Annotated in this window: 48 protein-coding genes and 3 tRNA genes (1 of these 51 running past the window's edge); 13 read left to right on the top strand and 38 right to left on the bottom strand. The window is 27.7% G+C overall.

Going from position 1 to position 57,671, the window contains the following annotated elements:
• The first annotated feature begins 166 nt into the window (after positions 1 to 166).
• The 4 genes from ACPKM0_RS00140 (at position 167) to ACPKM0_RS00155 (ending at position 4,725) form a co-directional block, all read left to right on the top strand.
• A complete protein-coding gene (locus ACPKM0_RS00140; protein ID WP_472472770.1) occupies positions 167 to 2,569 on the top strand; it encodes a hypothetical protein in 2,403 nt (800 codons plus the stop codon).
• A 91-nt stretch (positions 2,570 to 2,660) separates the two neighbouring features.
• Positions 2,661 to 3,107 carry a MarR family winged helix-turn-helix transcriptional regulator gene (locus ACPKM0_RS00145; protein WP_472472771.1) on the top strand — a complete coding sequence of 149 codons (447 nt, stop codon included), beginning with the start codon at positions 2,661 to 2,663 and terminating at the stop codon, positions 3,105 to 3,107.
• Positions 3,108 to 3,294: 187 nt separating this feature from the next.
• On the top strand, positions 3,295 to 3,732 hold the full coding sequence (gene msrB / locus ACPKM0_RS00150; RefSeq protein ID WP_472472772.1) for a peptide-methionine (R)-S-oxide reductase MsrB: 438 nt from the start codon (positions 3,295 to 3,297) through the stop codon (positions 3,730 to 3,732).
• 33 nt (positions 3,733 to 3,765) lie between these two features.
• Positions 3,766 to 4,725 carry a phosphotransferase family protein gene (locus ACPKM0_RS00155; RefSeq protein WP_472472773.1) on the top strand — a complete coding sequence of 320 codons (960 nt, stop codon included), beginning with the start codon at positions 3,766 to 3,768 and terminating at the stop codon, positions 4,723 to 4,725.
• Between the two features lie 80 nt (positions 4,726 to 4,805).
• Here ACPKM0_RS00155 and ACPKM0_RS00160 read toward each other — a convergent pair whose 3' ends face one another.
• Positions 4,806 to 5,963 (bottom strand): iron-containing alcohol dehydrogenase, encoded by a 1,158-nt coding sequence (locus ACPKM0_RS00160; protein WP_472472774.1) that lies wholly within the window; start codon positions 5,961 to 5,963, stop codon positions 4,806 to 4,808.
• Between the two features lie 329 nt (positions 5,964 to 6,292).
• On the opposite strand from ACPKM0_RS00160, the gene ACPKM0_RS00165 reads away from it, so the two are divergent.
• On the top strand, positions 6,293 to 7,459 hold the full coding sequence (locus ACPKM0_RS00165; RefSeq protein WP_472472775.1) for an aminopeptidase: 1,167 nt from the start codon (positions 6,293 to 6,295) through the stop codon (positions 7,457 to 7,459).
• A gap of 82 nt (positions 7,460 to 7,541) precedes the next feature.
• Here the strand turns inward: ACPKM0_RS00165 and ACPKM0_RS00170 are convergent, their stop codons facing one another.
• The 7 genes from ACPKM0_RS00170 to ACPKM0_RS00200 all read right to left on the bottom strand — a co-directional run bounded on the left by ACPKM0_RS00170 (position 7,542) and on the right by ACPKM0_RS00200 (position 12,159).
• Positions 7,542 to 8,309 (bottom strand): type III pantothenate kinase, encoded by a 768-nt coding sequence (locus tag ACPKM0_RS00170; RefSeq protein ID WP_472472776.1) that lies wholly within the window; start codon positions 8,307 to 8,309, stop codon positions 7,542 to 7,544.
• Positions 8,310 to 8,325: 16 nt separating this feature from the next.
• Complete coding sequence (locus tag ACPKM0_RS00175) at positions 8,326 to 9,969, bottom strand: ABC-F family ATP-binding cassette domain-containing protein (protein ID WP_472472777.1); 1,644 nt, start codon at positions 9,967 to 9,969, stop codon at positions 8,326 to 8,328.
• A gap of 80 nt (positions 9,970 to 10,049) precedes the next feature.
• Positions 10,050 to 10,121, bottom strand: a tRNA-Glu gene (locus ACPKM0_RS00180).
• 6 nt (positions 10,122 to 10,127) lie between these two features.
• Positions 10,128 to 10,198: transfer RNA gene (locus ACPKM0_RS00185), tRNA-Gln, on the bottom strand.
• 96 nt (positions 10,199 to 10,294) lie between these two features.
• On the bottom strand, positions 10,295 to 10,825 hold the full coding sequence (locus tag ACPKM0_RS00190) for an adenine phosphoribosyltransferase (protein WP_472472778.1): 531 nt from the start codon (positions 10,823 to 10,825) through the stop codon (positions 10,295 to 10,297).
• Positions 10,826 to 10,836: 11 nt separating this feature from the next.
• Positions 10,837 to 11,850, bottom strand: coding sequence for a tRNA (adenosine(37)-N6)-threonylcarbamoyltransferase complex transferase subunit TsaD (tsaD, locus tag ACPKM0_RS00195; protein ID WP_472472779.1), 1,014 nt, complete (start codon positions 11,848 to 11,850; stop codon positions 10,837 to 10,839).
• Positions 11,851 to 11,868: 18 nt separating this feature from the next.
• Positions 11,869 to 12,159 carry a hypothetical protein gene (locus ACPKM0_RS00200; protein WP_472472780.1) on the bottom strand — a complete coding sequence of 97 codons (291 nt, stop codon included), beginning with the start codon at positions 12,157 to 12,159 and terminating at the stop codon, positions 11,869 to 11,871.
• Between the two features lie 132 nt (positions 12,160 to 12,291).
• On the opposite strand from ACPKM0_RS00200, the gene ACPKM0_RS00205 reads away from it, so the two are divergent.
• A tRNA-Thr gene (locus ACPKM0_RS00205) sits at positions 12,292 to 12,363 on the top strand.
• 83 nt (positions 12,364 to 12,446) lie between these two features.
• Here the strand turns inward: ACPKM0_RS00205 and ppdK are convergent.
• The 3 genes from ppdK to ACPKM0_RS00220 all read right to left on the bottom strand — a co-directional run bounded on the left by ppdK (position 12,447) and on the right by ACPKM0_RS00220 (position 17,011).
• Positions 12,447 to 15,149 carry a pyruvate, phosphate dikinase gene (ppdK, locus tag ACPKM0_RS00210; RefSeq protein ID WP_472472781.1) on the bottom strand — a complete coding sequence of 901 codons (2,703 nt, stop codon included), beginning with the start codon at positions 15,147 to 15,149 and terminating at the stop codon, positions 12,447 to 12,449.
• Between the two features lie 299 nt (positions 15,150 to 15,448).
• Entirely contained in the window at positions 15,449 to 16,321 is an 873-nt protein-coding gene (locus ACPKM0_RS00215) for a sigma-70 family RNA polymerase sigma factor (RefSeq protein WP_472472782.1), read from the bottom strand.
• A gap of 249 nt (positions 16,322 to 16,570) precedes the next feature.
• Positions 16,571 to 17,011: a hypothetical protein gene (locus tag ACPKM0_RS00220; protein WP_472472783.1), complete on the bottom strand. Its 441-nt coding sequence runs from the start codon at positions 17,009 to 17,011 to the stop codon at positions 16,571 to 16,573.
• 189 nt (positions 17,012 to 17,200) lie between these two features.
• Here ACPKM0_RS00220 and ACPKM0_RS00225 point away from each other — a divergent pair, with 189 nt between their 5' ends.
• Complete coding sequence (locus tag ACPKM0_RS00225) at positions 17,201 to 17,467, top strand: co-chaperone GroES (RefSeq protein WP_472472784.1); 267 nt, start codon at positions 17,201 to 17,203, stop codon at positions 17,465 to 17,467.
• 53 nt (positions 17,468 to 17,520) lie between these two features.
• Here ACPKM0_RS00225 and ACPKM0_RS00230 read toward each other — a convergent pair whose 3' ends face one another.
• Genes ACPKM0_RS00230 through ACPKM0_RS00260 form a run of 7 tightly spaced genes read right to left on the bottom strand, consistent with a single transcriptional unit; the run spans position 17,521 to position 25,763 of the window.
• Positions 17,521 to 18,225: a DNA alkylation repair protein gene (locus ACPKM0_RS00230; protein WP_472472785.1), complete on the bottom strand. Its 705-nt coding sequence runs from the start codon at positions 18,223 to 18,225 to the stop codon at positions 17,521 to 17,523.
• 2 nt (positions 18,226 to 18,227) lie between these two features.
• A complete protein-coding gene (locus tag ACPKM0_RS00235; RefSeq protein ID WP_472472786.1) occupies positions 18,228 to 20,378 on the bottom strand; it encodes an ATP-dependent DNA helicase in 2,151 nt (716 codons plus the stop codon).
• A gap of 2 nt (positions 20,379 to 20,380) precedes the next feature.
• The gene (locus ACPKM0_RS00240; protein WP_472472787.1) at positions 20,381 to 21,754 is read right to left on the bottom strand and encodes a sigma-54-dependent transcriptional regulator; all 1,374 of its coding nucleotides are present in this window, start codon (positions 21,752 to 21,754) and stop codon (positions 20,381 to 20,383) included.
• Entirely contained in the window at positions 21,747 to 22,931 is a 1,185-nt protein-coding gene (locus ACPKM0_RS00245) for a two-component system sensor histidine kinase NtrB (protein ID WP_472472788.1), read from the bottom strand. Before ACPKM0_RS00245 ends, ACPKM0_RS00240 begins: the two co-directional genes overlap by 8 nt.
• Positions 22,932 to 24,116: a hypothetical protein gene (locus tag ACPKM0_RS00250; RefSeq protein WP_472472789.1), complete on the bottom strand. Its 1,185-nt coding sequence runs from the start codon at positions 24,114 to 24,116 to the stop codon at positions 22,932 to 22,934. It abuts the gene before it with no gap.
• The gene (locus ACPKM0_RS00255) at positions 24,106 to 24,618 is read right to left on the bottom strand and encodes a CvpA family protein (protein WP_472472790.1); all 513 of its coding nucleotides are present in this window, start codon (positions 24,616 to 24,618) and stop codon (positions 24,106 to 24,108) included. Before ACPKM0_RS00255 ends, ACPKM0_RS00250 begins: the two co-directional genes overlap by 11 nt.
• An 11-nt stretch (positions 24,619 to 24,629) precedes the next feature.
• The gene (locus ACPKM0_RS00260; protein ID WP_472472791.1) at positions 24,630 to 25,763 is read right to left on the bottom strand and encodes a UDP-N-acetylglucosamine--N-acetylmuramyl-(pentapeptide) pyrophosphoryl-undecaprenol N-acetylglucosamine transferase; all 1,134 of its coding nucleotides are present in this window, start codon (positions 25,761 to 25,763) and stop codon (positions 24,630 to 24,632) included.
• Positions 25,764 to 25,994: 231 nt separating this feature from the next.
• On the opposite strand from ACPKM0_RS00260, the gene secA reads away from it, so the two are divergent.
• Together secA and ACPKM0_RS00270 are read left to right on the top strand one after the other, a co-directional pair.
• The gene (gene secA, locus ACPKM0_RS00265; protein ID WP_472472792.1) at positions 25,995 to 28,766 is read left to right on the top strand and encodes a preprotein translocase subunit SecA; all 2,772 of its coding nucleotides are present in this window, start codon (positions 25,995 to 25,997) and stop codon (positions 28,764 to 28,766) included.
• Between the two features lie 253 nt (positions 28,767 to 29,019).
• A complete protein-coding gene (locus tag ACPKM0_RS00270) occupies positions 29,020 to 30,576 on the top strand; it encodes a hypothetical protein (protein WP_472472793.1) in 1,557 nt (518 codons plus the stop codon).
• Between the two features lie 58 nt (positions 30,577 to 30,634).
• On the opposite strand, the gene ACPKM0_RS00275 is transcribed toward ACPKM0_RS00270, so the two are convergent.
• Positions 30,635 to 31,705 (bottom strand): LysM peptidoglycan-binding domain-containing protein, encoded by a 1,071-nt coding sequence (locus ACPKM0_RS00275; RefSeq protein ID WP_472472795.1) that lies wholly within the window; start codon positions 31,703 to 31,705, stop codon positions 30,635 to 30,637.
• Between the two features lie 39 nt (positions 31,706 to 31,744).
• Between ACPKM0_RS00275 and ACPKM0_RS00280 the strand changes: the two genes are divergently transcribed.
• A complete protein-coding gene (locus tag ACPKM0_RS00280) occupies positions 31,745 to 33,367 on the top strand; it encodes a peptidoglycan D,D-transpeptidase FtsI family protein (RefSeq protein ID WP_472472796.1) in 1,623 nt (540 codons plus the stop codon).
• Here ACPKM0_RS00280 and ACPKM0_RS00285 read toward each other — a convergent pair.
• From ACPKM0_RS00285 to ACPKM0_RS00360, 16 genes are all read right to left on the bottom strand, one after another.
• Positions 33,359 to 34,384 (bottom strand): hypothetical protein, encoded by a 1,026-nt coding sequence (locus ACPKM0_RS00285; protein WP_472472797.1) that lies wholly within the window; start codon positions 34,382 to 34,384, stop codon positions 33,359 to 33,361. The genes ACPKM0_RS00280 and ACPKM0_RS00285 overlap by 9 nt on opposite strands.
• Positions 34,385 to 34,394: 10 nt before the next feature.
• A complete protein-coding gene (gene hslU, locus ACPKM0_RS00290) occupies positions 34,395 to 35,753 on the bottom strand; it encodes an ATP-dependent protease ATPase subunit HslU (RefSeq protein ID WP_472472798.1) in 1,359 nt (452 codons plus the stop codon).
• A 12-nt stretch (positions 35,754 to 35,765) separates the two neighbouring features.
• Positions 35,766 to 36,308 (bottom strand): ATP-dependent protease subunit HslV, encoded by a 543-nt coding sequence (gene hslV, locus ACPKM0_RS00295; protein ID WP_472472799.1) that lies wholly within the window; start codon positions 36,306 to 36,308, stop codon positions 35,766 to 35,768.
• A gap of 1 nt (position 36,309) precedes the next feature.
• The gene (locus ACPKM0_RS00300; protein ID WP_472472800.1) at positions 36,310 to 37,218 is read right to left on the bottom strand and encodes a tyrosine-type recombinase/integrase; all 909 of its coding nucleotides are present in this window, start codon (positions 37,216 to 37,218) and stop codon (positions 36,310 to 36,312) included.
• Between the two features lie 139 nt (positions 37,219 to 37,357).
• Positions 37,358 to 38,260 carry a tyrosine-type recombinase/integrase gene (locus ACPKM0_RS00305; protein WP_472472801.1) on the bottom strand — a complete coding sequence of 301 codons (903 nt, stop codon included), beginning with the start codon at positions 38,258 to 38,260 and terminating at the stop codon, positions 37,358 to 37,360.
• Between the two features lie 2 nt (positions 38,261 to 38,262).
• A complete protein-coding gene (gene ftsZ, locus ACPKM0_RS00310; protein WP_472472802.1) occupies positions 38,263 to 39,480 on the bottom strand; it encodes a cell division protein FtsZ in 1,218 nt (405 codons plus the stop codon).
• A 19-nt stretch (positions 39,481 to 39,499) separates the two neighbouring features.
• Positions 39,500 to 40,735 (bottom strand): cell division protein FtsA, encoded by a 1,236-nt coding sequence (gene ftsA, locus ACPKM0_RS00315; RefSeq protein ID WP_472472803.1) that lies wholly within the window; start codon positions 40,733 to 40,735, stop codon positions 39,500 to 39,502.
• Between the two features lie 4 nt (positions 40,736 to 40,739).
• Positions 40,740 to 41,489 carry a hypothetical protein gene (locus ACPKM0_RS00320; RefSeq protein ID WP_472472804.1) on the bottom strand — a complete coding sequence of 250 codons (750 nt, stop codon included), beginning with the start codon at positions 41,487 to 41,489 and terminating at the stop codon, positions 40,740 to 40,742.
• Positions 41,482 to 42,666 (bottom strand): FtsW/RodA/SpoVE family cell cycle protein, encoded by a 1,185-nt coding sequence (locus ACPKM0_RS00325; protein WP_472472805.1) that lies wholly within the window; start codon positions 42,664 to 42,666, stop codon positions 41,482 to 41,484. Before ACPKM0_RS00325 ends, ACPKM0_RS00320 begins: the two co-directional genes overlap by 8 nt.
• A gap of 53 nt (positions 42,667 to 42,719) precedes the next feature.
• Positions 42,720 to 43,691, bottom strand: coding sequence for an MraY family glycosyltransferase (locus ACPKM0_RS00330; RefSeq protein ID WP_472472806.1), 972 nt, complete (start codon positions 43,689 to 43,691; stop codon positions 42,720 to 42,722).
• Positions 43,691 to 45,061, bottom strand: a complete 1,371-nt coding sequence (locus ACPKM0_RS00335; RefSeq protein ID WP_472472807.1) for a UDP-N-acetylmuramoyl-tripeptide--D-alanyl-D-alanine ligase — start codon at positions 45,059 to 45,061, stop codon at positions 43,691 to 43,693. Before ACPKM0_RS00335 ends, ACPKM0_RS00330 begins: the two co-directional genes overlap by 1 nt.
• A gap of 12 nt (positions 45,062 to 45,073) precedes the next feature.
• The gene (locus ACPKM0_RS00340; RefSeq protein ID WP_472472808.1) at positions 45,074 to 45,349 is read right to left on the bottom strand and encodes a hypothetical protein; all 276 of its coding nucleotides are present in this window, start codon (positions 45,347 to 45,349) and stop codon (positions 45,074 to 45,076) included.
• Positions 45,350 to 45,384: 35 nt separating this feature from the next.
• Positions 45,385 to 46,314, bottom strand: a complete 930-nt coding sequence (rsmH, locus tag ACPKM0_RS00345; protein WP_472472809.1) for a 16S rRNA (cytosine(1402)-N(4))-methyltransferase RsmH — start codon at positions 46,312 to 46,314, stop codon at positions 45,385 to 45,387.
• 8 nt (positions 46,315 to 46,322) lie between these two features.
• Positions 46,323 to 46,775, bottom strand: coding sequence for a division/cell wall cluster transcriptional repressor MraZ (locus ACPKM0_RS00350; protein WP_472472810.1), 453 nt, complete (start codon positions 46,773 to 46,775; stop codon positions 46,323 to 46,325).
• 250 nt (positions 46,776 to 47,025) lie between these two features.
• Positions 47,026 to 48,633, bottom strand: a complete 1,608-nt coding sequence (locus tag ACPKM0_RS00355; RefSeq protein ID WP_472472811.1) for a glycoside hydrolase family 57 protein — start codon at positions 48,631 to 48,633, stop codon at positions 47,026 to 47,028.
• Positions 48,620 to 49,363: a DUF4912 domain-containing protein gene (locus tag ACPKM0_RS00360; RefSeq protein ID WP_472472812.1), complete on the bottom strand. Its 744-nt coding sequence runs from the start codon at positions 49,361 to 49,363 to the stop codon at positions 48,620 to 48,622. Before ACPKM0_RS00360 ends, ACPKM0_RS00355 begins: the two co-directional genes overlap by 14 nt.
• Before the next feature lie 140 nt (positions 49,364 to 49,503).
• Between ACPKM0_RS00360 and ACPKM0_RS00365 the strand changes: the two genes are divergently transcribed.
• On the top strand, positions 49,504 to 51,828 hold the full coding sequence (locus tag ACPKM0_RS00365) for a DUF3536 domain-containing protein (RefSeq protein ID WP_472472813.1): 2,325 nt from the start codon (positions 49,504 to 49,506) through the stop codon (positions 51,826 to 51,828).
• A 145-nt stretch (positions 51,829 to 51,973) separates the two neighbouring features.
• Here the strand turns inward: ACPKM0_RS00365 and recN are convergent, their stop codons facing one another.
• From recN to ACPKM0_RS00380, 3 genes are read right to left on the bottom strand one after another with little or no spacing between them, the layout of a single operon-like run.
• Positions 51,974 to 53,635 (bottom strand): DNA repair protein RecN, encoded by a 1,662-nt coding sequence (gene recN / locus ACPKM0_RS00370; RefSeq protein WP_472472814.1) that lies wholly within the window; start codon positions 53,633 to 53,635, stop codon positions 51,974 to 51,976.
• A complete protein-coding gene (locus tag ACPKM0_RS00375) occupies positions 53,628 to 54,494 on the bottom strand; it encodes an NAD(+)/NADH kinase (protein ID WP_472472815.1) in 867 nt (288 codons plus the stop codon). Before ACPKM0_RS00375 ends, recN begins: the two co-directional genes overlap by 8 nt.
• 9 nt (positions 54,495 to 54,503) lie before the next feature.
• Positions 54,504 to 55,541, bottom strand: coding sequence for a DegT/DnrJ/EryC1/StrS family aminotransferase (locus tag ACPKM0_RS00380; protein ID WP_472472816.1), 1,038 nt, complete (start codon positions 55,539 to 55,541; stop codon positions 54,504 to 54,506).
• Positions 55,542 to 55,663: 122 nt separating this feature from the next.
• Between ACPKM0_RS00380 and ACPKM0_RS00385 the strand changes: the two genes are divergently transcribed.
• Both ACPKM0_RS00385 and ACPKM0_RS00390 read left to right on the top strand, forming a co-directional pair.
• A complete protein-coding gene (locus ACPKM0_RS00385) occupies positions 55,664 to 56,788 on the top strand; it encodes a CdaR family transcriptional regulator (protein ID WP_472472817.1) in 1,125 nt (374 codons plus the stop codon).
• A 100-nt stretch (positions 56,789 to 56,888) separates the two neighbouring features.
• Positions 56,889 to 57,671 carry the 5' portion of a glycerate kinase gene (locus tag ACPKM0_RS00390; protein ID WP_472472818.1) on the top strand. It continues 348 nt past the right edge of the window, so only the first 783 of its 1,131 coding nucleotides appear in the window; its start codon is at positions 56,889 to 56,891; its stop codon lies off the right edge, out of view.

Raw genomic sequence — 57,671 nt, forward strand, 5'->3', positions numbered from 1 at the left:
AGACCACACCAATCTTTGGGATATTATGCACCAAATGAAATCTATTATAATGCATTTACTGGTGCAGCGAAAAAAGAGGAAAAACTACTGAAATATTCGTGAAATATTTTAGAAAGTGTCTTGATTTGCATCTCACTATAACAAACAACATTTTTGGAGTAATTTAATGAAACTTAATTACAAACTAATTTTAGCTGCAATATTAATATGTAGCCTAATTTCTTGTAGCAGCACAAAAAAGTCACAAGATGAAACAACTTTTGAGAATATCATCTTTGTAGATACAAATGCTAATGGTGATAATAATGGAACCTCTTGGAATAATGCATACAATGATTTACAAGATGCTATTTCATCCTCAAATTATGGAGATAGTATTTGGGTTGCAGAAGGTACTTATTATGCAAGTACAACTGACCAAGAAGAAAGTTTTTCATTAGTTGATGGAACTAACTTATATGGTGGATTTGAAGGAACAGAAACTTCAATTGATCAAAGAGATATAAATAGTAACGAAACAATATTAGATGGTGATTTTTTAAATACACCCGATGATGATACTGATAATACAAATAACATACTATTAGCTACTAATGGAATAATTGATGGATTTACTATTCAAAATGGATATAGTTCAAGTATGTTAGCAATGGGATCTCCACCTTCAGGTAAAAATGATAATGAAAATGATAAAAAAAGTGCTGGTCACAGCTCTCCTGAACAAGTAACTTCAGGTAATGCTGAAACAACTAGAAACGGAGCAGCTATTGTAGTTTGGGCTGTAAGTGCTGAAATAAAAAACGTTACTATTAAAAATTGTTATTCTGATAAAGGTGGAGCAATTTATGTAAACGATACAAGTAATTTAGATACACAGCCATTATTCTATAATGTAATAGTAGAAGATTGTTCATCATTTTCTCGTGGTGGAGGTATTTCCATAGATTATAAATCTTCTCCTATTTTCATTGATTGTCAATTTATAAATAATTTCTGTAATGGGAAAGGTGGTGCAATTTATGATGATTTCGCATGTAGCCCATATTTTTACAATTGTTTATTTTTAGATAACACTTGTGAATTTGCTGCTGGAATTGGTAATGATGGCTACTCTAACCCTAAAATAGTAAATTCAACATTCACAGGCAATTACTCAATAGAAGATGGAGCTGCATTATATCAAGGATCCGGTGGTTATAATGATCCAATAGTTATTAATTGTGTTGTTTCAGATAATATTAGTGACAATGGTAATGCATCAATTTATAACTTTAATGAATGTAATACAGCTGTTTATGATAGCATCATAGAAGGTGGTTATTATGGAACAGGCGATAATATAATTGATACAAAAGCTATTTTCGATGAAAACTATAATTGTTTAACAAATACTGAAATAGGATTTAATTATTCAGATTGTGGGAATAGAGATGATGAAGAAATCTTTGAAATTATCAACTATCTTTTAAGTATTGAAATGACTGAACTTCCTACAATTTTAGATCATTCTAACAAATCTGATTTAGTTTCTGAAACTAATACAATCTATGTTGACTTAAAAGGAAATGGAGATGGTTCTTCTAGTGATAATTCTTTAAGTGATTTACAAAAAGCAATTTATATGGCTAACAATTATTATGTTGAAAATGGTGAAGAAGTTAATATCTATATTGCAGATGGTACTTACACAGCAGGTAATAGCAGAATTGATTCATTCATGTTATTAGAGGGTGTTAATCTAATTGGAGAATCTCAAGATGGAACAATTCTATCTGGTGAAATTGGTGATTCTTCAATAAAAAGTGACAATACTTATCATGTAATTATTGGAAGTGATAAAGCATCAATTAACAACCTAACTATTACAGGCGGTTATGCAGACGCACAAGGAGATGATGCTGAAGAATATGATAGATTAGGAGGCGGATTATTTAATTATCTATCTGGTAATAGAAATGATTCAGTATTTACAGATACAATAGTATCAGATGCTGAAGTTACAGATAGCACCTTTGGCTTTAACACTACAGTTAATAATGTTACTTTCGTTGACAATTATGCTATTTTAGGCGGAGCAAGCTATACATATTTTGGTGGGAGTCCAATTTTTAGTGATTGTAATTTTATAGACAATAGTGCTGAATATGCAGGAGCAACTTATGATGTTAGTGGTTGTGGAAGTGGCTATAATAATTGTACATATGAAAACAATACTGCAGAGTACGTTGGTGGAGCAGCTATGGTAGATTATGGATCATTAACACAATATATTGATTGTACTTTTAATAACAACAGTGCAAAAGCTGGTGGAGTTGTTTATATATTAGATAGAGCCTCTCAAGAAATCGAAAATGACACACATTTCTCTGATTTAATCGACAGTTCTTGGACTAACAATTATGATATTTTCTCTACCGTATATTTTGATAATTGCTCTTTTAATAATAATACAGCACAAAATGGTGGTAATATTTTCTATGCAATTGAATCAAGCTTTGTTAAACTTGTTAATACTAAAATTGACAGTAGCGACTACTATTTAAGCTTTAATAGCACTATAATAGAATAGAATTTATATTTAGAACAAAGTACTTTATATCTTTTTAATAAAGTACTTTGTTTAAATAAACAACATAGTAATTAAACTAATAGAGGAAATTATGGATAAAGTAAAAACACTATCACTACTACAGGACTGCATTACCCTACTATCACAAAAAAAATTACCTGTTAATAAAAAATCAGAAAATAGAGACGAAAGAAAATTCAATCATAATCAAAGGAAAATGCTTGGTTTAATAAGAAATAACAATGAAATTAATCAAAGAAAGCTAGCTTCATTAATGAAGATAAGTCCGCAAGCAATATCAAAAGGGCTAAAGAAACTAGAAGAAAATAATTATATTATAAGAACTAATGGAAACCAAAAAAATGAAAATTTAATTTATTTAACAGCTGATGGTAAAAAAATAGCTGATAATCTTGATTTAGTAATTAATCATCATGCTAAAGAACTATTTTCTAATTTTAGTGATGAAGAAGTTGAAAACCTATATTATTTATTAAATAAAGTAATCGATAATCAAAGTAAAATTATTTCTAAATAATAATTAACATGAATTATTAATTTACAACTTTTCTTGCCATTCAAAACAAAATTCAAATAACACTTATTTATATTTTTTTTTCATAAAAAGAAAATATTTTAACAAAAATAAAATAATAAATACTAAAACATTGTTTTTACATTAACTTAAATGTAAAATATAAACATATTTATAGAAAGGATTTATTATGAGTAAAGAAAGAAAAATAAATAAAAGCAAATTAAGCAAACTAGAATATAATGTAACTCAAAACTCAGCAACAGAACCTCCTTTTAGTAGTAAATATCACAATAGTAATGAAAAAGGACTTTATGTTGATATAGTATCAGGTGAGCCTTTATTTTTATCTACAGAAAAATTTGATAGTGGTTGTGGTTGGCCAAGTTTTAGCTCTCCTATTGAAAAAGAATCTCTTGTTTATAATAAAGACGTCTCTTTTAATATGGAAAGAGTAGAAGTTAAATCTAAAATAGCAAATTCCCATCTTGGACATGTTTTTGATGATGGACCAATCGATAAAGGTGGACTTAGATATTGCATTAATGGAGCTTCTCTAAAATTTATTCCTTTTGAAAAATTAAAAGATGAAGGATATGAAGAATATATTAAATATTTCAAAAATTAATGCAATTATTTAATATCTAATAAATAAAAATTTATGGAAAGTATAACCAAAACTATAATATCTCAAAAAAACATCGAGAAAATAATTACAAAAGCATTTAAAAATTCTGTCAGCATATTAAATATAGCTGAATTGATTGATGGTTATTTTAATAGTAGCTATAAAATTACTCTAAATAACAACTTAAAAATCGTCTTAAAAATAGCACCAAAGTCAAATATAAATGTATTAACGTATGAAAAAAACATAATGAGAAATGAAGTAATAGTAAATTCACTATTGTCAAAAAATAATCCCTTTATTCCTGAAATTTTATATTATGATAATTCATTAAAACTTATAGAGTGCGAATACTTTATAATGAATTACATTGAAGGAATACCTCTAAATAAGTTAAAAAAAACTCTAAATTCTAAAAACCTTAAATCCATTTATTCTCAATTAGGACATTATACAAAAAAAATAAATTCAATAGAAAATAATTTTTTTGGGGATATCTCTAATAAAGAAAAACAATATAATAATTGGTTTGAATGCTTCTATTCAATGATTAATGACTTATTTAGTGATGCAAATAAAATACAATTAACTCTTTTTATTTCAAAATATGAGGCACTAGAAAAAATAATTAAATATAAAAATGAGCTTAAGAAAGTAAAAAAAGCTTCACTAGTTCATAAGGATCTCTGGGATGGAAATATTTTCATTAATCCTAATACTTTTGAAATCGAAGGAATTATAGATACTGAGAGAGCTTTATATGCTGATTATTTATTAGAAATTGCATGCGGACATTTAGATAATAATAAAGAATTTCTTTCAAGCTATTTAGATAAAAGTAATTTAACTAAATCAGAGCTAAAACGAATTAATCTTTATAAATTTTATTTATATTTAATTATGGTAATCGAATGTCCATATAGAAATTATAAAACAAATGATCAATATAATTGGGCTCTTCAAAGTTTAAAAGCAGTTTATTCAATCTTGTAAATCTAATAAAAAATAAATCACTCCACTAAATTAATAATGGAGTGAAATATATTTATCTAAATTTCAACAATCTTCTTAGATTATTTTTTAATTGGTGTACCATAGTAAGCTGATTCATAAATCATTTTTACAGCTTCTACAGAAGGAGTTCCAGGATTTGTTAATGTACAAGGATCACCAAAAGCATTCTTACTCATTCTATCGATAACTTCTTTGAATTTAGCTTCGTTAAAATCAACTTCAGTACAATCTTTAAATGATGCAGGAATATCTAATTTTTTATTTAATTCTCTAATAGTATCAGCTACATTATCAACTTTTAGAATTTCTTCAATATAATTATATTTATCAGTGAATTGTCTATTATAATCAATGATATAAGGTAATAAAATAGCATTAGCTAAACCGTGAGTTACACCAAATTCACCACCAATTTTATGTGCTAAAGAGTGAACTAAACCTAGAGATGCGTTTGTGAAAGCCATACCAGCTAAAGCTGAAGCTTCATGCATTGCTTCTCTTGCTTCTAAGTTTTCACCTTCACTATATGCAACAGGTAAATATTTATTAACTAATTCAATAGCTCTTACTGCATATGGTTCTGTGAAATTAGTTCCTGCAATTGAAACTAGGGCTTCTAAAGCATGACACATAACGTCCATACCTGTATTTGCTGTAATATGAGCTGGCATCTTCATAGGAAGAGCTGGATCTAAAATTGCTACATCTGGTACCATATCAGCTGCAACAATTGGGTATTTAATATGATTTTCAGTATCAGTAATAACTGAGAATGCTGTAATTTCACTAGCTGTTCCACTTGTTGAAGGAATAGCAACAAAACGAGCTTTATTTCTTAGAGGTGGCATTGAACCAACTTCGATAATTTCTTCGAATTTTAGTTCAGGATGTTCATAGAAACACCACATTACTTTAGCTGCATCTAATGCTGATCCACCACCAATTGCTACAATCCAATCTGGTTCAAAATCTAACATAGCTTTAGCACCACGAATAACAGTTTTTACTGATGGATTTGGTTCAACACCGTCTATAACAATAGATTCGATACCACCATCTTTTAGTATCTTAGCAGCTTGGTCTAAGAAACCAAATCTTTTCATTGAACTACCACCAGTTACTATAGCAGCTTTAGTTCCTTTAAGATCAGCTAATTTACTTAGAGAATTTTCACCGTAGTAAATTTCTCTTGGAATTGAAAAACTCATTAAACCCATTTTTTTCTCCTCAGATTTTAAATTACAAAAATAAAAAATCCTATTAGTTTTAATCGTTTGTGCATAATTAATATACTAATTATCACATTATTTATATATATTTAACAAAATATGTTACAATAATAATCTAAAACAGTGTATTTAATGATACAGCTATTTTCATTTACATCGATACATTATCACTCTGTGATATTTTATTCAAGTGGTTTATATATTTTTTTATCTATATTTTTTTATATATTAGATATCAATTATTTTTTATTATTTTTTTTACTAATTTTCGCTTATTTCACTGCCCAATTTATACTTTTTTTGTTATATTAGTAATTATGACAAATTTCGATTTACAATTATCAAAGCTAATATGTTTTAGCCAATTAAATTTAAAACCAGGTGATTCTTTATCAATAAACAGTGAAGAATCCACTTACCCGTTTTCTCTCGAGTTAGCAAAATTTGCTGCAAAAATTACAAATATACCTGTAAATATTGTTGTAACAGAAAATGGAAAAGTAACTCAAACTGTTCCTGTAGAACCTAATCTTTTAGATATCCAAAAACCTCAAGTAACTACTCAAATTATGTGTAGAATATTAGATTTAAATAATTTTAATTATTTAAATAGCGAAGATATAACGAAAATTTCTAATAATATAATTAAAATTAGTGAATATGGGATTTTAAGTGAACCTATAGATTTAAAAAGAAGAATAGCTATTCCATGGACCATAGTTCCATACCCATCTAAAGAATTTGTTAAACATGCATTTATAGATATGAGTGAGAATGAAGCTTTAGCTTACTTCGCTAAATTACTAAGATTTGATAATGAAAACATGATTCAATATTGGATTAACCAAGCTACATTATTAAGCTATAGAGTAAATATATTAAATTCACTTAATAATTATATTGAATTTAAGAACCGAACTTCTAAATTTAAAGCATTTTTAATTAAAGATGGAAATTGGGCTTCTAATTTCATAACTTTAAAAAACAAACGAAGTTTTTATAATTTTCTTCCATCACAAAATATTCACAACAATTTTGATTGTAAATCATTTGAAGGTCATATAGAAGCTAGTAGAGATTTTTACCTTTTTGGTAAACTAATAAAAAACGCATCTTTTAATTTTAAAAATGGAGAAGTCATATCTTATAAAGCTGAAACTAACAAAGAAGCTTTAGAGGCTTTTTTTGAATGTGATAAAAATGCTAATAAAGTATCAAGTATATATTTAACTGATGAAGAAACTCTTGAATCTAAATATATTACAAAAGGAACTCACCCTCTTTACTCTTTTGAAAATACAACTTCAATAATTCTCGGAGGAGCAACACAGGATTCATTAGCAAACTTTGATGAAGATACAAATCTTGATAAAATCAATATCAATCAATCTCTAGTTAAATTAGCAATACCAATTGGAGATGTATTTTCTAAAATAAACATTGGAGATACTACCGTTATTAAAGATGGAAATTTTGTAATTTAATAAAATAAAAAGATGTAATTTCTAATATCAAAACAATTAGAAATTACATCTTTTTTATATATCAATTATATAATAATTATATTTATTCAATATTAGATAATGCAATAAATCTTAATCCATCAAGCGTATGATCTTGTTTTACTTCATCTATTCTTGGGATTAAAGATGATATTGTATTTGATAATCCACCTGTAGCTATAACATAAAGCTTACCATCAATTTCTTCTTCTGTTCTTTTTATCATTGATTCAACTAAACCAGCGAATCCGAACATTATACCAGATCTAATTGAACAATCACTTGAACGTCCCATTGTTTTTTCAGGAGCTTTTAATTGAACTTGTGGTAATTGAGCAGTCTTTCCAAATAATGCATTTACTGCAGTTATTAATCCAGGCGCAATAGATACGCCTAAAACTTCACCGTTTTTATTAACACAACTCATAGTAAGAGCTGTACCAAAATCAACTACCATGACATCTTTATTAGGATATAAATGATGAGCTTGAGCTAAATTACACAATAAATCAGAACCTAATTCCAAAGGTATACTATTTCTAATTAAACCTGTATTTAAATCATGATTTACCATAATAGGTTCAATATCAAACAATCTTACTAAGTTCTTTTGCATTACTCTATTTAAATTAGGAACTACAGAAGAAATTACAGTATGTGTAATATGATATTCTTGAGGATGTAAATTATGTAACAATGATTCAAGAACTACAAAATATTCATCAGTTGTTTTATGTATATCTGTATGGATACGCCAAGTATTAACCCAAGACTTTCCGTCATGAATTGCCAAAACAATGTTTGTATTTCCAATATCAACTGCAAATAACATAAAACAACCTCACAAATTATATTGATAAATGATGATGTGATACACCTTGATAAAGTTTATCTCTTAATTCGCTAACACCTTCATCTACTAAGTATTCATCAAAAGGCATCATTCTATCAATTATACCATTAGGAGTAAATTCTATAATTCTATTAGCAATAGTATTAACAAATTGATGGTCATGTGAATTAAATAGTATTACACCTTTATAATCAATTAAACTGTTATTTAATGCTGTAATTGATTCTAAGTCTAAATGAGATGTAGGTTCATCAAAAACTAAACAATTTGCTTGTTCTAACATCATTTTAGATAAAACACATCTTACCTTTTCACCACCTGATAAAACAGTGCAATCCTTAAGAGCTTCATCACCACTAAATAACATTCTACCTAAGAAAGATCTTATATAGGTATCATCTTTTAATTCTGGAGAATATTGTCTTAACCAATCTGTAATATTTACATGTTCAGAAAAATATGAAGAATTATCTTTTGGGAAATAAGATTGAGATGTTGTAACACCCCATTTATAAGAGCCTTTATCTGGTTCAATTCTTCCACTAATTATATCAAATAATAATGTCTTTGCTTGGTGGTTTGGACCAACAAAAGCAATTTTATCATCTCTATTTAATACTAAATCCAAGTTATCTAAAATTTTTACACCATCGACAACTTTAGTTAAACCTTCAATTTCTAAAACATTATTACCAACTTCTCTTTCTGGTTTAAAAGCAATATAAGGGAATCTTCTTGAAGATGGTTTAATATCATCGATAGTAAGTTTATCTATTAATTTCTTTCTGCTTGTAGCTTGCTTAGCTTTAGAAGCATTCGAACTAAATCTTTGAATAAAATCTTTTAATTCAGAAATTTTATCTTCTCTACGTTTCTTATCATCTTTCATTTGTTTTGCAACTAATTGACTTGATAAATACCAGAAATCATAGTTACCAACATATAACTGTATTTTAGAATAATCTATATCTGCTATATGAGTACAAACACTATTTAAGAAGTGTCTATCGTGGCTAACAACAATAACAGTGTTTTCAAAATTTTCTAGAAAATTTTCTAACCAATTAATTGACTCTAAATCTAAGTGGTTTGTAGGTTCGTCTAATAAAAGAATATCAGGAGTTCCAAATAATGCTTGTGCTAATAAAACCCTAACTTTTAATGTATCATCTATATCAGCCATTTTTTTATTATGAAAATCTGTTGAAATACCAAGACCATCTAACATTTGACCAACTTCAGCTTCAGCTTCCCATCCACCAAGTTCTGCAAATTCATTTTCTAAATCAGCTGCTCTAATGCCATCTTCTTCACTAAAGTCTTCTTTTTCATAAATAGCTTCTCTTTCTTTCATTATGGTATAGAGTTTTTCATAACCCTTAATTACTGTTTCCATAACTGTATAATCTTGGAAAGCATAATGATCCTGTCTAAGCATAGTTAGACGTTCTCCAGGTGTAATTATTACATCACCTGTATCTTGTTCAATCTCACCTGATAAAATTTTTAAAAATGTAGATTTTCCTGCGCCATTTGCACCGATAATACCGTAACAATTACCAGGTGTAAATTTAATATTTACATCCTTAAATAATACTTGTGTACCGTAAGATAATGAAATATTTGAAGCTGTTATCATTTATTTACCCTTATATTTAATTTATATTTACCTACTCAAAAATAAAGACAACCCACCATAAGGCTGCCTTCATAAAAAAATAGTCCCTAGGGGAATCGAACCCCTATTTAAAGACTGAGAATCTCTCGTCCTAGCCGTTAGACGAAGGGACCATACAGCTGGGATAGAGGGATTTGAACCCCCAAAAACAGAACCAGAATCTGCTGTGTTACCATTACACTATATCCCAAAACACTAATGGCTAATATACCTTTATAAAAAATAATTGTCAATTAGTAATCTTGGTATAAGTCTAAGTAGGCAATTCCCCTATCTCATTTTTTATTTATTCACCTTCATAAGTTAATAAAACATCTATTTTATATTTTTCTAATACTTTTTCATATCCTAAAAAAGGCAATCCAATTACACCACCAATAGCTTCAACTTCTGCGCCATTTTCTTCAATTATAGCTCTTGCAGCATCAATAGTTCCCCCTGTAGCTAATAAATCATCAATGATTAATATTTTATCACCTTCATTAATATCTACATGTTGAATACATATTGTATCAACGCCATATTCAAGTGCAAATTCTTTTTCATAAACTGCACCTGGTAATTTACCTTTTTTTCTTGCTAATATTAAAGGTACATTCATTTTTGCAGCTAAAGGACTTGCAAAAATAAAGCCTCTTGCTTCTAAACAAACAATACCATCAATTTTTTTATCTTTATATAAATCGTAAAATGCATCAATACAATAATTAAAAGCTTCAGGTTTAGCTAAAATTCCTGTTATATCATAAAAAAGAATTCCTTCTTTTGGAAAATCTTTCACCTTTCTAATTGCTGAGTCCAAATCATATTTTTCCATTAAATCGCTCCCTATTGCTTTTTTTTAAATGCACTTACACGTGCACTTGCACTTATATCAAATTCATCAGTATACCCATCTTTTAAATAATGATATGCAAGACCTGCTATCATTGCTCCATTATCAGTACATAATTTAAGAGAAGGGAAAGTAACTGTGTAACCGCCTTTTTCTAAGTCTTTTAATTCTGATCTTAATAGACTATTTGCTGCAACACCACCACCTGCTGACACTCTCTTTAATTCTGTATTTTTTAATGCAAGCTTTATTCGTTTCATTAATATACCAACTGCAGCTCTTTGAAAACTTGCTGCAATATTTTCATTTGTAACTTCTTCACCTTCAACATGAAATTTATCTAACTGATTAATAACTGCTGTTTTTAAACCTGAATATGAAACATCATATTCATGGCCTTTTGATAAAGAAGGACCAGGAAATAAAAACGCCTTTGAATTACCATTTTTGCTTAATCTATCGATTACAACACCACCTGGGTATCCTAATCCATAATGTTTAGCAACTTTGTCAAAAGCTTCACCTATAGCATCATCTATAGTAGTTCCCATTACTTCAACATCATCATAACTATTTACTTTACAAATTACAGTATGTCCACCTGAAACCAAAACTCCTAAATATGGATATTCAAGAGGTGTTTCAATTTGTGATGCAAATAAATGTGCTCTAATATGATCAATAGTAATAAATGGTACATCTAAAGTTGCAGCTAAACCTTTTGCAAAATTAACTCCAACTAATAAAGATCCTAATAATCCAGGCCTATTAGTTACAGCTACTGCATCAATATCTTCTTTCTTTATTTTTGCTTGCACAATTGCAGCACTTACAACTTGATCAATCCATTCAGTATGCAATCTACTAGCTAGCTCAGGGACAACACCTTCATAAGGCTTATGCAGCTCTATTTGAGTTGCAACTACATTACTTAATACTTTGTTTCCATCTTCGACTATTGCTGCGCTACATTCATCACAAGATGTTTCTATTCCTAAAACAATCATACTCTTTATTTACCTTAATTATTTATTCGGTTTAAGTTTTGTAACCATTCTAATGAAATCATCGAGTGATTCAATAGATGAACTTCTTGTCATAGCTTCAAAATGAGCTCTTTGATGTAAATCTGAAATAGTATTTCCTTCGTTTAATAATGAAGGATACAATCCCATATAAAATTCAGCTACTTCAGGATCCCAAGTTTCTGTAATGACTGGTCTTTTATCTATATCTTTAGTCATTTGATACGCATAAGTATCATTTCTTAAAGGAAGTTTTACAGTTTTTAATATTTTTTTTTGCTTGTTTACCATACCGGCTTAGCTTACATTTTTTAAGGATGTCGGTCAAGATTTAGCCTATGATTATAGTTAATAAAATAAATAGTTAAATATTTAAATTTCTAGTTGAAAAAGATTATATATATATAGTATCTTTTTCATATTGCCGGAGTAGCTCAGGGGTAGAGCAACGCTCTCGTAAAGCGTGGGTCAAGGGTTCAATTCCCTCCTCCGGCTATCAAAGAAATTACTATTTACTTTATAAATAAAACGGGTACCTTTTTTAAGGTACCCAAATTTATTAAAATATAAATTCTAATTTATTTATTATTGATTACAGCTTGAGCTGCAGCTAATCTAGCAATTGGAACTCTGAAAGGAGAACAAGAAACATAATTTAGTCCTACTTTTTGACAGAAATCAATAGTTTTTGGATCGCCTCCATGTTCACCACAAATACCTAATTTGATAGTTGGTCTAACACTTCTTCCTAATTTAGTTGCCATATCAACAAGTTTTCCAACACCATCAACATCAATTGATGCAAAAGGATCGTAATCATAGAATAGTTTATCAGTATCTTGAACATAATGATTTAAGAATGATGCTGCATCATCTCTTGAGAAACCACAAGTCATTTGAGTTAAGTCATTAGTACCAAAACTAAAGAATTCAGCTTCATGTGCAATTTCATCAGCAGTAATTGCTGCACGAGGAACTTCAATCATTGTACCAATTTTATATTCTACTTTATCTTTTCTATCTGCAAATAATTCTTCAATTACTTCTAAAGCATGTTTCTTACAGAAAATAAACTCTTTATAATTTCCTACTAAAGGAATCATAATTTCTGGGAATACTTTAATACCTTCAGCTTGAACATTTAAAGCAGCTTCCATAATAGCTCTAACTTGCATTTTTAGAATTTCAGGATAAACAATTGCTAATCTACAACCTCTAAATCCTAACATAGGATTAAATTCATGCAATTCAGTAATCTTTTGTGCAATTCTTTCGACAGAAATACCTAAATCAAGTGCTAATTCGTGTCTAGATGTGTGGTCGTTTGGCAAAAATTCATGTAAAGGTGGATCTAATAATCTAATTGTTGCAGCTCTTCCGTCTAATTCTCTAAAGATTTCTTCGAAATCACTTCTTTGCATTGGTAATAATTCTTCAAGTGCAGCTTCTCTAGTCATTAGATTTTCTGCTAGAATCATTTTTCTAATAGATTTAATTCTTTGTCCACCAAAGAACATATGTTCAGTTCTACAAAGGCCAATACCTTCAGCTCCTAAAGAAACAGCTCTTTTTACATCTTGTGGTGTATCTGCGTTTGTTCTAACACCTAATTCCTTAATTTCTTCAACATAACCCATAAATTTATTATAGTTTTCGAAAAGTAAAGAATCTTCTTCTTTCATAGTACCATCTAATACTTGAACAATTTCACTAGGTTTAACAGCAATCTTTGCACCATATACAGCTCCAGTAAAACCATCAATAGATAAATAATCGCCTTCATTAAATGTAAGATCGCCTACAGCCATTGTTTTCTTTTTTTCGTTTACAACAATTTCACTAACACCTGATACACAAGGACAACCCATTCCTCTAGCAACAACAGCAGCGTGAGATGTCATACCACCACGAGCAGTTACAACACCTTTAGAAACAGCCATACCTTGAATATCTTCAGGAGAGGTTTCGGTTCTAACTAAAATAACAGCTTTACCAGTCTTTGCAATTTCTTCCGCTTTTGCTGCAGTGAAATAAATATGTCCACAAGCACCACCTGGAGAAGCATTTAAACCTTTTGCAATTTCTTTAATATTTTCTTCTGAAATGATAGTGTTATCTAAAACAGGTGCAAATAATTTATTAAATTCACCAGCTGGAACTCTAGAAACTGCAGTTTTTTTATCAACTAAACCTTCTTCAACCATTTCAACTTGGCTTCTTAACCAACTAAATACAGTTCTTTTACCATTTCTAGTTTGAAGCATGAATAATTTACCTTCTTGAATGGTAAATTCTAAGTCTTGCATGTCATGATAGTGATTTTCTAAAATAGTTCTAATTTCAACTAATTGATCATATACTTTAGGATTAACTTCTTTAAGTGTATCAATTGGTTGTGGAGTTCTAATTCCAGCTACAACATCTTCACCTTGAGCATTCATTAGATATTCACCATAGAATTTATTTTCACCAGTTGATGGGTCTCTTGTAAATGCAACACCAGTTCCTGATGTATCACCCATATTACCAAATACCATTGTTTGAACATTAACAGCAGTACCTAAAAGTCCTCTAATATCATTCATTTGACGATATTTAATAGCTCTTTCATTATTCCAAGAATTAAATACAGCAATAATAGCTTTAAATAATTGTTCTTGTGGTTCTGTTGGAAATTCTTCATTAGTATATCTCTTATATACTAATAAATATCTTTTAATTACTTCTTTTAAATCTTCAACATTTAATTCAGTATCATAAACTTTGTCTGTTTCATCTTTTACACTTTGAAGAGCCAATTCAAATTCATGATGTGGTACATTCATTACAACATCACCAAACATTTGAATAAATCTTCTATAACTATCCCAAGCAAATCTTTCATTTCCAGATTTTTTTATTAATGCATCAACAGTATCTAAATTTAAACCTAAATTTAAAACTGTATCCATCATACCAGGCATAGATTGTGCAGCACCAGATCTTACTGAAACTAATAATGGGTTCGAATTATCACCTAATTTTGCACCCATAGTTTTTTCTAATTTAGTTAAGGTTTCTAAAACTTCAGTTTCAAGTTGTTTTGGTAATTGACCATTGTGTGTATTGAAATATTCACAAGCTTCTGTGCTTATTGTGAAACCTGGTGGAACAGGCAATCCAATAGAAGTCATTTCAGCTAGGTTAGCACCCTTACCCCCTAGTAGTTCTTTCATAGAAGCAGTACCTTCTGCTTGTCCGTCACCAAAGAAATATACATATTTCTCGTTGTTTTGGTTCATAATTTCCTCCAAAAAAAATTATACAAATAACATAGTAAAATAAGAGTAGGTTATTATAGCAATATATGTCAATCAATATTTGTAATTTATAATCAATAACAATAAAAAATATATGTGAAAAATAAGCTATTTCATACAATTACTAAATTAGTTTACTACTATTATTTTATGTTTAGTAATTTAATGTTAATATATGTATAGTTGTCTGCTCGTTTAGATAAAAAAATACCTATTTTTAAAGCACAAAAAAGGACAAATACTTAACAAGCATTTGTCCAATTTTTATTGATTGAGGTTATTTAAGCACTATAGCTTTCTAAACTTCTATGTACTTCAGTATTTTGTAATCTTTGTAAAGCTCTTTTTTCAATTTGTCTAATTCTTTCTTTAGTTAAATTATAGATTTCACCGATCTCTTTAAGACTCATTTGACTCTTATTATTTAGGCCAAAACGATATTCAATAATATCTTTTTCTTTTTCACTTAGTTGATTTAATGCTTCATTTATATCATCTATTAATAAATCACTCATTACTTGCTTATCTGGTGAATCAATATCTGATTCAATATAATCAGCAATACTACTTGTTTCGTTATCCTTAAATACAGGAGCATCTAAACTAACCATATCTTTTGAAACAGATACTAAAGTTTTTACAACTTTAACATCTAAATGAGTTTCTTCTGCTAATGTTTCAATAGAAGGTTCTTCTCCATTTAAATGCATTAATGTTTTTTGAGCTTTTTGAATTTGTAATAATTCATTAGATCTATTTAAAGGAAGTCTAACAGCTCTACTTTTCTCATTAATAGCTTTCATTATTGATTGTCTAATCCACCATACTGCATATGAAATAAAATGATATCCTTTATCAACATCAAACTTATCTAATGCAGTCATTAATCCAATATTTCCTTCATTAATCAAGTCATCTAAAGGTAATCCTTGATTTTGATATTTTTTTGCAATTTTTACAACAAAACGGAGGTTTGATTCAATAACTTTATTTCTAGCTCTTAAATCACCTTTCTTTATTTTTTTGAAAAGTTCAACTTCTTCTTCATGAGAAATAAGAGGTAATTTATTTAATTCCTTCATATACATTGAAAGTACACTAGAATCATCATTATTAATTTCATTATTATTTAGCATATTATTATCTTTTTCCATGTTTTTGTCCTCCATGTTGTTAATTAGTATGCAATAAGCATGCCAAAACTAAATAAGTAACAAATAAACAACATCATGGATATTTTTTATGCCAAAACATTGATCTTTATCGAAAGATTTATAATATACAAAAAAATAACAGGTCATATTGACCCGTTAAAATTAAATATAAAATATAGTGTTTCATTTTGACACATATAAAACAATTGACAAATAGATAAGTGGCTTTTTGCCCCATTTGTAACCAAACTAAGCAAAAAAAGCGTCTTCAAACATCATCCAAGGAAAATCTATTTCTATTGTTTTATAAAATGAACGCTTATTTTCATCTTTTATGTAAAATGGACTTTCTTCCATTTCTTTTGAGAGCTCAATAAAAGTATCTTCGATTAAATCAAATATCATATCACCTTCACTTAAAGCAACTTTTATCTTTTTTTTACCTAATAAATACATAATAAATTGAATTTTAAAAAATTCTAAAAAGTCATCTTCAAGAGATTCAATATCTTTATTCCTTAAAATAAAGGTATCACAAAAACAATCTAAGCCTTTGACTAAATCCTTATTATCTAAAAAAGAATTAGCTAATTTATAAAAAGTTTTAGCCAATGAAAGCTGAGATGTTTCTTGAGTAAAATAATAACTAGAATCAATTCCTCTTTTTATTAAATTCATATCTTCTTTCATTCTTTTTCTCCTCTCTGGCTTTCACCTAAAATATAATTATATAAATTCTAAAAGGCAACTTTTTTTAAAAATAAAAAAAATATATTTATAATATTGCCACTTACATTTTATATTGTTATATTTAATAACGTGCAAAGCGATAGATTCTTTGCACTATTTATAGTAAACAAACTCTAAGGAGATATAAAAATGACAGTAAAACCTTTAGGTGACAGAATTTTAGTTAAAATGGATGAAGTAAAAGCTCAAACTGCTAGTGGTTTATTTATTCCACAATCTGCACAAGAAAAAACTCAAATTGCTTCAGTTATCGCTATTGGTGATGACAAAGATGCAATCACAGTTAAAGTAGGAGATAAAATTCTACATGACAAATATGCAGGAACTCAAATTAAAATTGATGGTGAAGAACTACTAATTATAAATATGGGTGATGTTTTAGCGGTTGTTGAATAAACCTCTTATAACATTTATTTTAGCTATTTAGATATATTCTAAATAGCTTTTTTTTAACAAATTGAAGTTTTTCTTTTATTCCCTATTTTTTTTAGCTTAATCATTTTATCTAAATAAGTTGGAATTTCAGCAACTTTACAATATGTATTTTTCATATCAACATTTACTTTACCTATCGATTTTGCTATTTCTATAACATAAGAAGTTAATTCAGGAATATATGCCCCACATACTAATAGAAAATTATTCATATTATATTTGATTCTATTTTCTTCACTCTTTATATTGTTTTTAACAATTTCAATTGTCTCTTTAACTTTTTCAATATCTATTTCACTATTATCGACAATGGAAATGTATTCACAATATAAGCAATAAGCAAAAAGTCTCAAATTATTATTTTCACTAGATATATATCTTTCAATTATTGTATCTACGTTTTTCAGATAAAAGCCTAATTGTGCTAATACATTTTCTATTATATTATAACTATCACTTTCTTCAACAAACCTAATTATCATAGCTTCATCAATATTACTAAGATCAAAAATGTATTTACTCATATACATACATTCATATATATGAGTATTATATAATTCTAATGCCATTTCATTATCATTTTTATATGGTTTTGCTATCTTTTTTATATCAGTATAATTAACACCTAATACTTTATTAGTTGCACCATTATTAATAAATCTAACTTTAGTTTTCTCATTAGCTTTTTTCTCTAATAATTCAATAACATTTTTTACCATATTTATTTCTCACTATATAAAAAGTTTTCTATCTTCTCACTAATATTCTCACTCATTGTATCAACATGATAACATGGTGGTAACGCTCTAAGCATATATTTCCCATAAGATTTTTGTGTAACCCTACTATCTAATAATAAAACTACACCATAATCTGCTGTTGATCTTAGTAATCTTCCGAAACCTTGTTTAAGTTTCATAGTGGCCATGGGTAATGAAAGATTAAAAAATCCACTTTCACCTCTTTTTTCAAAATCTATAGCTCTTGCCTTAACTATTGGATGAGATGGTACTGCAAATGGTAATTTAACTATTATTACTAATCTTAGTGTATTGCCTGGGGCATCAACACCTTCCCAAAAGGAAGATAAAGCAAATAAGGTCGAATTATCATCTGCTTTAAACTTATTTATTAACCTATGTTTTGAAGACTCCCCTTGCATTAATAAATTTAAAGAATTTTCTTCAAATTTACTAACAACCTTAGAGTGAACTTTTTTCATCATATCTCTTGAAGTAAATAATACTAATGCTCCACCTGATGAAGAATTAACACTTTCAAATATTGTATTACTCATATATTCAATATAGTCTTTTTCACTTTCTTCCTTTTTCTTTTTTGCATCTTTTATCTTTTCATCAATATATTGAGGAGGAGGAAAAGCATCACTAGGTGTTAATAATAATAGTTTATTTTCATAATCAAAAGGGGATATAAAGGAGGCTTTAATAAAATCTCTATTTTTAGTATATGGTAATCCAACTCTTGAACTCCAAAATTTAAAATCATCACTAAGATTGAGTGTTGCACTAGTTAAAACTACAGTTTGCAATTCACTAAATAAATTATCAACTAATAATTGAGACATTTCTAAAGGAGTAATAATTGTAGAGATATCTACTACATCACCCCGCCTTTTTTCTGGTTCAAACCAATGTATTTCATCTTCTTGCCATTCATCAAAATTAATAAATACTTCTAAAACAGAAATAGTAGCCATTATTCTAATATGATTGGTCTCGACTTCTTTTTTTAAGGGTAATATAGTATCATCTTCTTTCAACTGTTGTAAAAATTGTCCCATCATTTTGTTACAATTATTTGCAAGTTCTATAATACTAGAAGAAGCTTCAATAAAACTTGCCATTCTAGATTTTTGAGACTTAACTAGATACACACTTTTATATCCTTGCTTTTCGAATGTTTTAAGTAAATATTGACTCAATGATAAAATCTGATTTTTTAAATCAGTATATTTTTTAATTAAAACTTGATGATCAAACCCTTGTGTTGAAAACATTCCTAACTGTTCTATAAGATTTTTAGATTTCCCATTTTTAGAAGTATTTATAAAACTATCTATTTTCTTTAATACAAAATAATTACTGTAAACTTGTGAAAAATATTCAGATGCCATATCTTCTATATTATGAGCTTCATCAATTATTAATCGACTAAAAGAAGGAAGTACATTATCTTCATCATATCCAATTTCACTATCTACCCTACTTTTAGAATCAGTAAATAAAAGATAATGGTTACTAATTATTATTCTAGCTTTTTGTAATTTTACTTTATTTTTTTGATAAAAACATTCTTTATGATAAGGACATTTAAAATTTAAACATAATTCACCATCACTGTTTATTTTATTTCTATCAAAAGGTATTTTCCCATTATATTCTGTTAATAGCCCTGTATCTGTTTCAGTACACCATTTCTTAAATTTAGCTTCTTTTGTAGAAGGATCTGTTAAAAAAATAGGATTTTTTGATATTTCATCATTAAACCTTCTAAGACAAATATAATTTCCCCTACCTAAGGCTAATGCTACATTAACATCAACATTCAAAATATCTAGTATTCTTGGGATATCTTTTTTAAATAATTGATCTTGCAAATTAATGGTCGCTGTAGAAATAACTGTTCTCTCATCACCATTTTCTATTGCATTATATATAGCCGGAACTAAATATGCGAAACTTTTACCAATTCCTGTACCAGCTTCTAATATAGCGATTGAATCATTATCATATGCTTTTGATACGAGTTTTGCCATTTCTATTTGACCTTCTCTAATTTCATAAGAAGGGAAACTTTTAGATAAAGCTCCACCACTATCAAAAATATCTTCTATTTGTATATCTGTCATTTTTATTCTATTTCTTCTTCACTCTTATATTCTTCAAGTTTTCTATGTAATGTTTTTCTACCTATTTTTAAAACTTCAGCTGTCTTACTTTTATTACCTTTACAGTTATTTAAAGTTGAAAGAATTGCTTGTTTTTCTATGTCTGCTAAACTTAATCCAACTTCAATATTAATTGATTGAACTTCTGAATTTGTCGTAATTTGAGGTGGTAAATCTTTTATACCTACAAACTCATTTTTAGAAAGAACAACAGCAGCTTCTACACAATTTCTAAGTTCTCTAATATTTCCAGGCCAATCATATTTAAATAAAGCTGATTTAGCTTCAGTTGTAAAACCCTTAACATTAGTATTATTTTCTTTATTAATCTGATCTAAAAAGGATGTTAATAATAAAGGTATATCTTCTTTTCTATTTCTTAGAGGAGGAACTTCTAGGTGCACTACATTCAATCTATAATATAAATCTTCTCTAAATGTCCCTTCTTCAATTTCTTTTAATAAATCTCTATTTGTTGCTGCAACAATTCTTACATCTACAGTAATAGTTTTTTCTCCTCCAACTCTTTCAAATTGGCGCTCTTGTAAAACTCTAAGTATTTTTATTTGAGTAGCTAAATTAATTTCCCCAATTTCATCTAAAAAAATAGTTCCACCGTTAGCTAATTCAAATCTGCCTTTTTTAGCTGATATAGCCCCTGTAAAAGCACCTTTTTCATGACCAAATAATTCACTCTCTAATAAACTTTCACTTAAAGCAGCACAATGAACTTTAATAAAAGGACCATCTCTTCTTGTAGATATTTGATGTATAGCATCCGCAACCAACTCTTTTCCTACCCCGCTTTCACCAGTAACTAAAACTGAAGCCTTTGTAGGTGCTACTTGATTAATAGTTTCTAATAGCTTTCTAATATTAGAACTATTACCTATCATCTTACCATAGTTTCTATATGCTTTTAATGCTGCAAGTTCTTCTTTAATTTTTTTATTTTCATCAAGTAAATCTTTATTTTTTAAAGCTTTTTTAACAAGCAATAATAATCTGTCTAAATCTAATGGCTTTGTGAAAAAGTCAACTGCACCATCTCTCATTGCTTGAACAGCAGTTTCAATTGTTCCATGCCCTGTTAATATTACAACAGGTATATTTGGATATGAAGAAACTATTTTCTTTAATAGTTCTTGACCTGTCATCTTTTCCATTCTTAAATCGGTAATAACCAAATCAACATCATTTTTATTTATTAACGACCAAGCAACTTTCCCATTTTCAGCCATAATGACATTATAGTCTTCAAGCTCTAGGGCCATAGCTAGACCTTCACGAATATTTTTTTCATCATCACATACTAATATAGTTTTATTACTATTCATCAATAATCTCCGTTGAATCATCTATTGCCAATCTTTCACTATGTGGAACTGGTAATGTAATTATAAATTCACTTCCCTTGTTTAAAGTACTATTTACTCTAATATCACCTTTATGTTCTTTTATTACTTTATATACTACTGTTAAGCCAAGTCCTGTTCCACTAGCTTTAGTAGTAAAATATGGCTCAAAAATTTTACTTTTTGTTAAATCACTCATTCCTTTACCAGTATCTTTAACACTAATTACAATTTCATCACCTGAAAGCTTAACACCAACTGTTATTGTACCTTTCTTTTCAATAGCGTTCATAGCATTTTTTATAATATTTAATAAAGCTTGCCTGAATAAATTATTGTCTAACTCTACTTTCGGAGTGCTTTTTATATCCCTAACTAATTTAACTTTATTTTCAGTAAGCTCTGGTTCTACAAAATTACAAATTTCATTTACAGCTCTAGATATACTTGAAAGCTTTAATTGGGTATCCATAGGCCTTACAGCAAATAAAAAATCAACAACTATAGAATTCAATCTTTCAATTTCTTCAGATAATACATCAATATATCTAGAAGCATCATTAATAGTTAAAGTCTCTTTTCTTTCAAAAGCTTTAGTCAATAATTGTAAATGAATACTCATCGCAGCTAAAGGATTTTTAATTTCATGAGCAACACCAGCTGCCATTGTAGTCATGCTTGCTAAATTTTCACTTCTTCTAAGTTTTGCCTCATTTCTTCTGCTAACTGTAATATCATTAAAAACTAAAAGATAACCATATCCATCTTTAACATCAAAATCTTCTATTTTTTCAGCACTAAGTAAAATAGTTTTTACTTCTTCTCCCCATTGATAATTAAATTCATTATCTTCTTCATTATATCCAATTTTATGGAATTCTGATTTAAGATAATTAATTATATTTTTATCTAGAATTATATATGATAAATCTACACCTTCATAATTCTTAAGCCTCTTTATAGGAGGTAACATTCTTGCAAATTTATTTATATATACTACTTTTTTATCACTATTAACTAATATAATACCTTGTGGTAAATTATCTAAAACATGCTCTAATGTTGAAATATGAGCATCTTCACGTCTAATTAATTGTTCTATTTGATTTTTGTCTAATTGTTCTAATTTTTCTAAGGCTCTAATTACAAAATTATGCATTTACCTTTTCTCCATCATTTTTCTATAAATATTTTCATACATATTTTTCTTTGGTAAATTAAATATTCTTTGGTTATTATATAATTGTGAAATATCATCAATTATTTGTTTTGCTTTAAATGAATTAATTAAATTCTTTTGATAAGAAATATTAATTCTATTTATTAACTGTTTCAAAACAAATTCATCACTTGTAGATGAATCTAATTTTATTATAGCTTGTGATAATTGTTCACTGTTTAAATATTTGTTTTTATTAAAGGAATTAATAATTAAATCTAGAGAACTTTCCACATCATTAATTTTCATTCCACTTGCACTTAAGAAAAACTTTTCAAGAGAATTAATATTTTTATCTTCTAATTGAAAAGGTTCTAATAATGCAAGTTGTTTATCTTCTTCTATTACTGAAAAATTATATTTTCTAACTCTTGATAAAATCGTTTTCATAATTCTAGAAGGATTTTCTGATATTAATATAAAGTAAACATTATTATTTGGTTCTTCTAATATTTTCAACAAACTATTTTTTACACTTTCATTTGCTTTTTCTATTTTTTCAATTATAACAATTCTTGACTTTTCGTTCACTAATGTATTACTAAGCCACACTTGTAAAGCTCTAACTCCATCTACACTTAAATTAGTTAAATTTTTCTTACTTATAGCTAATAAAGGATTTAACTTAGTTTTTAAATCTTTTACAAAACGTTGAGCCTCTCTTACTTTATAAACCTCTTTACTTGCATCAAACTCGTTAATTAATTCACTTACAATAAAAGCATTATCAAATAATTTCTTATTTTTATCAGTATATATACCATTATGATAAGAAAGCAATAAAACTCTAATTGTTTTAATTAAATAATCTTTTGTAAATTCATTTCTATTTTTTATATAATTTTGAGAAGCAACTTCAATACGACTCTCAAAATCTCTATTAGAGACGATAATTAAATTTTGCATCAAATATCTTTCATATAAATTACAAGAATGACAATTACAAGATTCACCAAAATTATTTTCAGTGCATGATAAAGCTTTTGCAACTTCTATAGCTGCTGTCATTTTAGAAGAATATTTAGGCCCACAAAAAAGTGTAGAATGACTAAACGTTCCCCTCTTTATTGCTTTTTCAAATATTGATGCTAGTTCCGCCTGAGAATTCTTTAATTTATCCAACATTACTAATAAAATCCTCTGCTATTGGAATTATTGGTGAAAAGACATTAATAAATAAATAGGAATCATTTATAAGAGAAGATAAGTCAAATAAATGTTGATATGTTAATAACATTAAAATAACGGCACAAATGGCTAGTGAAAAAACAATCGCCCAAATAAATCCTAATAACGAATTAATTGCACCAAGTCCTACTCCTTCAAAAACCGAAGATAATAAATTCCCTACAATTAACATAAGGATATACCCTATGATAAAACAAAGCATATAACTTAATAATGAATCTACTATTAAAGGTAATCCTAAACTTGAAATCACTTTTTCAGATGCTAATTCACTAAACATGAGTCCAACAATTAGTCCAACTAATATTGCAGCTTTAGATGCAAAACTTTTAGCAAAACCCTCAAAAGAGCCAGCAATACCTGAAATTAATGCAATAGCTATAATAATAATGTCGACAATATTTAATACCACTGAACCAACTACTAATGTAAAATCCATAATAAAAACTCCTATTTTAACAAATCAACAATCTCTTCATATATCAATTCATTTGAATTAATTATATCATAATTTTCATAAGATTCTTTTCTTTTTCTTATATTTTCATTATCAAATAATTTCTCAACAGTGTCCATAAATTTAGAAGAATTTTCTAACACATCTAAAAGACCTAACTTTTTATAATAATTAGAGTTCAAAACTTGTTCTCCTCGGCTAGAATTATTTTTTAAAGGGATTGCCAAAATATTTTTTTGAAAGAACAACTCTTCATTTAATGCATTTGCACCACATCTACTTATTACTAAGTCTGCTTTTCTAAATAAATAACCTAATTCTTCATTAATAAATTTTGTACATATATAATTAGGCATCTCTTTCTCTCTAAATGAATAATCTCCCATCTGATGATAAACATTATAATTCTCAGTTAATTTATTTATGTTCTTATCAATTATTTGATTTATCTCTAAAGCTCCTAAAGATCCACCAATAACTAAAATTATTGGTTTACTACTATCAAAAGTTTCATTCATTTTTTTTATAATAAATTTAATCTTATTACTAAAATTATCATTATATTCACTTAATATTTTTTTTTCATATTCATTAATGTTTATATTTTTGAAAGATAATAATTCTAATCGTATAGGGTTCCCACAGTAAACAAAATGACTATCATTTTCTTCCTTTTTATTTAATGGGAAACCTTTTAAAACCTTTGAAGCAACTTTCATATTTAATTTAGTAGCTAAACCTAATGTAATGTCAGATTCATGAGTAATTATCTTTATATTTAATCTTTTTGCTGCATATACAACTGGAACAGAAACATATCCACCTTTTGAAAAAATAATATCGGGTTTTTCTAATTTCAATATTTTTTTAGCCTGATAATAGCCTCTAAAAATCTTAATAATATCATTTAGGTTTTTTATAGAAAAATATCTTCTAAATTTACCACAACTGATACTATAATATTTAAGGTTTTTCCCCTCGATAAGAGATTTTTCTTTTTCATTATCTCTACCTATATATACAAATTCAAAAGATTCATCTTTTTTGTATGTTCTAATATATTCAATTATCGAAAGAGATGGATAAATATGACCTAAAGTTCCTCCACCACAAAATACTATTTTCATATTAAAAAAATAACATAGGGATGAAAAATAAGCAACAAAAGCGTCAATTTGACACAAAGTATTATTTTTTTCTATAATTGATTCATTATTATTTACTTAATATAGGATTATGATTATTTTTAATTGTATAAAATAAAATATATTCTTATTGATTGAAAATTATTGCTTTCCTTTGAGCTATTTTCAATGTATACTAGTGGATATAGCCAAAAACTACATTTGGAGAAATAAATGGCCAGATCAATATTCAGAGCTCTTTTCGGTTCGAAAACAGACCGTGATTACAAAGCTCTTATGCCTATAGTACAAAAAGTTAATGAACAAGAAAGTTGGGCAAAGTCTTTAAAAGAAGAAGATTTTATTAAACAAACAGAAGAATTTAAAAGACAAATTCAAGCTAAAGAAAAAACCCTTGATGAATTATTACCTCAAGCTTTTGCACTTGCAAGAGAAGCAGCTTACAGAGTTTTAGGTCAAAGACACTATGATGTTCAAATTATGGGTGCTAGCGTTCTTCATAAAGGTAAAATCTTAGAAATGAAAACTGGTGAAGGTAAAACCTTAACTTGTGTACCTGCAGCTTATCTTAATGCTTTAGAAGGCAAAGGTGTTCATGTTGTAACAGTAAATGATTATCTAGCAGAACGTGATGCAAATTGGATGACTCCAGTTTATAAATATTTAGGTTTATCTGTTGGTGTAATCATCTCTTCACTAGATAATGAAACAAGAAGGATTAATTATAGTAAAGATATTACTTATGGTACTAATAATGAATTTGGTTTTGATTATTTAAGAGATAATATGAAATGGTCTATTGAAGATAAAATTCAACCAAAACATCATTATTGTATTGTAGACGAAATTGACTCTATTTTAATTGATGAAGCTAGAACACCTTTAATTATTAGTGGTCAAGCAGAAGATGATTCTCAACAAGTTATCGGAGCTCAAAAAATCGTTGCTTCTCTAAAAGAGTGTGAAAAAGATCCAAAAACTAATGATTATTATGAAATGGATCCATTAGCTAGATTCGATAAATCTTCTGAACCTTTTGATGAACATGGAGATTTTAAAATCGATGAAAAGAAAAAAACTATTTCTTTTACATCTGAAGGTATGAATCACATTGAATCATTATTACAACAACACCATATTATTTCCGGTAGTCTATATGATGGTTCTAATTTTGAATTCGTTCACTATGTAACTCAAGCAGTAAAAGCTGAAAAATTATTTGCAAAAGAAGTTGATTATGTTGTTCAAGAAGGACAAATTCAAATTGTAGACGAATTCACAGGTCGTATTTTACACGGAAGAAGGTATAGTGATGGTCTTCACCAAGCAATAGAAGCTAAAGAAAGAATAAAAGTATTAGGACAAAATAAAACTCTTGCTACAATCACTTTCCAAAACTTCTTTAGAATGTATGATAAATTGTCTGGTATGACAGGTACTGCTGAAACTGAAAGTACTGAATTTATGAAGATTTATAATCTTGATGTAGTTGTTATTCCAACTAACAAACCTATTGCAAGAATTGATAGTCAAGATTTAATTTACTACAACGAAAAATTTAAATTAGATGCAATTGTAAAAGAAATTAAACAAGTTCATTCAACTGGACAACCTATTCTAGTTGGTACTGTTTCTATAGAAATGAGTGAAATAATTTCTACTCTACTTAGAAAAGTTGGTATAAAACATGAAGTTTTAAATGCTAAAAACCACGCAAGAGAAGCTTTAATTATTGAAGAAGCAGGTGCTGTAGGTGCTGTAACAGTTGCTACTAACATGGCTGGTCGTGGTACTGATATTAAACTAGGTGGTAGTATAAATAATCTTGCTAGAAAAATTTGTGGAACAGAAGCAACTGCAGAAGAATTTGCCGAAGCACTTGAAAAAGTTAAACCACAATGGGAAAAACAATATGTAAAAGTTAAAGAACTAGGTGGTTTATATATACTTGGTACAGAACGCCATGAATCTAGACGTATTGATAACCAATTACGTGGTAGAGCTGGTCGTCAAGGAGATCCTGGTAGTTCTAAATTCTTTGTTTCTCTCGATGATACATTAATGAGATTATTTGCTAACGATAATTTAAAAAGTATGTTAGGTAGAGTTGGAATGAAAGATGGTGAACCACTAGAGCATAAAATGCTAACAGGTTCTATCGAAAGAGCTCAAAAGAAAGTTGAAGAAAGAAACTTTGAAATAAGAAAGCATTTACTTGATTATGATGATGTTTTAAATGAACAAAGAAACTTTATTTATAACAAAAGAGATGAAATATTAGGGAATCAAGATATTTTACATAAAGTAATCGATATAATACATGATTTATGTGATGATATTGTAGAAGATGCTTTTAGTAGTAAAAATGGTAAAGAAATGAATATCATTATTGATGAAGCTAAAACTCAATTATTCTTTGATTTAGTTCCTTCAAAAGATATTAGTTCAAAGGCTGAATGGAATGAATATCTAAAAAAATCTATTGATGATAGTATAAATGAAAAAATTGCTCTAGTTACAGAAAAACCTTTTAATGATTTCTTAAGATTCCATTACTTAAAACAAATTGATATTAGATGGCAAGATCACTTATCTATGTTAGAAGAATTAAGAGAGGCAGTTGGTCTTAGAACATTTGCTCAAAAAAATCCTTTAGTAGAATATAAACTTGAAGGATTTGATATTTTCAATGAAATGTTATTCAATATTGATAAATTTATCGCTCAAACTTTAGTTAGAGTTCAAATCAAAGAGAATGAAGAAAATTATCAACGAAGAAGAAAAACAAAAACTGTTGAAAGACATTCTAAAGCTGCAGCTTTCCAAGATAAAGCAAACAGTGCTGCAAATCAAACAAGATCAAATAGAGGTACAAGTGATAAACCTGTAACTGTAAAAAGAACAACTCCTAAAGTTGGTAGAAATGATCCTTGTCCTTGTGGCTCAGGTAAAAAATATAAAAACTGTTGTGGGAAAAACAACTAAACAAGATTTTATATTTTGATTTATAAAAATCTCCTTATTTTTTAAGGAGATTTTTTTATATTAACATATGTTAAATTATTTATAATGTAAAAAATTAATACTTAGCAATTTTATTTAAACTAAAATAATTATAATTACTTATAAACAAAGCAATTAGCGCTCTAATTCTAATTTTTTTTTATAACAATTATAAATAATTGATTTATTTTTTATACATTTTTCTATATACTGATAAAAATATTAGGAGGTTTTTATGAAAAAACGACTAAATAAATCAATATTTAGATCTAAAATTAGTTTAACATTGTTAACTATTTCACTAATTACTTTTCTTATTTCTTGTGCTACACCAATAGAAAATGCTACAGAGTCTTTTCAAAAAGGTAATTATGAGAAATCATTAAAGTATTCATTACAAGCATTAAAAGATGACCCAAGTTCACTAGATGCAAAATACATTATCAAAGAATCTTGGAAAGTAATATCCTTAGAAAAAACAAATGAAATTGATTCATACCTTAAACAAAACACTATTTCTTCTTTAGAAACTGTAGATGAGGTATATGATGAATTTATTGAACAAAGCACTGATGTTAAAAATGCTAGGATTAATGATATATACCCAATCCCTGAAGTTAATCAATTAAAAGAAGATAAACAAGCAGCAAAGGATATTCTTAATTTAAAATATATTAAAGAAGGTAAAACTTATTATAATTATGGGGACAGAGATAATTCTAAAACTGCATACAAATATTTCATGAAAGCAAAAGATAACGGATATATGAGTGGAGAATTAACTCAATTAATCAATGATGCTAAAGAAAAAGCAACTATTACAATATATGCTACAGCACATAAAAATAAAAATGAATTATTTGATGTTCAAACATTAATTAAAGAATTTTCATACAATTTAGATAAAGATGAATTTATCAATGTAATATATGATTTAGATTGTAACTTCGAACAATTAACTATAGATAATGCAATTGCAAAAGCTAAAATGGCTAATGCAACTCACTTATTATTTATTACACCTGAAGTTACTTATACATATTATCCAAATAGTAAATTAAATTCTTTTGGGAATACAGAATGGTTAGAGGAAACAATTACAGTCGATTTTGATTATAGTATCAATTATAATTACCAATTAATGGAATTAGATAGTAAAAATATTACAAGTGGAAGATATGACTATATAGGTTCTTACTATGATGATTTTATTATCAGAGGAGTATATTCTGATGATAATAAAGCTGAAATAACTTTTGGAATTGGAGAGCCAAATGCAACAATTGAAGAAGTCGATGCTAATATTTCACCAATTGGTATAGATACTGCTGTAGCAATGTCACTAGAGTTTAAAAATGAAAAAATAACAATGGATAACCTTTTATATTCCCTAGAATATTCATTAGATGTTAATCCTCTTCTAAATGAAAAAAATAAGAACATTCCAATTCTATATTCTTTATCAAATGAAGATAAAACTTTAAAAGACTACTCAGGTCATACATTCTTCTTATTCGATGCTATAGCATTCCCACCTGTAGTTGAAGGTGAAGAAAATGAAATTATTTTTGTTTATAATACTGACATTAAAGCTGATACTAAAGATAGTGTAGATGATTATCTTGCAACAGCAGCTAGTGATGAACAAGCTTATATGCAATTAAAAGACTTATTTAAAAACACAAAAGACAATCAACTTGCTCTCATCTTCATATTAGATGAATGGTATAAAGAACATTATACTATATTAGGCCCAAAAGCCTTTGCAAAAGATATGTTAAAAACTTTATAAATAATTAGTAAACACTCCTATATTAAACATTTTCTGTAAAATAGGAGTGTTTTTTTATTTAGAAGAATGATTCAGGATCTAAAGGAATTCCACTTTGAATTATAGAAAAATATAGAATATTATCACTAGTTGATAATTTACCAATTATACTTTTTTCTGAAACTTCATCACCAATTCTTAATTCAGTATTACTCAAATTCCCATAAATACTTTCATAACCATCTTCATGTGATAGTTTAACACTCATTCTATTATTAGCAGTAATAATATCAACAACTACCCCACTTGATGATGCATATATTGGATTATTAGATCTAATTAAAATACCATCTAAACTGATATCATCATTATACTTATTATCTTCAAAAAATTGTCCATACTTAGCAATAATTGAACCATCAGTTGGTAAATTAAATTTATTCGCAGTAGTACTAATAGTTGGATTAGAAATAATATCACTCATATCTGGAATAAATATTTTATCACCGACATCAAGTCTAGTATCTGCTAATCCATTGATTTCTTGTAAAGTTTTCCAACCTAAATTTGGACAATATTCATTAGTAATAGTGGATAGCATATCACCAGATTGAACAGTATAATACCTTCCATTTCTGTCAGGTATTTTTAATACGACACCTTCAACTACTCCACTTATATTCTTTATTTCATTAATACTTATTATTGTTTGAACTTTCAATCCATAAAGAGAAGCTATAGAATTTAAATCTTCGTCACTAGTTACGACATGGTTAACAAACTTAACAGCACCTTCTGCAGCTCTAGCAGCTTTCACTTTAGAAATATCTAATGCCATTGCGTTATTATTAGTTTCTTCATCTACTACTGGAGTAATACTCGAATCAGAAATATTAGCAACTTCATTCTCAAATTCTTTTTCATCATCAGGAACTATAGTTTCAATACTTGATTGGACAGCAACATTTGTTTCATCACTATTTTTATTTGATGAATTAGTTATATAAAAATATCCAGCTACTAAACACAAAACTAACAAAATAAAAAAAAGTACTAATATTAATTTATTACCTTTTTTATTTCCATTATCAAAATCATCTGGATCATTAGGATTTGAAGAACCATCCATATTAAAATTTTCTATATTCATGTCGACATTACCTTATTCATACTGTACTATATTTCTATAATGGATTCCACAAAAAAACAAAAAATTTTTATTTTTTCAGAAGTAATTATCCTTATTTTATTTGCTCTAATCGCTATTAGAGTAGCCTATATCATGATTAATGGGAAGAACTCTAGAGTAAATTATGAGGACCCTAATGTTGCTCAAACAATTATTCGTGGCAATATTTATGATAGAAATTCTAAATTATTAGCAATAGAAGTTCCTTATTATAGTTGTAGTTTTAGAGTAGATAGTATTGATAATCTTGAACAAGTAGCTTCAATGTGTTCACCTTTTTTAGATATGACTTCTTCAGAGATAATTAATATAGCTAAAGATTATCAATATCAAGCTTTAATAAAAGATAGAGTAGATGATGATATAGTTGAAGAATTTCAATTATTTATTAAAGAAAATAAATTAATAAATCAAGTAAAACTTGAAAAAAAATATGGAAGAGATTACCCATATACTTTTCATGCTTGTCAAACTATAGGCTTTGTTGGATATGACAATAACGGCTTAGAAGGCATAGAAAACACATTAAATGAAGAATTATATCCTGGAGTTGGACTAAATGAAAAAATAACATATGGAAAGGATGTTTATTTAACTCTTGATATGAATATTCAATATTTGTGTGATTTAGAAGTTCAACGAGTAAATGCTGAATATAATCCAGATAGCTCAATAGCAATTGTTATGGATGCAAAAACAGGAGAAATATTAGCTTTATCAAATTACCCTTGGTATGATTTAAATAATTTTAAAACTAGTAATATTGAGCAAAGAAAAAACAATGCAGTTTCTCTATTATATGAACCTGGCTCAGTTTTCAAGATCTATTCTTTCGCTGCATTATTAGATATAAATGAAGCTAATTTTGATGAGCCTTTTTACTGTGATGGCTCCTATTCTTTTGAAATTAATAATCAAGAATTTACTATAAATTGTTCTCATGAACATGGAGAAGTTACTAAAGATACAATGCTAAAATATTCCTGTAATGGAGCTATAAGTAAATGGGCTTTAGAAACAGATAGTGATAAATTATATAATAAATTACTTGAATTTGGTTTTGATACAAAACTTGATCTACCTATAAATGGAATTTCAAGATCAAGAATTCAATCTACAGAACTATGGTCTTTAAGATCGAAACCTACCATAGCCTTTGGACAAGAATTATTAACTACTGCATTAAATCTAACAAGTGCAGCTACAGCAATCTCTAATAAAGGTTATTTACTAAAACCAATAATTATTAAGCAAATTGGAGAAGAAATACAAGAGATAGATGAAGGAAATCAAATTATCTCAGAAGAAACAGCTAAAACAGTACTAGAATCAATGGTAAAAGCTACCGAAGAAGGAGGTACTGCGATAAATGCATATGTTGATGGGATAAGAGTCGCAGCTAAAACTGGAACAGCTCAATTACTCAATGAAGAAACACTTAGTTATGAAGATGGCGAAGCTTTAGCATCAACAATTGCAATTGTTGATGCAGATGATCCTAAATATATTATATATTTTGCAGCAAAAGCCCCTAGTAAAAATTCTATATGGGGTGCTAATGTAGCTTCCCCTGCTGTAAAAAATATAATTGAGGGATTAATATCTCAAAATAAATTAAAATAAATTTTCTTTATTTGAGGATTCCCACATAGATTTAAAATCTATTGAAAAACCATGTAATAAGCTCATGATATAAGAACTATTTGCTAAATAATATCCTTTTTCAATATCCTTTCCTTCACTAAAAAAGATTAAAGGTAAATCTAATTTATTACAAAATGATAAAACATTACCAATAGAAATTGCCTCATCACACATAGTAACAATAACACTTCTAATATTATATTTTTCACTAATATTATCATAAGTATGAATTAATTCACTTAGTTTATATCTAGAGTTTATACATAAAAAATGTCCAACATTTTCCGTATCTAAAACATTTAACATTGTATCTTTTAAATCTTTTTCAATATCACCAAAATCAACAAAAATTAAATCATATCTAGATGAATCAGATGTGGTAAATTGTCTTAGCTTTTGAGGATCGCCAATATGGAATATATCAAGTTCATGCAATTCACAAATAGAATTTAATTTTGAAGATCCACCTAATGATAAAATAGCAATTTTTCTTCTAGAAGATTCTTCAATTTGGGTTGAATATAATAGTGCAGTTTTCAATAAAGAAATAGTTTTACCAACTGCAGTTGAACCGTGCATGACAAAATATTTAGGTGGATTAATCATATTTTCTCTATCAATCTTTGCACTATCGATAAGTCCATTTACTAAACTTAATTCCATCTCTGTCAAATCATCAGCATCTTCCCAAACTAAATCACCAATTACTTTATTAATTAGTTCTTTTGAAAAATCATTCTTTTCTAGAATACTTTTCATCTTATTAACTACTTCAATTGGAGCTTCAATACTTTTTGGAGTTTCTATTGAAGCTTTTTCACTTTGATTTTCTTTAACAACATCTACTAAATAGCAAGTAAGTTGACAACAACTTTTTTTAGCAAAAGAAGAAGGGATATTTTTGAAAGAATGTATTCTTACAGCCCCTCCGTACCTTTGTCTTGCTATTTTAATTGCTTCATCATAATCTTTTGCTTCAATATTTAGAAACTCCATTCTCTCACTCCTATAAGATAAATCTTGATAAATCTTGGTCTTGAACTACATCTGACAATCTTTCATCAACATAATCTTGAGTTATTGTTATTGTTTGTCCTGCACATTCATCTGCACTAAAGCTTAATTCTTCTAATAATTTCTCCATTACAGTATAAAGTCTTCTTGCACCAATATTTTCATTAGTTGTATTAACTTCATATGCAATTTCACTTATCTTTCTAATAGCCTCATTATCAAATTGAATATCAACACCTTCAGTTTTTAATAATTCATGATATTGCATTGTAATAGCATTTTTAGGTTCAACTAAGATTCTTTCAAAATCATCAGCGGTTAATTCATCTAACTCAACTCTCAATGGGAATCTACCTTGAAGTTCAGGAATTAAATCACTAGGTTTTGAAACATGGAATGCTCCACTAGCAATAAATAAAATATGAGTTGTATCAATAATACCCCATTTGGTATTAACTTTTGTTCCTTCAACTATAGGTAAAATATCTCTTTGAACACCTTCTCTTGAAACATCTTGTCCATTTTTTTGGCCTTCTGATGATGCAATTTTATCTACTTCATCAATAAATATAATTCCCATTTGTTCAACTCTTTCTTTAGCTTCATCCTTAGCTTTATCAGGATCTACCATTTTTTGAGTTTCTTCTTCTCTTAGAATTTCACGAGCCCTCTTAATTGAACAAGTTCTTTTTTTAGGTTGTTGAAAAATTGAACCTAAAGAATTCATAGCATTTTGAATATCATCCATAGATGTTGCGCCAACCATTTCAATACCAACATTTGCTTTATTATTAACAGTAAGCTCAACTTCTCTATCTTCTAACTTACCATCTTTTAACATTTCTCTAAATTTTTCACGAGTTACTTTGGAACTTTCAGAAATCGAAGTAGATGAAATTTCAGTAGTTGATGCATTAGTTAATGGAATTAATAAATCAAGCAATCTTTCTTCAACCTTTTCTTCAACTTGATCTTTATAAGATTCACTCATTTCTTTGTTTACCATTTGCATAGCAACACCCATTAAATCTCTAACCATTGATTCTACATCACGACCAACATAACCAACTTCAGTAAACTTTGTTGCTTCAACTTTTATAAATGGAGCATTGCTTAACTTACTAATTCTTCTAGCAAGTTCAGTTTTACCACAACCTGTTGGTCCGATTAAAATCATGTTTTTTGGTGAAACCTCATCACGAATTTCATCTGGCAATCTTTTTCTTCTAGTTCTATTTCTAATAGCCACAGCTATAGTTCTTTTTGCTTTATTTTGTCCAATAATATATTTATCTAATTCTGTTACAATTTGAGATGGTTTCATCTCATCTAATAGCGGTATTTTATTCATTATTTATCCCTTTTACTTTGATAGTTCTTCAACAATAATAGACTTATTAGTATATATACATAAATCTGCAGCAATACCAACACTTTTTACAGCAATTTCTTTAGCATCTAAATCAGTATTTGAATCTAAATATGCTAGAGCGGCAGAAAGAGCATAATTTCCACCAGAACCTATTCCCATAACATCGTTTTCTGGTTCAACAACATCTCCAGCCCCATTTATTAGGAAAATTTTATCTCCATCAGTAACTAATAACATAGCTTCTAATTGTCTCAATGATTTATCTGTTCTCCATTGCTTAGCTAAATCAACTGCTGCTCTTGTTAAATCACCATTAAATTGTTTTAATTTTTTTTCGAATAATTCAAATAAAGTAAATGCATCTGCAGTTGTACCTGCAAAACCTGTTACAACTTTTCCACCATACAAATGACGAATTTTATGTGCATTACCTTTTAGCACAGTATTTCCTTGTGTTACTTGGCCATCTCCAGCGATAGCTACTTTGCCACCTTTTCTTACTGCGACAATTGTTGTTCCTTTAAATGATCCCATTTTATTTCCTTCCATGTGGATGTGACTTTAAATACACATCTCTCATTTTTTTTTGCGATACATGAGTATATATTTGTGTTGTTGATAAACTAGAATGGCCTAACATTTTTTGAACCATTCTTATCGATGCTCCATTATTTAACATATGGGTTGCATACGTGTGCCTCAAAACATGAGGTGTAAAGTTTTTTTGCCAACCAAAAAATACTCTCTGTTTTTCAAAAATACTCTCAACAGTTGAAATCGACAAGTGTTTTCCTAAATTTGTTATAAATAATTTATCTCTATCTTCTTTCAAATGTATATTATTTTTATTTTGAATATCATTTTTAACATCTATATATTCTTTTAAAAGAAATTGTGTCCTATCTGTATAAAACACAATTCTTTGCTTTTTGCCCTTTGTTAATACTATAAAACTATTCTTATTTAAATCAATATCTCTTATAGTTAAATTCAATGCTTCACTTATTCTAAGTCCTGTATCATACAATAATGAATACAACACCCTATTTCTCATTGAGTCAAAATCAGTTACCTCTATAGTTAACAATTGATATACTTCATCAACTGTTAATACTGTAGGAAGCTTTCTTTGTCCTTTTTTTAGAGAAATATATGAAAAAACTCCCTTTTCAATTAGTTGATGCTTTCTACAATATTTTATAAATCCTCTTAAACTACTTATTTTTCTTGAAATGGTAGTTCTACTTAAATTCTTATTATCTAATATCTTAATATATTGGATTGCTACATCTTCTTCCATATTAAAAAAATCAAGATTTTTTTGTTCTAAAAATAGTATAAATTCTCGTATATCTTTTTCATAACTAATTAATGTTCTATCACTCATATTTCGAACATTTTTTAAATAGCTTATATAATTATTTAGTATTTCAAATATTGTCATAAATAATCCGTTAATTACAGTATAACTATTTTTAGTGCAAAATTCAAATATTAATATTCATATAATTATTATATAATTTTAGTAGTAAATATATATATTATTAGTAAATAAGTATATAATTTATATATAAATTTATAAGTTATTCTTCATCTTCTTTTTCAAAAAAACTATCATGATATTTTTCATAAGTATTTCTTAAATCATCATCATCTAAATGTGTATATATTTGAGTTGTTTTTATATCACTGTGTCCTAATAACTCTTGTACAACTCTAAGATCTGCACCACCTTTTAAAAGATGAGTTGCAAAACAATGCCTAAGTGTATGAACATGTATATAAATACCACACTTTGAACAATAAATTTCTAATCTTTTATTAATTGCTTGTCTACTTAATTTATTTCCTCTTCTACCTAAAAAAATAAATTGTGTTTTATTTTTGATTAAATTAGGCCTTGCATTATTTAAATAATAATTAAGTTTTTCTTTTGCTATATCTCCTAATGGGATATATCTCATTTTATCTCTTTTACCTCTTACAATTAAAAAATCCTTTTGATAATTTATTAATTCTAGGTTAACAACTTCACTAACTCTAAGACCACAACTATATATTAATTCAAAAAGGGCTGCATCTCTGATTGCTAAATCATCAACTAATTCAATTGAATTTAATAAAGTATTTACTTCTTTTTCACTAATTACTTGAGGTAAAATCATCTCTTGCTTTACACTATCAAATACATCTAATGGATTATCTTCTCGATAATGTCTTTGTATCAAGAATTTCATAAAATTCTTTAAAGAGCTTAAATTTTTAGCTTGAGTTCTTGATGATATTTTTTTTTTGTCATTAATATATATAAAATAATTTTCTAAATTACAAATAGAAAAATCTTCTACAGAAATCTCATTATTCTTTAAATAACTCAAAAAATATTCAGCTTGATGTTTATATACATCGACGGTCGCAATTTGCAACCGTCGTTGATATAATAAATAGTCTGTATATTCTTGAATTATTCTTGAATTATCTATCATTATTATTTAGAATCTCTTCTTTTTTGATATCTCAAAACAGCTGGGATATTATAATCATCAGAATCACCATCATTTTCTTGAGAACCTATTCTTTGTTGTAAATCTTGCCATCTGTTTACAGTAATTGTTTCCATTTTAGGATTTTCTTCTTCACTGTTTTCTTCTGTTTTGATAGTTTCAACTTTTTTGGTTTTTTCAGATGGTTGTGCTGTAAATAGATGTTCTCCAACATTTTCACTAGCTTTTTCAAAACCAGTTGCTACAACAGTAACTTTTACTCTATCTCCTAAATCTGCATTAAATGATTGCCCAGCAATAATTAATGCTTCTTCAGCACAATTTTCTGTAATTAACTCAACTACATCTTGGTATTCTTGGATTGTTAGAGTATCTGTACCAGCTAAATTTACTAATACACTTTTTGCTCCATCAATTGAAGCATTAGCTAATAAAGGATTGCTAATTGCTTGTCTTGCTGCATCAACAGCTCTATTAGCACCTTCACCAAAACCAATACCCATTAATGCATCACCCTTACCTTTCATAACAGTTCTAACATCAGCAAAGTCAATATTTATTTCACCAGGTTCTGTAATTAATTCAGATATACCTTGAACTCCCATATATAAAACTTCATCAGCCATTAAAAAAGCCTGTTTGATAGGTGTATTATTTTCTACAACATTTAATAAATATTGATTTGGAATAATAATTAAGGTATCAACTTGATCTCTTAATTTTTCAATACCTTGTTGTGCTAAAGCTAATTTCTTTTTCCCTTCAAAAGAAAAAGGAGTTGTAACAACTGCTACTGTTAATGCGTTTGCTGATTTTGCAACTTCTGCTACTATAGGAGCAGCACCTGTACCAGTACCTCCACCCATTCCTGCAGTTACAAAAACCATATCACATTCTTCAACTTCGCCTCTAATATCTTCTTTACTTTCTAATGCTGCTTTTTCGCCAATTTCAGGTATACCACCAGCACCTAAGCCTTCAGTCAACGCTTTACCCAATGTAATACGTGCTTGAGCATTAGATCTTTGCAATGCTTGCATATCTGTATTCATTGCAACAAAAGATACTTTTTTTAGCCCACTTGCAATCATACGGTTAATAGCATTACCACCTGCACCACCAACACCAACTACCTTGATGTTTGTTTCTACAGCTTGGTCTCCTGAAATCATATCTTGTACTTCAAACATTCCAACATCCATAAATTCTATCCTCTAAATATTAAAATAAAGATTTGAAAAAATTCAAAAACTTATTTTTAATTGCTCTATCTCTCTTTCCATTCTTTCTTCTGTTAGAAGAAGAATCTACATGCTTTTTAGCATTATTTTTTAATAAACCTAATACAGTTGTGTATTGAGGATTAATATAATTTCTGTCTAAACCACCTAGAGCTTCAGGAAATCCTACTCTACAAGGTAATCTAAATATTTCACTCGCTAAATCAGTAACACCTGAAAGTAATGCACCGCCTCCAACTAAGACAACTCCACCACCTAAGTTACCAATATTAGGAACTCCAACTAATTCATTTTGCAATCTTGAAAAAATTTCAGCCATGCGAGCTTCAACAACTTTTGCCAATTCTTTCCTTGGCATTTGAATAGCAGGTAAAGCGCCAACACTTGGTATTGTAAACATTTCTTCATTTGATACTGATGGAACAAATGAATGACCATATTCAACTTTTAGTTGTTCTGCAATAGCTTTTGGTTTGCTAAATATTGAAGCTATATCTTCAGTGACTGAATTACCACCTAAATTAACTCCACCAACATATAAAGGAGTACCATTTTTGTAAACAATCATATCAGTAGTACCAGCACCTATGTTTATTAATATTGTGCCCATTTCTTTTTCTTCAGATGATAAAGTTACATCTGCATCTGCTAAACTTTCTAACGTAGTTCTTCTAACATTTAAACCAAGACGTTGAACACATTTACGATGAGTTTGACACAACAATGAACTAGCTGTTACAACTAATACTTTAGTTTCTAATCTTCTACCCAACATATCAATGGGATCTTTAATACCAGATCTACCATCAATTTTAAAATCTTGAACCAATAGGTGTACTACTTCTCTATCCGTTGGAAGTTCAAAAGCTTTTGCCACTTCCATACTTCTAATAACATCTTCTTTTTTTATTTCTTGATCAGGGTCGCTTATTCCAACAACACCTTGACTAATTGTTCCTTTTATAGATTCGCCGCCAATACCAATTACTATATCACTAATTTCTGTTCCAGCTAGCAACTGAGCTTCATTAACCACACTGTTAATTGATCTAACGGCATGTTCAATATTAACAATTGAACCTTGTAATACTCCTTCACTGGCTCTTTCACAAATGCTGTCTACCATAAATTGATCGTCACGACCTAAAGAACCTATTACACATCGAATAGTCTTTGAGCCGATATCTAACCCCATCAACACTTTTTCTCCAGCCAATTACTCACCCTCCGAGAGACAATTTTCTTTTAATAATTGCTTCATCGTAAACATCTAATACTGTGTATTTCTCTGAACTAGAAATTAATTCTTGAGAAATTTTAATAGCACTTTTTATTAAAGAAAAGTCTACTTCTTCACGTACACGTATTATAGTATTATTATTATTTAATTTCAGTTCAAAAAAACCGAAACTATTTTTAATATTATTATCGTATTTTACACTACTTATCAAGTAATTGTAATCATATAAAATATCTATATTATTGATAAAATATTCAAATTTATTTAAATTTTCATTAACCAACAATGAATTAAATACATTATTATCCATTTCGATAAGTAGTAAATTACTATCTAATAAGGATTTATCTTCATCATCAACTAAATACATATTTTTATTGCTCAATATAGCATAATTTTCATTATCTATCGTTTTTATTATAGCATTAACTTCATTTTTTTTTAAGTTAATTATTAATTTTTTTCCAATAGATATTTTAGACTTAGCACTATATATAAATGCATTATCTTCCATTTTAGTATCTAATAATTTACAATTAATTTTAAAAATATTTCTTGATTGATATTTTTTTAAATATGTCTTTATTGATGGAGGAATATCTCCTTTATCAACAGTAACTATTATATCATCAATTATCAAATATTCTGAATTAAACATAGAAAAAAACAACAAAAAAACAAACATAAATAAAATTGAAGAGATTATTACCATTTTAAATTTTTTAGTCAAAATAAAGCTCCTCATAATCTGTCTTCATATTAATCTTTTCTAAATCAATTAAATTTTTATCGTCTTCACATTTTTGTGTCTCACAGATTATTTTGTGAACTATAGATGTTAAAACAATTGTAAAGAATAAATTTGTACCTCCCTGCGAAAAGAAAGGTAAAGGGATACCTGTAGGAGGTAATAAAGAGGTAACCACCATCATATTTATAATTGCTTGCAAAACAATTGATGTTGTAATTCCAAATGAAACATAACTATTAAAATTGTTTTTTCCAAAATTAATTTTTGCGACTTTATATCCAATATGTGTAAATAATAAAAACAAGATAATTAAAATTATTATTCCAATAAAACCTAATTCTTCACCAAGATGAGAGAATATAAAATCATTTTGAACTTCAGGTAATATACCTTGCTTATAATAACCTTCCCCAATTCCTTTACCAAAGAGGCCGCCACTTGCTATTGCATCAATAGAGTTATTTATTTGATAATTCAAACCAGATGGATCTAAAGAAGGATAAATAAAAGATAAAATTCTTTTTATTCTATAACCTTGAGAAAACAGTGCTAAAATTGCAGGTATAAATAAAAAGCATATCATAATTATTACAGATTTAAAATTACAACCACATATAACAAGCAATGAAAAAGAGGTAACTAAATAAACAACAGTTGTTGAATAATCTTTTTGTAATAAAATTAATGCAGAAAATAATAAAACTATAAAGATTGCTATTAAATCATTATGGTCTTCTTTATTATAGTATTTTGCTATAAAAAGAATAGTTGATACTTTAACAATTTCTGATGGTTGAAAACTTGGAATTGGGCCTAAAGCTAGCCAACGTCTAGCTCCTAAAATAGTTACTCCAAAAGGAGAAAATAATGTTAATAACATAAAAATAAAGGATAAAACCACAAGAGGATATGTAAGTGATTCTATTAATTTAAAATTAATAAAATGTACTATTATCGCAACAAAAAAAGCTAAAATAGCAAACATTAATTGTCTTTTCAAAAAATAATCATGTGATAATGAATGCAATAAAGCTTCATAATATGAAGCACTGTACATTATTGTTAAGCCATAAAGAACTAAGCAAAAAACAACAACAAAGTAAGAAAATGGGTTTAATAATATTTCCTTATTCTTTTTTATTTTTTTACTTTCCATTTCTTAATGCTCTTCTTTAATATAACTCTATTAATAAATAATATTAGTAGTTATCAAAAATATTTATAACAATATAATATCAACGCTATAATCGAAAATAAAGCTGACAATCTTGCAAATAGATTAACTATTTCAGCTTCACTTTCCCCTTTCTGCTCATACAAATGATGAATTGGTGCTATTGAAAATACTTTTTTCTTAAAAACTCGAATTGCAACAATTTGTATAAATGAAGAAAATAATTCTAGTGAAAAAATTAAGGAAGCAATTATAAAGATACTTGTCAATCTAAGTGTTAATGCAATAATCAACAAAGAGCTTCCAAGAGCCATTGATCCACAATCACCCATAAAATATTTAGCTGGATAACGATTAAAATGTAAAAAAGCAAGAATTGCAGCAAATAAGCTTACATTTAATACTAATATCAATTCACTATTTCCATTGCAAAGAGTAATTAAAATAAAAACGACAAATAAAGGTAAACTTACATAACCTGCTAAGCCATCTAACCCATCAGTAATGTTAAATGCATTAACAAAGTAAACCATTAAAAATATTAAAAAACAGTTTTCAAGAACACTAAAAACTATTCCATCCTTCATAAAAAAGGATATTCCACTTGCTATATAGCCTCTAGATGTACCAACTAAAACAAATAAAATAGAAATTGCAAATTGCCAAAAAAGTTTTGTTAAACTTTTTATTCCATCACCATTATCACTAAATCGTTTATAATTATCATCAATAAACCCTAATATTGCAAAACTTAATATTAGGGCTATTGTATAAATTAATTGTGTATTAATTTTTGAAAAAAATGCAGTTGTTATAAAAGTTGCAAATATAAAAGCTATACCACCAATGTTTGGAATAGTTTCTTTATTCTTATGGAAACCTTCTAATTCAGGTTTTGATTTACTAATTAAAATTGTGACTTTATTTAACAAAAAAAGCGACAATAAATAAGTTATAGTATAACTAATTACAAAAGGAACTATTACTTTATATAAATAAAATGACATTATATTACTCCTTGCAATGTAGGTATTAACCTTTCTATAGCCATTGCTCTTGATCCCTTAAGCAAAAACAAATCCCCTTTTTCTTTATTTTCATTTACTGCATATTTTAATTCTTCAAAATTATCACTATAAAAAAGCTTTTTACTATAATTTTCTCTTTTTAGATAATAATAAGCATTTTCCATTTCTTTTCCATACAAAAATGCACTTTCTAATTTATTTTGATAAAGCGATTTTGCAATATTAACATGAGCTTTTTTACTTGTTCTTCCAAGTTCTTTCATTGATCCCAAAACCACTTTTTTATTGCCTTTCCAAGCTACGCTTTTTAGATAATTTAAAATAATATTTGTTGATGTAGGAGAAGCATTATAACAATCTTCAATTACGGTAACATTTCCATCTACAATTGAGCCTCTTCCTGGCATTGGTTTAAAATTTTTTAATCCTTCAGAAATTTGAGAATTATTAAAACCAATAGATTTAGCTAAAGTAATTGCACCCACTATATCTTCTAATAAATGTTCTCCAATAATAGGAAGATTAATAATATCATTATTTATAAAAACTTTAATTCCTAATAGTCCATTATCTAAAAATTTAATATCATTTACGCTATATTCAATTGTTTTATCATAAGTATTTTTACATATGAGCTTTTTATATTTACAATTTTTAGATATAAAAGCTAAATCTATATCATTATGAAAAATTTTACCTTTTTCTTTAGCTATCTTTCGCATTGATCCAATTTTCTCAACATGAGATAAACCTATCTTTGTAACTAGAGCTTGATTAGGTTTTAGCATATACATATGTCTATCCATCTCTCCTTTATGATCAATACCCATTTCAAATACGCCGTATTTTGTAGTTGAATCAATCTCTAAAAGAGATAAAGGCAATCCTATTTCGCTATTGAAATTATAAGGTGTATAAACAGTGTTACCATTTGTAGATAATATAGAAGCTATTGCTTCCTTAGTTGTAGATTTTCCTACAGAACCGGTTACTGCTGTATAATTAATATTTGAAAATTGTGAAATATAATTTTTTGCAAGATTTTGCAATCCATGCAAAGGTAAATTTATGGCTAAAACTCCAACATCAATATTTTTTACTTTTGATAAGACTTCTTCAATTTTTGAAGTTTTAATTAAAATAGCAGACGCACCATTATTAATTGCATCAAGAATAAAATTATGCCCATCGGTATTTTCACCTTCAAGACAAACAAATAAACTGTTCTTAATTTTTTTTCTTGAATCAATTGAAACTTCTAATATTTTCTTTGGAGTTTGTTTTACTACTTCTGCTTGTGCAAATCTTGCAATACTAAACACTCCATATTTGTATGTCGAAAAAGCCATATTAACCTTCTTTTATTCATGATTTACCATTTGTAAATCTAAATCTTGTAGAAGTGCCATATTATAGACACTCTCAGGTGTTTTTAAGGAACTAATAATACTTAATTCTTTGTTCCTTCTTTCAACTAATAATTCTCTTTCTTTCATCAACTTTGAATGTTCATTAATTGCACTTTGATTTAACCCATTTAAATAGGCGGGAGCAAAAAGACTTGAAAAGGTTGTAGCTATAGTAAATATAGTTAAAGCATGTGATACATTTACTTTTGAACTAGAACTTTTTATCATATTCTATCCTTTTCTCTAAATCATATATTCAACAACTAAATCCGTTCAATCACTCTTAGCTTTGCACTACGGCTAGGAGGATTTATTTTATTTTCTTCATCACTTGCAATAATTGGCTTCTTAGTCAATATTTTTACAAGTGGTTTATTATCACAAGTACATCTAATTGCTTCAGGAGGGCATGTACAACCTTTAGCTAGACTTTTAAAAGTCCATTTAACAATTCTATCTTCAAGTGAATGGAATGAAATGACAGCCATTCTTCCACCTACTTTTAATGCATTTGTTGCGTTAATAATAGTTTTTTCAATTCTATCAAGTTCATTATTAACTTCTATTCTTAACGCCTGAAAAGTACGTGTTGCAGGATGAATTCTTCCATGCTTATAATTTTGAGGAACACTCTTAAAAATTATATTTTCTAATTCACTTGAACTTGTAATTGGCTTTAGCTGCCTAGCTTCACAAATGGCCTTTGCAATCCTTCTAGAATATCTCTCCTCACCATATTTATAAATTAAATTAGCTAGATCAACTTCTTTGTAGGTATTAACTACCATTTGTGCAGTAAGCTCACTTTCATCATTAAGCCTCATATCAAGCTTTTCTTCTTTTTTAAATGAAAACCCTCTATTAGATTCTTCATAGTGGAATATACTTATTCCTAAATCTATTAAAACTAAATCCAATTTTGGACCATCATAATTCTCAAAATAATCATCAAACCAAGTATGAACTGCAACAAATCTGTCACCAAATTCGCGCATTCTAAACTTAGCCTTTTCTTGTATGTGCTTATCACAATCTAAACCATATACTTTCAAGTTAGGAATAGTATTTAGCATCATATGTGTATGACCGCCTTCTCCTGTTGTACAATCAACCATCAAAGGTTCTTCATCACTAGGAGGAACTAAGAATTCTTTTACTTCATTAGCCATTACAGGCATGTGGACAAATTCCATATTATCTCCTACTCACTTTCGTTATTCATAATATTGAAAAGAGCAGAACTTGCTTCTTCAATATCTAAATTATCATTCATTATTCTGTAATTTGCATTACTCCATATTTCAAAAAATGGACCAGAATCTAAAATGACACCCTCTGTCTTACAAAATAAACCAACTCCATCTCTCAAAGCTCTTGGTATATTTAACCTACCAGCTTTATCAAGATTAACTTCTATAGCAGGTGCTATAAATCTCCTAAGTAGTTCTCTACTGTGTTTATTTAACATAGGATTAGCATCTTTTAGTAATACAGTTTTCATTGATTCAAAATCAGTTAATGACATTATTTGTAAACATTTTTCAACACCATAAGTTAGAACATACTCCCCATTTTCCATAATTTTTCGCATTTTATTAGGAAAGAGAAATCTGCCTTTTTCGTCTATAGTGATAGTGTTTACACCTAACATCATTTATTTTTTACTCACTCCATTACATTTTTATTTCTAATATTCCACTTATTCACTACATATTATACTCGATTTACCACATTTATACAATAAAAATATTGTTAATTAAATATTATGAAACGTTTAGCATTAAATAAAGAAGAAAATTACTAAATTTTTGTATAGTTATATAACTAATCTAGTTTATTGTTATATATAAAAAAAACCTAGAAGCGAGTAACTCCTAGGCTTAGATATAAATAAATCAAATGCATTAAACATTCATACAATTTTTCATTTCAAAAATATTATAATCAATTGTTGGGAATATATTATCCCTAGATTCACTTTTTACTAACCACTCAGTATTAACTGCATTTTTACACATATTAGAATAAACAACGTTAAAGTTTGCTAAATGAGAGACTAACTGATTTTTTGCAAATTGTGAATTAGTATCATTATAAATCATATAAGGCCAATCACAGGCCATTGATAACAATACTTCTCTTGCAGCTTGATCTAAAAATCTTTTTTTCAAACTTTGTTGGTTAGGGAATCTTTCAGATAGCTCAACCATTCTTTCAATAGCCTTATGAGTGTGTCTATAAATCCAATTATTTGAACCATCTAACCAAATTTTAGCATAACCGCCATTACTCCAAGATGACAAACAAGATTTAATTTTTTGGAAAGATTTACCTTCTTCTTTTAAAAACTCTTTTGGATTAACTAAAGTAACAGAAGCACATTCACTATTTTGTTCAATAATAATTGTTTCTAACCATTTTAAACCTTCATACCACCAGTGACCAAATAATTCTGCATCAAAACATAATGTAAATAAAGGATCTTTACCATTTAGATTAGGTCTAACAGCTCTGCCTTTTTGTGCAATATTATATACATAATTTAGAGCATGTTGTTGTGCAACTTTCATAGCAGCATCTTTATTATAATAATCTTTCTCGGGACCTTTTTGAGTAATTGAGAAATATTTAAAACCAGTAAAGACTCTTACATCTGGTTCATGAATATATGGTCCAATATAATCAAGAGGCAAATCATAACCAATATCTCTATAAAATTCTCTATATTCTTTAGAAGCTGGATAACCATGATGGGACCATACTAATGAAGTTGTTTGATAATCTCTTGGGAATATTGTTACACCATTTTCAGTTTTTACTGGTCTATAAACACCAGTTTCGCATCGTGTTTCACTAAATAAGACAGACTGTGAGGATGCTGGGAAATAAGAAATATTATGTTTTGCAAGTATTTTTTCAAGCCCTGGATAATACCCTAATTCAGGTAACCAAAAGCCATCAGGAGTAAATTCAAAAGCTTCAATAAAAGTTTGAATACCTACTTCAATTTGTGCATTAATTGCAATTGGAAACTCACTGTAAACAGGGAAGAAGGAATTAGTTGCAGCACTTGCTAATAATTCTAAGTAACCAGCCTCTTTTAATTGTTTAAATCCTGTTAAAATATTTTTATTATATACTTGAGTATATTCTTTATAATTATTTTCTAAATTATCTAAATAAGTTTTTGCCATTTCTAAAGCTTCAGGCTGCTCTTTTTGACATCTTTTTAATTCTTTTTTACCCAATTCTATATGTAATGATAAATAATTTAAATAACGTTCTTGTAGTAAAGGATCTAATAACATTGAAATTAATGTTGGAGAAAAACACATTGTTAATTTATATTTTACATTACTATTTTGAAGATTTTTCAACATTCTAAGTAATGGTAAATAAGATTCATTAATTGATTCAAATAACCAATCTTCTTCTAAAAATCTTTCATGTTCAGGATGACGTACGAAAGGCATATGAGCGTGAAGAATAAAATTAATATTAGTATTTGCCATTATTATCTCCATGAGCTAATTTTGTCATTACAGATTTTACGACCAAAGTATCTTTATATTCACCTTGTCTCGTAATTATTGATGAGAAGGAAGAGTTAAACAACACAGGATTTTTTTCTAATTCTTCAGTATGTTTAAACCAATAAGGCATTGGAACTGTTACTGCTAAAGACTGAGCTAGGGCAATAATTATATCAGCATCATTTTTAACACATAATGAAACTTGATATGTACATCCAAGTTCAGCTAAGTTAATACTCCAACAAGTATCATCTTTATCGACATAAATATCATAGAAGGTTGTCTCCCCTGATTCATTGTTAGTTGATGTAACTCTTAAAAAAACATTTTGTAAATATGTATCATCTTCTTCTAGTAATTTAGCTTTAGTTAAAGGAGAAATTGACCAATAAGCAAACCCCCAACTTAAATCAGAAAGCATAAAATGAATTGATGTTTCCATATACAATTCAGTAAGTTCTTCAACACCTGGTAAATCTTCAAATTCTTTATTATTTGTAATATCTGTTAAAGAATTAACATATCTCTTACCACTAGTATTTTGTAACCTATCACTTAATTGAATTGTTCCATCAACAATATCATATATATCATTTAATTCATCTATTAAGTCTTCTTTTTCTAAAGATTCATAGTCTTCAATACCCTCTTGCTTTGCAAGGTATTTCAATTCTTGTATAGACAAATTATCAATATCTACTAATATCATAAAAAGATATCCCCTTTCACTCAACTTTAAGTTATGGTAATTAAATATGCATTTTTGGTCAACCATACTAGTGAACAAATTGCTTATTGATAGCAATAAACTTCTACACTAAATTATAAAATTATGATATATTCCAATCTATGAAGACAACTCAGAAGAAAAAATTAATTTTACATGGACATTTCTATCAACCACCTAGAGAAAATCCATTTACAGGGATCATTCCTAAACAACATTTAGCTAGTCCTTTTCTAAATTGGAATGAAAAAATACTACATGAATGTTATGCATCTAACACACATAGTAGATATTTAGATAAATCAGGAAGAATTATTTCATTAAGTAATAATTTTGAATATATATCATTTAATTTTGGTCCAACTTTACTTTCGTGGATTGAAAAGCATCATAAAGACATTCATGAAAAAATCATCGAGGCTGATAAAAAAAGCATAGAAAGACTTGGACATGGTAATGCTATTGCTCAAGCTTTTAACCATACTATTCTTCCTTTAGATAACTTAAAAGATGCAAGATTACAAATTAGATGGGGTATTGAAGACTTTAAACATAGATTTAATAGACTCCCTGAAGGCATGTGGCTACCAGAAACTGCAATCAATGAAAAAATAGTAGATATCCTTTCTGAAGAAGGAATTAAATTTGTAATTTTATCTCCATGGCAATGTAAAGCTATTGAAGATGAAAATAAAAATATTATTGAATTAAAAGATAAGCCGGCTCCTTATGATAAACCATTTTATATTTATGGAGAGAAAGGAAATATATTAAATGCTTTCTTCTATAATCCTCAATTAGCAGAAGGAATTAGTTTTGGACATCTGCTTAGAGATGCGGATAACCTTTATAATGTAATAAGCGAAATAAGTAAAAATGATAATACTGAAATAATCAACACTGCAACAGATGGTGAAATTTATGGACACCATGAACCATTTGGGGACATGGCATTAGCGGCTTTAATAAAAAAAGTCTATGAAAGAAATGAATTTGAATTTTCCAATTATGCTACAATTTTAGAAGAGAATCCTCCTACAAGAAGAGCAATTCTTCATAAAGGAGAAGATAATAGAGGTACTAGTTGGTCTTGTTTTCATGGTGTTAGTAGATGGTATAAAGACTGTGGTTGTCACACTGGAGGAGAACCTAATTGGAACCAAAAATGGAGAACTCCTTTAAGGGTTGCATTAACTAATAATTCAAAAAGATTAGTAAATATATTTAATAATAGAATTAATGAAATATTTAAAAACTCTATAGATCCTTACCAGCTATTATTAGATTACTCAGTTGTTGTATCAGGTTCTATGAAAATGCATAATTTTATTGATAATTTAGTAATAAAAAACAGTAAAGCAAAAGGCTATGAAACAGAAATTGCTTCTCTATTAGTTGGAATTAAGAACTCTCATTTCTCTTTTACTTCTTGTGGATGGTTCTTCAACGATTTAGCAGGCGTTGAACCAATTCAAAATATTAATTATGCACTTTACTCTATTAATCTATTCCAAAAGTATAGTAATGAAAGTTTATTATCACCTTTCCTTTTAGATTTAAAAAATGCCAAATGCAATAATAAAGAAGATGGTGATGGAATGACTATTGCTCAGAAATCACTAAATTTATTACCGGGTGAAGTTGAAGCTGCACTTTATTTTATTTTAAATCGTACAATTGCTAAAATTGAACTATTTGACAACTCTTATGGTAGGTTTAGACTAACTAAATTTAGAACTGTTGAGGATAATTTAAATTTTGAAATTTTTGATATAGTATCATTAAGAGAATTTAAAGGTACAGGTATTTTAGATGAATACTCTGGCAGCACAGGTTTTGAACTTTATATTTCTTTACAAGATAAATTAACAAAATCTACAAATCATTATACTTTAAATAATAAAGATATTACAGAAAGAATAATTGATGAAACTTATAATTGGATTGAAAGATCATTAAGTGTTGTAGACGATGTTGAATTAAAACAAATAGCAAATGCTATTGATAATTATTCAATGATATCAAAAGGTACAAAATATTCTCCAAACGATACAATCTTTATAGAAAATATTGGGACTTGTATTAGAGCTCTAAGATCTCTTTTTATTACTCCAAACACCTTGAGTTGGGATTCAAAAAAACAAAGTATTTCACACTTAATTGATTTTATAATGATTCAAGGTAGAAAAAAAGAAAAAGACACTGTTAGAAAAATATTCGATGATGAAGCTTTAGCTATTGCAAAAAGTATTAGTGAAAATAATATTCAAAATAGTATAATTGATTATACAATAAATTTCTTAACAATGGCTCATGAAGAAAACCTTAACTTAGAAATGAAAGCTTTACAAAACGAAATTTTCCCTTATATTAATCAAGACTTATCACAATATAAAATTGACATAGATAATTTTAATAAAATGAAAAATTTATTGAATTTCGTTTAATCTATTTTTAATATACCTTTAAAGATAAAGATTCAAACTTACACTTTAAAGGTATTTTTAGTTATTTATTTTTATAGCATAAATATATTTAAATCATACAATATTAATATTTTTTTTATACTAAAACGATACTATTATTATTTATTTATTTCAATAAAGCTTTAGCATGATCAAGAGAAACTCTAGATTCAATATCTCCAGATAACATTCTAGCTATTTCTAAGATTCTTTCTTCCTTGTTCAATTCAATTATTGTTGTATAGCTTAAATCATCTTTTACATATTTTTTTACCATAAAATGTGTTTTTGCTTTACAAGCTATTGAAGCTAAATGAGAGATAACTATAACTTGAGATGATGTAGAAAGTTCTAATAAAGTATTTGCAACATTAGTTGCAATCTCTCCACCAATTCCAGCATCAACTTCATCAAAAACAATAGTTGATAAATTATCTTTTTCACTTAAAGTTGCTTTTATTGCTAACATAACTCTAGATAATTCACCACCACTAGCAATTTCTTTTATTGCTCTTTTTTCAATTCCAACATTAGCACTCATTAAAAATGAAATATCATCAATGCCATCATACGAAAAATCTTTTTCATTTATTTTAACTAAAAAAGAGGCATGCTGCATACCAAGTTTTTTTAAGGTATTTTCAATAGAAGAAGATAATTTGATTGCAGATTTTTTTCTATTAACACTCAAATCATAGGCTTTCTCTTTGAGTAATAATCTTGTCTTTTTAATCTTTTTTTCAATATATAATATTTCATCTTCACCATTATTTAATGTTTCAATTTTTTCGTTAATGTTTTGATAAAAATCAATAACATTATTTAATGAAGGTCCATATTTTTTCTTTAACTTTTGTAATGAAGATAAACGTGCTTGCATTTCATCAAGTTCTACTTGGCTATATTCCATATTATCTAGATAATCTTTTAAAGTTTCATAAATATCTTCAACTTCTAATTTGCAACTTTTCATTCTTGCTGATAATTCAATTAATGAATCATCTTTCAGTTTTACTTTATCTAAAACTTCACAACTTTTATCTAAATTATTTAATGTACTGCTTCCATCAATAGAATTATTTAATATCTCTGTAATTAATTCAACATTATCATGAATTTGTTCAAACTGACTTATTTTTCTAATTTTATCATCTAACTCTTCATCTTCATTTTCTTTAGGATCAACTTGCTTAATTTCTTCATAAGCATATTTTAAATAATCTTCTTGTTGTCTAGATGAATTTATAACTTCTTCTATTTGAACTTTTTCTGCTTCTAATTTACTCAAATTATTATATACATCTTGATAATCATTAAGTAAGCTAAAAGTTTCTCCAAAACTATCTAAAAGTAATAATTGCTTTGATTTTTTCATTAAGGATTGATGTGCATGTTGAGCTGAAATATCAATTAAAAAGGTTGATAATTGTGATAATAAATTTCTATTTATAGTTTCATTGTTTATATAACTAAGAGTTCTTCCATTAGTTTTTATAACTCGCTTAATTATCAAAGTATCATCATCAAAATTAATATTATTTTCAACTAAAAAAGACTTTAATTCTTTATCATCACGGTCTAAATAAAACTGTCCAATTACTGTAGCACTATCAAAACCTACCCTAATTGAAGAAGTTTCACCTTTACCCCCTAACAACAATGAGAGAGCTGATAACATTATAGACTTACCTGCACCTGTCTCACCTGTGATTACACTAAAACCTTCTTTAAAATCAATATGAATATCTTCAATTAATTTAAAGGCATGAATATCTAAGCTCTCAAGCATTACCTCTTCCTCCTGACCAATTTAACTTATCACGCAATATATCAAAATTAGTTCTATTATTAGTAACCAATAAAATAGCTTTAGTTCTAGATTTACAAACCTCAACAATATCATTTTCATATACCTGGGTATTTACTTGACCATCTAAGTTTACCATAACGTCTGTTCTTTGGTTTTCAGATATTTTTAGAGAAATTCTTCTTTCACTAGAAACAACTAAAGGTCTATTTGACAAAGTAAATGGACAAACTGGTGTACAAACAAGAGCAGATAAACCATTATCAACAATAGGGCCACCTGCTGCAAGAGAATATCCTGTGCTACCAGTTGGTGTTGCAACAATCATCCCGTCAGCTCTAAAACTTCCAACAAAAGTATTATCTACACTCATATCAAAAGTAATAACTTTACTAAGGCCATTCGATGTCACATTTACTTCGTTTAGAGCAGTACCACCAAAGACTACTTTCCCGTTCCTAATTATTGATGCTTTTATAGTTGATCTCTTATGTAATACATGCTTATCTCCATCTTCAACATAAGAATGTAAAGTTTCAATTAATTCATTTATTGACACTTCAGTAATATAACCAAAAGTTCCCATATTAACAGGTAAAATAGGTATTCCTAAATCTTGTAAATGTCTCACACAAAATAATACTGTACCATCACCACCTAATGAGATAACCAAATCTATTTCCCCATCAAAGTTAATATCTGAGTAATTAGAATTTGTTTTTATTAAAGTAGTTTTAATATTAATAGAATTTAAATAAGAAATTATTTCATTAGAAGTATCTTCTATTCTTTCTTTTTTCCAATTAGCTACGATCAATATATGTTTTAATTTTTTAGACATTATTTCTCCTTATGGTAAATGGGAAATTACTTTTATTAGTAAATCAATTTCACTAGCCTTTAAAAATGGATATATAGGAAAGGCTACTCCTCTTAAAATAGCTGCACTTGCATTAGGATATAATGCATATTGGTTTTTATAATCAAATCCTATACTATTATTAAACATTTTCATGCAAACTACATTATATTTTTTAGCAAATTTAATTACTTCATCAGGATTTGATTCTAAAACAACAGGGAAACACCAACCATTAGATTCAAAGTTTATATCTTTTTGACCAAATAGTTTATGTTCAGTTTTTAATAAAGCTTGTTTAAACATAGTAAATATCTCATTCCTTTTAACCAAATGTTTATCTACTTCATTTAATTGAATAATACCTAAAGCTGCATTTAAGTCTGGAAGCTGTTGATATTTAGAAATTAAATGATAACGTTTATTTAACAATTCTTTATATTTTACATCATCATATAATAGAGCAGCACCACCACCACAAGAGACAATATGTTCTTGTTCAAATGCACAAACAACAATATCAGAAACACAACCAGCATAAGACTCGTCAAAAGAAGAGCCAAAACTTTGAGTAATATCTTCAATAACAGTTAAATTTAATGATTTATAATCTTGCTCATTTGGAATCTGACAAAAAGGTTCATAAAGAAATAAAACTTCTATTTCATTATCTTTCATTTTATCTAGTATTTTATCACAAGTAATACATCCAGTTTCTTTATCTATATCGACATAAATTGCTTTTGCATTTAGAGCTTTAATTGCATTTCTATAAATTTTAGGAGAAAGAATTGATAACACCACATTAGAGTTTTCTTTAACTCCAGCAATAACTAATGCAGAAATAATTGCATCATAATAACTTCTAAGAGCAATACCACCCTTCTTATTTAAACGATGTGTTAACAATGATATAAACTCTTGTTTTTTACTACCTGGTCCTATCTTTTCATCAACCATTGTTTGTAAAACAGATTGCATATCTTTTCTTCTTAATGTAGGTTTATAAAATTCTATTGTATCAGACACATTAACCTCTATTTCTTTTTCTTCTATTATACTATATACGATAATTCAGATTTTTTCTTTAATAATTTATTTTTTTATATTATATTCTTCAATCCATCAATAAAGCATGATATTATATTTTTATGGAATTATCAAAAAGAGATGCAGCTGAGATAGTAAAAGAAATATCTCAACTTCTAAATAAAAAACTTAATATCATGAATAACGAAGGCATTATAATAGCTAGTTCAACACCAAGTAGAATTAATTCTTTTCATGAGGGTGCATATAATATTATTTCAAATAAATTAAATGAACTAGAAGTACAAGAGACTAACTTAGATTTAGAAGGTACATATAAGGGATTAAATTTCCCTATTGAGATAAATAATGAAATTATTGGAGTTGTAGGAATCACAGGTAGTAGTGATGAAACAAGAGCATATGGTAATATCGTAAAAAAAATGACTGAAATCCTTATAGAAGGTAAAATTAGAGAAGAAATTAAACAAAATAAAGAAAGTATAAGAAATTACTTTTTAATTGATTGGATTTCATCTACTAAATTCAACTATAACCAACAATTAATTCAACGAGGACTTCAGCTAAATATCAACATCGAGAAAAAAAGACGTATAGTTTGCTTTGAGTTATCCCTACAAGATAAAAAACAATTAATTAATCTTGAGAAAAAAATAATTAATAAATTATATAATTTCAATGATTCTAATCTTATTTTTAAAGATTCTAATATCATAGTTTTAGCAACAGAAACTTTAGAAAAAAGCACTCTAAATAATCAATTAAATAAATTAATAAACTTTGCAATAAAAGAACAAGCAAATTTATATATTGGAATAAGTAAAATAGTAAGCGAGTTCTATGATATTAATTCTTATTATTTAAATGCAAAACACGCATTAAATATTCAAAGAATAAAAAACTCAACAGGTTTTTCTTATTATAATGATTTAAATATTGAATTAATTTATGAACAAATTCCAATTCAAATTAAAAATGAATTAATAAAAAAAGTTTTCATTAATTATACTTCTACAAATCTTTCTAAAGATATTAATATTTTAAAAGTATATTACGACAATAATTGTTCTATAAAATATTCATCCCCATTATTAAATATGCACCCAAATACTCTTCAATATCATTTAACTAAAATAAAAGAGAATACTAACCTTGATCCAAGAAATATTAAAGATTCGTTAATCTTACAATTGTGTATAGATTTTTATTTTCAACTTAATTTTTAAATTCAGTTTGTAAAACTAAAAATTATTCTATTATTTGTTACGTGTAACAATTTTCTAATTGTTTTTCTAATGATAATATAACTTATCATGGAGGAAAATTATGAAAGTAGTAATAGCATCAGATTCGTTTAAAGGAAGTGCAACATCTCTTGAAGTCGCTTCAGCAATCGAGAGAGGAATTTTAAAAGCTGATAGTTCTGTTGAAATTAGCAAGTTCCCAGTATCAGATGGTGGAGAAGGATTATTAGAAGTTATTGAAAGTTTAGAAGGATATAAAAGAATAACTTTAAAAGTAAAAGATCCTCTTTTTAATGAAATAGAAGCAAGTTATGTTAGAAATGAAGAAACTGCTTTTATTGAAATGGCAGCTGCAAGTGGACTACCTCTAGTTCCAGATTCAAAAAGAAATCCTTTAAATACAACAACATTTGGTACAGGAGAATTAATTAAAGATGCATTAGATAGTGGTGTATATAATCTTGTAATTGGTATCGGTGGTAGTGCTACTAATGATGGTGGAATAGGTATGTTAACAGCATTAGGAGCAACTTTTTATGACAATGAAGAAAACGAAGTTTCTCCAATTGGAAAAAGCTTAGATATAATAGAAAGTTATGATTTTTCTAATTTTCATAAAAGTATTAACAATGTAAAAGTATCTGTTGCTTGTGATGTTGATAATCCATTATGTGGAATAAATGGTGCTAGTTATATTTATGGACCTCAAAAAGGTGCTGATAAAGATATGGTACAATTCTTAGATAATAGTTTAAATAAATTTTCAAAATTAGTTAACAAAGAAGATGAAGCCTTAGCCCCTGGAAGTGGAGCTGCTGGTGGTTTAGGTTTTGCCCTTAAATCTTTTTTAAATGCCGAGTTGAAA

Origin of the sequence: Pleomorphochaeta sp., from assembly GCF_050031695.1 — a bacterium.
GTDB lineage: Bacteria > Spirochaetota > Spirochaetia > Sphaerochaetales > Sphaerochaetaceae > Pleomorphochaeta.

Bases quoted from the DNA above. Each gene is read 5' to 3' on its own strand.
- ACPKM0_RS00140 (WP_472472770.1), top strand. From the start codon at position 167: ATGAAACTTAATTACAAACTAATTTTAGCTGCAATATTAATATGTAGC.
- ACPKM0_RS00145 (WP_472472771.1), top strand. From the start codon at position 2,661: ATGGATAAAGTAAAAACACTATCACTACTACAGGACTGCATTACCCTA.
- msrB (WP_472472772.1), top strand. From the start codon at position 3,295: ATGAGTAAAGAAAGAAAAATAAATAAAAGCAAATTAAGCAAACTAGAA.
- ACPKM0_RS00155 (WP_472472773.1), top strand. From the start codon at position 3,766: ATGGAAAGTATAACCAAAACTATAATATCTCAAAAAAACATCGAGAAA.
- ACPKM0_RS00160 (WP_472472774.1), bottom strand. From the start codon at position 5,963: ATGGGTTTAATGAGTTTTTCAATTCCAAGAGAAATTTACTACGGTGAA.
- ACPKM0_RS00165 (WP_472472775.1), top strand. From the start codon at position 6,293: ATGACAAATTTCGATTTACAATTATCAAAGCTAATATGTTTTAGCCAA.
- ACPKM0_RS00170 (WP_472472776.1), bottom strand. From the start codon at position 8,309: ATGTTATTTGCAGTTGATATTGGAAATACAAACATTGTTTTGGCAATT.
- ACPKM0_RS00175 (WP_472472777.1), bottom strand. From the start codon at position 9,969: ATGATAACAGCTTCAAATATTTCATTATCTTACGGTACACAAGTATTA.
- ACPKM0_RS00190 (WP_472472778.1), bottom strand. From the start codon at position 10,825: ATGGAAAAATATGATTTGGACTCAGCAATTAGAAAGGTGAAAGATTTT.
- tsaD (WP_472472779.1), bottom strand. From the start codon at position 11,850: ATGATTGTTTTAGGAATAGAAACATCTTGTGATGAATGTAGCGCAGCA.
- ACPKM0_RS00200 (WP_472472780.1), bottom strand. From the start codon at position 12,159: ATGGTAAACAAGCAAAAAAAAATATTAAAAACTGTAAAACTTCCTTTA.
- ppdK (WP_472472781.1), bottom strand. From the start codon at position 15,149: ATGAACCAAAACAACGAGAAATATGTATATTTCTTTGGTGACGGACAA.
- ACPKM0_RS00215 (WP_472472782.1), bottom strand. From the start codon at position 16,321: ATGGAAAAAGATAATAATATGCTAAATAATAATGAAATTAATAATGAT.
- ACPKM0_RS00220 (WP_472472783.1), bottom strand. From the start codon at position 17,011: ATGAAAGAAGATATGAATTTAATAAAAAGAGGAATTGATTCTAGTTAT.
- ACPKM0_RS00225 (WP_472472784.1), top strand. From the start codon at position 17,201: ATGACAGTAAAACCTTTAGGTGACAGAATTTTAGTTAAAATGGATGAA.
- ACPKM0_RS00230 (WP_472472785.1), bottom strand. From the start codon at position 18,225: ATGGTAAAAAATGTTATTGAATTATTAGAGAAAAAAGCTAATGAGAAA.
- ACPKM0_RS00235 (WP_472472786.1), bottom strand. From the start codon at position 20,378: ATGACAGATATACAAATAGAAGATATTTTTGATAGTGGTGGAGCTTTA.
- ACPKM0_RS00240 (WP_472472787.1), bottom strand. From the start codon at position 21,754: ATGAATAGTAATAAAACTATATTAGTATGTGATGATGAAAAAAATATT.
- ACPKM0_RS00245 (WP_472472788.1), bottom strand. From the start codon at position 22,931: ATGCATAATTTTGTAATTAGAGCCTTAGAAAAATTAGAACAATTAGAC.
- ACPKM0_RS00250 (WP_472472789.1), bottom strand. From the start codon at position 24,116: ATGTTGGATAAATTAAAGAATTCTCAGGCGGAACTAGCATCAATATTT.
- ACPKM0_RS00255 (WP_472472790.1), bottom strand. From the start codon at position 24,618: ATGGATTTTACATTAGTAGTTGGTTCAGTGGTATTAAATATTGTCGAC.
- ACPKM0_RS00260 (WP_472472791.1), bottom strand. From the start codon at position 25,763: ATGAAAATAGTATTTTGTGGTGGAGGAACTTTAGGTCATATTTATCCA.
- secA (WP_472472792.1), top strand. From the start codon at position 25,995: ATGGCCAGATCAATATTCAGAGCTCTTTTCGGTTCGAAAACAGACCGT.
- ACPKM0_RS00270 (WP_472472793.1), top strand. From the start codon at position 29,020: ATGAAAAAACGACTAAATAAATCAATATTTAGATCTAAAATTAGTTTA.
- ACPKM0_RS00275 (WP_472472795.1), bottom strand. From the start codon at position 31,705: ATGAATATAGAAAATTTTAATATGGATGGTTCTTCAAATCCTAATGAT.
- ACPKM0_RS00280 (WP_472472796.1), top strand. From the start codon at position 31,745: ATGGATTCCACAAAAAAACAAAAAATTTTTATTTTTTCAGAAGTAATT.
- ACPKM0_RS00285 (WP_472472797.1), bottom strand. From the start codon at position 34,384: ATGGAGTTTCTAAATATTGAAGCAAAAGATTATGATGAAGCAATTAAA.
- hslU (WP_472472798.1), bottom strand. From the start codon at position 35,753: ATGAATAAAATACCGCTATTAGATGAGATGAAACCATCTCAAATTGTA.
- hslV (WP_472472799.1), bottom strand. From the start codon at position 36,308: ATGGGATCATTTAAAGGAACAACAATTGTCGCAGTAAGAAAAGGTGGC.
- ACPKM0_RS00300 (WP_472472800.1), bottom strand. From the start codon at position 37,218: ATGACAATATTTGAAATACTAAATAATTATATAAGCTATTTAAAAAAT.
- ACPKM0_RS00305 (WP_472472801.1), bottom strand. From the start codon at position 38,260: ATGATAGATAATTCAAGAATAATTCAAGAATATACAGACTATTTATTA.
- ftsZ (WP_472472802.1), bottom strand. From the start codon at position 39,480: ATGGATGTTGGAATGTTTGAAGTACAAGATATGATTTCAGGAGACCAA.
- ACPKM0_RS00325 (WP_472472805.1), bottom strand. From the start codon at position 42,666: ATGGAAAGTAAAAAAATAAAAAAGAATAAGGAAATATTATTAAACCCA.
- ACPKM0_RS00330 (WP_472472806.1), bottom strand. From the start codon at position 43,691: ATGTCATTTTATTTATATAAAGTAATAGTTCCTTTTGTAATTAGTTAT.
- ACPKM0_RS00335 (WP_472472807.1), bottom strand. From the start codon at position 45,061: ATGGCTTTTTCGACATACAAATATGGAGTGTTTAGTATTGCAAGATTT.
- ACPKM0_RS00340 (WP_472472808.1), bottom strand. From the start codon at position 45,349: ATGATAAAAAGTTCTAGTTCAAAAGTAAATGTATCACATGCTTTAACT.
- rsmH (WP_472472809.1), bottom strand. From the start codon at position 46,314: ATGGAATTTGTCCACATGCCTGTAATGGCTAATGAAGTAAAAGAATTC.
- ACPKM0_RS00350 (WP_472472810.1), bottom strand. From the start codon at position 46,775: ATGATGTTAGGTGTAAACACTATCACTATAGACGAAAAAGGCAGATTT.
- ACPKM0_RS00355 (WP_472472811.1), bottom strand. From the start codon at position 48,633: ATGGCAAATACTAATATTAATTTTATTCTTCACGCTCATATGCCTTTC.
- ACPKM0_RS00360 (WP_472472812.1), bottom strand. From the start codon at position 49,363: ATGATATTAGTAGATATTGATAATTTGTCTATACAAGAATTGAAATAC.
- ACPKM0_RS00365 (WP_472472813.1), top strand. From the start codon at position 49,504: ATGAAGACAACTCAGAAGAAAAAATTAATTTTACATGGACATTTCTAT.
- recN (WP_472472814.1), bottom strand. From the start codon at position 53,635: ATGCTTGAGAGCTTAGATATTCATGCCTTTAAATTAATTGAAGATATT.
- ACPKM0_RS00375 (WP_472472815.1), bottom strand. From the start codon at position 54,494: ATGTCTAAAAAATTAAAACATATATTGATCGTAGCTAATTGGAAAAAA.
- ACPKM0_RS00385 (WP_472472817.1), top strand. From the start codon at position 55,664: ATGGAATTATCAAAAAGAGATGCAGCTGAGATAGTAAAAGAAATATCT.